This window comes from Pseudoduganella lurida (genome assembly GCF_007830455.1).
Lineage (GTDB): Bacteria > Pseudomonadota > Gammaproteobacteria > Burkholderiales > Burkholderiaceae_D > Rugamonas > Rugamonas lurida.
This window is the reverse complement of the sequence record NZ_VLLB01000009.1, coordinates 1-57671: the sequence shown is the minus strand read 5'-3', so window position 1 is coordinate 57671 and position 57671 is coordinate 1. Positions and strand designations below refer to the sequence as shown.

Sequence of the window (57671 nt, the reverse complement as noted above, 5' to 3'; positions counted from 1 at the left end):
GCATGAGCAACTCGAGCATGTCCGGCACGCAGGGCGCCAGCCTGACGTCCGGCACGGGCCTGTCCGGCAGCAGCGCGGGCAACCTGGGCAGCGCGGGCACCACGGGCAGCTCGTCCGGCCTGGGCTCCAGTGCCGGCAACCTGGGCACCGGCAGCGGCCTGTCCAGCCAGAGTGACACGCTGGGCAATAGCAGCGGCCTGGGCAGCACCACGCTGGACCTGACGCGCGGCGACGACCTGACCGACAAGAACGTCAACCAGGTCGGCGGCCTGTCGAACCAGAACACCAGCATCGATCCGAACAAGAAGTTCTGATCGGAGCCGATAGCAGAAGGCCCGCTCGCGCGGGCCTTTTTTGCATCTGCGTTGATTTCTACATTTACCTCTGCATCGATTCCCACACCTTGAACAGGCGCTTGACCGACACGGGCATCGGCGTCCTCAGCTCCTGCGCGAACAGCGACACGCGCAACTCTTCCAGCATCCAGCGGAACTCCACCAGTTTCGGATCGGTGTTCTTGCCGGCCGATTTCTCGCGCACCACGCGCAGGTAGGGCTGGGCGGCCTGGTGCCACTCCGCCATCGCCTTGGCATCGCGAGCCGGCTCGGCGCGCAGCTTCTCCAGACGCACGTTCATCGCTTTCAGGTAGCGCGGGAAATGCGCCAGCTGCGTGAACTCCGTATCGAGCAGGAAGCGCTTGTGCACCAGGCCTTTCAGCTGTTCCTGCATGTCGGCGGCCGCCTGCGCGTTGATGCCCTGCAGGCGTTTCGGCAGGCCGTGGAATTCCGTCAGCACCTGCGAGACCAGGCGGGCGATCTCGTTCACCAGCAGCACCAGGCGCGACTTGCCCTCGTCCTTGCGCTTGTTGAACGAGGCCGCATCCGTCGGCAGCGGATCCTGCAGGCAGGCGATGTCGATCGCCTTGGCGATGATCTGGTCGCGCAGCTCTTCCTGCGTGCCCATGCTCATGAACTGCATGCCCATCTGCTGCAGGTTCGGGATGCTCTTCTCGACGAACTTGATCTGGTCCTTCATCTGCAGCGCGAACAGCCGCCGCAGGCCGATGCGGTGCGTGCGTGCCGCCACGTTCGGATCGTCGAACACCTCCAGGTCGCAGTGGCTGATCTTGTCCACCAGCGCCGGGAAGCCGATCAAGGTCAGCTTGCCCTGCACGATCTCCAGCAGCTCGGGCAGTTCGCCGAACGACCAGGACGTGATGTTGGTGTGCGCCGCCGCCGGTGCCGACGGCGCAGGGGCCGGTGCCGGCGGTGCCGCACCCGGCTTTCCTCCAGCTTTCACCTCGGCCGCGATGCCGCCGTGCTTCGGCTTGTTCCCTTCCAGCTGCGCCAGCGAGGCCGCGGAGGCTGGCGGCGCGTTCTCCGCCATCTTCTGGAAGCTCTGCCTCGCCTGGATGCCGTACTCGGCCTGCAAGGTCGCCAGGTTGCGGCCCATGTCCAGCTGGCGGCCATGCTCGTCCACCACCTTGAAGTTCATGAAGTGGTGGGCCGGCAGCTGCTCCGGCTTGAAGTCGGAGGTCAGCACGGTGATCGTGATCTGCTCGCGGATATCCGCGATGATCGCGTCGACCAGGTCGCCCCGGCCGAACGCCAGCTTCGCATGGATGCGGTCGCAGAACTTCTGCGCGTACTCCGGTAGCGGCACCATGTGGCGGCGCTGCTTCTGCGGCAGGGATTTCAGCAGCAGGTGCACTTTTTCCTTCAGCATGCCCGGCACCAGCCATTCGCAGCGCTCGCGCGACAGCTGGTTCAGCGCATACAGCGGCACGTGCAGGGTCACGCCATCGCGCACCGTGCCCGGCTCGAAGTGGTACGTGAGCGCCATCTCGATGCCGGCGGCCAGCAGCTTCTTCGGGAACAGCTCCGTCGTCACGCCGGCCGCCTCGTGCCGCATCAGGTCTTCCTTGACGAGGTACAGCAGCTTCGGCTCGGCAAACGTGGCCTGTTTATGCCAGGCCTCGAAGCCGGCGCCGTTGACCACGTCGTGCGGAATCAGCTTGTCGTAGAAGGCCTCGATCAGCTGGTCGTCGACCAGCACGTCCTGCCGGCGCGCCTTGTGTTCGAGGTTCTCGATCTCCTTCACCAGCCGGTGGTTGTGCGCGAAGAACGGCGCGCGCGTGTCGTAGTCGCCGCCCACCAGCGCATCGCGGATGAAGATCTCGCGCGCCTCGGCCGGGTTGTGCTGCGCATAGTTGATGCGGCGCTGGCTGTAGATCGTCAGCCCGTACAGCGTGGCCTTTTCGGATGCGGTGACCTGCGCCTGGCGTTTTTCCCAGCGCGGCTCGCCCCACGATTTCTTCAGCAGGTGGGCGCCGATCTTCTCCAGCCATTCCGGCTCGATCTTCGCGATGGTGCGCGCATACAGCCGCGTGGTTTCCACCAGCTCGGCCGCCATCACCCACTTGCCGGCCTTCTTGCCCAGCGTGGAGCCGGGCCAGATATGGAACTTGATGCCGCGCGCACCGAGATAACCCGGATCGTCTTCCATCTTGAAGCCGACATTGCCCAGCAGGCCGGTGAGCAGGGCCAGGTGCATCTGGTCGTAGGTGGCCGGCGACTCGTTCATGCGCCAGCCCTGCTCCTTCACCAGCGTGAGGAGCTGCGAATGCACGTCGCGCCATTCGCGCAGGCGTACCTGCGACAGGAAGTTGGCGCGGCAGTTGTCCTGCAGCTGGCGGTTGGTCTTCTTGTGCTCGATCGCGTCCTCGAACCAGCGCCAGATTTTTACATATGACAGGAACTCGGACTTCTCGTCGGCGAACTTCTGGTGCGCCTGGTCGGCCGCCTGCTGGTGCTCGACGGGACGGTCGCGCGGATCCTGCACGGACAAGGCGCTGGCCACGATCAGCACTTCCGTCAGCGCGTTGTGGTCCTGCGCGGCCAGGATCATGCGGCCCACGCGGGGATCGAGCGGCAGCTTGGCAAGCTTGCGGCCCAGGTTCGTCAGGCGGTTGTCGTCGTCGACGGCGCCCAGTTCCTGCAGCAGCTGGTAGCCGTCCGCAATCGCGCGCGCCAGCGGCGGCTCGATGAACGGGAACGTCTCCACATCGGTCAGGTGCAGGGACTTCATGCGCAGGATGACGGAAGCGAGCGACGAACGCAGTATCTCCGGATCGGTGAACTTCGGCCGCTTGTTGAAATCCTCCTCGTCGTACAGCCGGATGCAGACGCCATCGGCCACGCGGCCGCAACGGCCGGCGCGCTGGTTGGCGGCGGACTGCGCCACCGGCTCCACCTGCAGCTGCTCGACCTTGTTGCGATAGCTGTAGCGTTTCACGCGCGCCAGGCCCGCGTCCACCACGTAGCGGATGCCCGGCACCGTCAGCGAGGTTTCCGCCACGTTGGTGGCCAGCACGATGCGGCGCGCGTTCGTGGTGCGGAACACGCGCTCCTGCTCCTCCACGGACAGGCGCGCGAACAGCGGCAGGATCTCCACGTGGGGCGGATGGTGCTTGCGCAGCGCCTCGGCCGCATCGCGAATCTCCCGTTCGCCGGGCAGGAACACCAGCACGTCGCCGGAACCGATGCGGGACACCTCGTCCACGCCGTCGATCACGGCATCCATCAGGTCGCGCTTTTCCTTCTGCGCGGTGGCCGTGCGCAGCTGCGGCTTGGCAGCGTTCACGCCATCGGGCAGCTTGATCGGCTCGCGCTCGACGGGGCGGTAGCGGATCTCGACGGCGTACAGGCGGCCGGATACCTCGATCACCGGCACGGGCGGCCGGCCCTCCTGCGCGAAGTGGCGCGCGAAGCGCTGCGCATCGATGGTGGCCGACGTGATGATGACCTTCAGGTCCGGCCGGCGCGGCAGCAGCTGCTTCAGGTAGCCCAGCAGGAAGTCGATGTTCAGGCTGCGCTCGTGGGCCTCGTCGATGATGATCGTGTCGTAGCCCTTGAGCAGCGGGTCGGTCTGCGTTTCGGCCAGCAGGATCCCGTCCGTCATCAGCTTCACGGACGCGCCACGGTGCAAGGTGTCGTTGAAGCGCACCTTGTAGCCCACCAGCTCGCCCAGCGCCGAGTTGAGTTCCTGCGCGATGCGCTTGGCCGTTGCCGAGGCGGCGATGCGGCGCGGCTGCGTGTGGCCGATCAGGCCCTTCTGGCCGCGCCCCAGCTCCAGGCAGATCTTGGGTAACTGCGTGGTCTTGCCGGACCCCGTCTCGCCGGAAACGATCACCACCTGGTGCTTCTGCAGCGCCTCCGCGATCTCGCCGCGGCGGCCCGATACCGGCAGGTCCTCGGGATAGGTGATCGGCGGTAGCGGATTGCGGAACAGCCGTTCCGCCTCGCGCGCCGCGGCCTGCTCCGGCGTGGGCTTCTCGCGGCGCGGCTGGTTGCCCCGCGGGCGGTCCTGGCGCGGACCGCGCTCGCGGGCTTCGGCAGGTTGGGCGGGAGGGGAGGAACGGGACTGCCTGGAGACTTCTGACATTGTTTTTTACATCCTTTTTACCGCGATCGCTCTTTGATTTGCTACCAGCTGCCGCGCAGCGAATTATAATGCGGCGCATGGAAAACCCTGTCGAATTCGTCCACTGGCTGCGCTCCGTCGCGCCGTATATCCACGCCTTCCGCGGCAAGACCTTCGTGATCGCCTTCCCCGGTGAACTGGTGGCGGCCGGCGCATTGCCGGTGCTGGCGCACGATCTGTCGCTGCTGCACGCGCTGGGCATCAAGATCGTCGTTGTCTACGGCTCGCGCCCGCAGGTCGCCGAACAACTGGCGCTGCGCAACGTCGAAGGCCGCTTCCACAACGGCATCCGCATCACGGACACCGCCGCGATGGAATGCGCGAAAGAAGCGGCCGGCGAACTGCGCCTCGATATCGAGGCCGCTTTCAGCCAGGGCCTGCCGAACACGCCGATGTCGAATGCGGCGATCCGCATCATTTCCGGCAACTTCGTCACGGCGCGCCCACTGGGCGTGATCGACGGCACCGACCTGGAACTGACCGGCATCACCCGCAAGGTCGATGCGGAAACGATCCACTCGATCCTGGGTGCCGGCAGCCTGATCCTGCTGTCGCCCCTGGGTTTCTCGCCCACCGGCGAAGCGTTCAACCTGACGATGGAAGACGTGGCCGTATCGGCCGCGATCGCGCTGCATGCCGACAAGCTGATCTTCATCACCGAAACGGAGATGATGCGCGACCTGGCCGGCGTGGAGATCCGCGAACTGTCGTCGCACCAGGCCGAAGCCGTGCTGCAGGCGAACTTCCTGGCGCCGGAGACGGCATTCTACCTGCGCCATGCGATCAAGGCCTGCGACAGCGGCGTGGAACGCTCGCACATCGTGCCGTTCGCGATGGACGGTTCGGCCATGCTGGAACTGTTCACGCACGATGGCGTGGGCACGATGATCAGCCACGAAAACCTGGAAAGCCTGCGACCGGCCACAATTGAGGACGTTGGCGGGATTATCAAGCTGATCGAACCCCTGGAAGCGGATGGCACGCTGGTGAAACGGGGCCGCGAGCTGATCGAACGGGAGATCAATTATTTTTCCGTCATCGAACACGATGGCGTGATCTTCGGCTGCGCCGCCCTGTACCCGTTCCCGGAAGAGAAAATGGCCGAGATGGCGTGCCTGATCGTCAACCCGGAAGTGCAGGCGCAGGGCGACGGCGAACGCATCCTGAAGCACATGGAGAACCGCGCGCGCGCTTCCGGCGTCACGAAGCTGTTCGTGCTCACGACCCGCACGGCGCACTGGTTCCTGAAGCGGGGCTTCGTGCTGGCCCCCGTGGATGCGCTGCCGAAGGACCGCCAGCGCATGTACAACTACCAGCGCAAGTCCCAGGTGCTGGTAAAGCCCCTGTAGGCGCGCCCGTTTGCCTTTACAATCGTGGTTTTTGCATACTGAGGAGTACCCGAGATGGCCCGTACCGTCCACTGCGTCAAACTGAACAAGGAAGCCGAAGGCCTGGACTTCCCGCCGTATCCCGGTGAACTGGGCAAGAAGATCTACGAATCCGTGTCGAAGGAAGCCTGGGCCGGCTGGCTGAAGCATCAGACGATGCTGGTCAACGAAAACCGCCTGAACCTGGCCGACGTGCGCGCCCGCAAATACCTGGCCGCGCAGATGGAAAAGCACTTCTTCGGCGAAGGCGCCGATGCCGCCGCCGGCTACGTGCCGCCACCGGCCTGAGGCTCGCCAGCCGGATTCAGCTAGTTCAGCTAGTTCAGCTAGTTCAGCTAGATGCAGCGAAATGCCGAAACGGCACCTGCGGGTGCCGTTTTGCATGACGGCCGCTCCCGAGAGGCAAGTGCTTGCCGCCAGAAGCCGACCGCGCCCGGTTGCCGCAGCAACTGCCGCAACGATCGAGGCAGGTTATGCGTTTTTCCGGTTTTTCTAAAACACGATATTTGTTACTGCCCGACTCTCATTCCCGATATTTAGCGCTGTGCCGAGCTTCTATCGCATTGTCTTCGACTTTAGTATGGAATAGAACGAAATAGGAAGCTCTCCAGCCATTAATCGGATTTTAGAAAAACCCCATTTTCGCTCTGCCACCACCACGTTCTTTCCCGAGCCGATCAGCCCGCCTCCACTCCCTCCCCGCACGCCATCACTCGATTGCGCCGGCCGAGTTCGCACCGCCGCAACGGGTTATCATGCATGATCCACCGAGCATTCTCCCTGACCGGTATTCGTTGCCAAGGAACCCCGTGCGCCCTGTCCCGCTCCTGCCCCTCTTCACTGCCTTCTTCCTGCTCACCGCGCCCCAGGCGTACGCCGATCCCCTGGACGACAGGATCGCGCAGGAGATGGAGCGCCGCCACGTGCCCGGCGTAAGCGTGCTGGTCCTCCGCGACGGCAAGGTCATCAAGGAAAAGGGCTATGGCTTCGCGAACCTGGAACACCGCGTGCCGGTCAACGCCGACACGGTGTTCCAGTCCGGTTCGGTCGGCAAGACCTTCACCGCCGCGCTGGTACTGCTGCTGGCCGGGGATGGCAAGCTGAACCTGGACGACCCGATCGAACGCCACCTGGCCAATACCCCGCCGGCATGGAAGGCCATCACGATCCGCCACCTGCTGACCCACACCTCGGGCCTGGGCGATCCGTACGAGAGAATCGATTTTCGCAAGGATTATGCGGACGAGGAGCTGATCGCCCTCGAAGCGGCCATTCCGGTGCTGTTCGCGCCGGGCGAGCGCTTCTCGTACAGCAATATGGGCTACCACCTGCTGGGCTTCATCTGCAACAAGGCGGGCGGCAAATTCTATGGCGACCAGCTGCGCGAACGGATCTTCGCACCGCTGGGCATGGGTACCCGCATCATCAGCGAGTCCGACATCGTGCCGCACCGCGCGGCCGGCTATGAATGGGAAAACGGCGCGGTGCGCAACCAGGCGTGGGTGGCACCGAAACTGAACACCACCGCCGACGGCAGCCTCTACCTCACCGCGCGCGACCTGGCCAGATGGGACCAGGCCCTGTACGGCAACCGGATCCTCGACGCGCAACAGCGCACGGCCAGCTGGACACCGACAAGACTGAACGATGGCAAGGAATCCGATTACGGCTACGGCTGGCAGCTGGGCCAGCGCAACGGCCATACGCTGATTTCGCACAGCGGTGCCTGGCAAGGCTTCAAGTCCCAGCTCAGCCGCTTCGTGGACGACCGCTTCACCGTCATCGTGCTGGCCAACAGCGCGAATGCCAACCCCGGCAAATTCGCCGACCTGGTCGCCGCGCATTTCATCCCCGCGCTGGCAGCGGTGCCCGCGCCACCGATCGCGGACGCCGAGCCGGCCGTCACCGCCGCCGTCCGCGCGGCGGTCGCCAGCCTGGCTGCCGGCGCACGTCCGGCAGGCCTGGCGCCCGCCGCCGAACGGCGCTTTTCGCCCGAGGCAGTGGCCGGCCTGAGCGCCGAACTGAAAAGCTTCGGGACACTGCAGACGGTCGAACTGCTGGCGCGCACGTCCGAAGGCGACTTGACGCGTTACCGCTACCGCTTCCGTTTCGCCGGCGACACGGTGCTCGTCACCTGCGTGCGCGACAAGACCGGGCTGATCGAGAAGCTGTGGATGACGCCGGAATGAGCGGGGCCCGCCGGCCGGTCCTGTAGACTGCCCATCTCCTCCACAGCTCCGGACCACCGCATGCAGGGCCTGAAACGCAGGATCGTCTACGTCACGCTGTTCGAACTGATCGCCATCGGCATCACCACAACGGGATTCGCCCTCTTCACCGACCACGGCGCTGGCCATGCCAGCGTGGCGGCGGTGGCGTCATCGGCCATCGCCGTGGTGTGGAACCTGGCGTACAACACGGCGTTTGAAAAATGGGAGTCCCGCCAGGCCGTGCGTGGCCGGGGGTTCTGGCGCCGGGCGGCGCATGCGACGGGATTCGAGGCGGGGCTGGTGGTGCTGCTGGTGCCCCTGTTCGCCTGGTGGCTGGACGTGCCGCTGTGGCACGCCTTCGTGCTGGACCTGGGCCTGATGGCGTTCTTCCTGGCCTACACGTTCACGTTCAACCTGGCGTTCGACCGCGTGTTCGGCCTGCCCGCGTCGGCCCGGCCGCTGGCGGCCGAACCGGCGGCATAAGCGCTTACCAGCTCAGCGTCTTCACGCCTTCCGCCGTTCCCAGCAGGCAGACGTTGGCGCCGCGCGCGGCAAACAGGCCCACGGCGATCACACCCGTCAGCTGGTTGATGCGTGCCTCGAGTGCCACCGGATCGGTGATCGACAGGCCGGCCACGTCGATGAGGTTGCCGCCGTTGTCGGTGACGAACGGCTCGTCCGAGCCCGGCTTCGTGCGCACCTTCGGCTGGCCGCCCAGTGCCGCCAGCTCGCGCAGCACGGCGTTGCGCGCCATCGGAATCACTTCCACCGGCAGTGCGAACTTGCCCAGGGTGTCCACCAGCTTCGAACCGTCGGCGATGCAGACGAACGACTTTGCCACGGAAGCGACGATCTTCTCGCGCGTCAGCGCCGCGCCGCCGCCCTTGATCATGGCGCCCTGCGCGTCGATCTCGTCGGCGCCGTCGATGTAGACGGCGATCGAGTCCACGTCGTTCAGGTCGAACACGGGCACGCCGTGCTTCTTCAGGCGCTCGGCGGTGGCTTCGGACGAGGCCACGGTGCCCTGGATGCGGTCCTTGATGGCGGCCAGTTCGTCGATGAAGAAGTTGGCCGTCGAGCCGGTGCCGACGCCGATGATGGCGCCGTCGACCACGTAGCCGATGGCGGCGCGCGCCACGGCCTGTTTCAGTTCGTCTTGAGTCATGGGGAATGGTGTCGGGAAGATAAGGGTTGCAAAGGTCGGGCGTTAAGGGTTGCAAGGGCGGGCGTTATTTTAGCAGCGCAGCGGGTGGGGATTGTGGGAAAATGGCCCATCATCACGAGTCAGCAGAATCCCATGACGTCCGCATCCTCCTCGCCCTTGCCGCCCGCCGCCACCCCGCCCGCACCTGTCCGTACTGTTCTGATCGTCGACGACAGCCGCGTCTCGCGCCTAGTGGCGCGCCAGTACATCCTGTCCTTCCATGCCGACTGGCGCGTGGAGGAAGCGGGCACCGGCGAGGAAGCGCTGGCCAAGGCACCCGACCTGCGGCCGGACCTGGTGCTGATGGACGTGAACATGCCCGGCATGGGCGGCCTGGCCTGCGCCGAACAGCTGCGCCGCATGCTGCCCCATGCCAGCATCTCGCTGCTGACGGCCAATGTGCAGGATGCCACCCGCGCCCGTGCGCAGGAAATCGGCGTGGGCTTCATGGAAAAGCCCATCACGCCGGAACGCATCGGCCGCCTGGTCGCCACCGTCGGGGCCTGAGATGGTCGAGCTCACCGAACTGGAACACGACGCGCTGGTGGAGATCTTCAATATCGGCGTCGGCCACGCGGCCGCGGCGATGAGCGGCATCGTGCGCGAGGAAGTGACGATGTCGGTGCCTTCGATCAGCTTCCTCAGCCGCGGCGACGCGGCCGAACTGCTGGAAGCGGCACATCGCCGCAACGACAGCGCGGGCAGCAACTACAACAGCAGCGGCAGCAGCCAGCGCATCTGCGGCGTCAGCCAGCATTACGAAGGCGCGTTCCAGACCGAGGCGCTGCTGATGTTCCCGGAATATAAAAGCCTGGAACTGGTGCGCCTGATGGTGGGCGAATCCGTGCCGCTGGCCGAGCTGTCCGGCATGGAACAGGAGGCGATGAGCGAGATCGGCAACATCATCCTGAACTCCTGCGTGGGCACGCTGGCCAATATCTTCGAGCAGGAGCTGCACGGTTCCCTGCCCGTCTACCACGTGGGCAGCAGCGACGAGATCCTCGATGCCAGCGGCACGCGCAGCGAAACGGTCGTGATGATGCTGCACATCGACTTCATCCTGGAGAAGCACCAGATCCACGGCTACGTCGCGTTCATCCTCGATGTCACCGCACTGCACGACCTGAAGCAGCAGATCGCCGGCTACCTGCAGCGCACCCTCGGACTGGCGTAACATGCAACAACCCGATCGACTGGCCCTGCTCGAAGGCGTGCTGGAAGCCGTCGGCGCCGGCATCATCATCGTCGATGACGCGCACAACGTGGTGCTGTGGAATAAATGGATGGACCGCCACGCCGGCCGCACCGCGCAGGAGGCCATCGGCGCGAACCTGTTCGACCTGATGCCGGAACTGCGCGGCGGCCGCGTGGAAGCGGCCGTGGCGGCGGCGCTGACGAACCACTTCTCGTCGCTGCTGTCCCCTACCCTGAACCGCGCGCCGTTTCCCCTGTACCCGAACGCTGCGGCACGCGCGCGCAACCAGCATGACGAACGGCTGCAGCAGGCGATCGCCGTCACGCCGCTGGCCCTGCCCGGCGCCGCGCCGGACGCGCCGCGCTACTGCATGATCCAGCTGAACGACGTGAGCATGGCGGCCAGCCGCGAAAAGCTGCTGCGCGAACAGACCGAACTGCTGCGCATGCAGTCGTTCTCGGACGGCCTGACGGGCGTTGCCAACCGCCGCGCATTCGACGTGGCGATCGACCGCGAGGTGCGGCGCGCCAAGCGCAATGGCGGCGTGGTGTCGCTGCTGATGATCGACATCGACTACTTCAAGCCCTACAACGACCATTACGGCCACCAGCAGGGCGACCAGTGCCTGATGCTGGTGGCAGCCACCCTGCAGGCGCTGCTGCAGCGCTCCGTGGACATGCTGGCGCGCTACGGCGGCGAGGAGTTTGCCGTGATCCTGCCGGACAACGATGCGCGCCAGGCCCGCACGATCGCCGAGGCGCTGCACGCCCGCGTGCTGGCGCAGCAGATCCCCCATGCGTTCGCGCGCGGCGAGCTGAAGATGATCACGGTGAGCATCGGCGTGGCCACGCTGCCGCCGGGAGAGCCGTCCGACCCGGCGCGCCTGATCGGCGCCGCCGACGGCGCGCTGTATGCCGCCAAGCGGCAGGGCCGCAACCGCGTCGAGGCCGCGCTCGAGGACCACGACTAAGGATCGGGGACAGGCACCTATTTTTGAGCAACACGAGTGTTGCTCAAAAATAGGTGCCTGTCCCCTTGCCGGGTGCCTGTCCCCTTGCCGGGTGCCTGTCCCCTTGCCGCCGTTGCCGCCCTTACCGGCCCTGCAGCTGCTGCAGGATCTCCTTGTCGATCGCCTTCAGCGTGACGGTCTTCTCCACCGCGCCGCGCTTCACGGCCTCCTTCGGCATGCCGTACACCACGCAGCTTTCCTCGTCCTGCGCCACCGTGCGCGCGCCGGCCTTGCGCATCTCCAGCAGGCCGGCGGCGCCATCGTCGCCCATGCCCGTCATGATGATGCCGAGCGCATTGGCGCCCGCGTTCTTGGCCACGGAGCGGAACAGCACGTCCACCGAAGGCCGGTGCCGGTTGACCAGCGGTCCGTCGATCACGTCCACGCAGTACTGCGCACCGTCGCGGCGCAGCAGCATGTGCTTGCCGCCCGGCGCGATCAGGGCGCGGCCCGGCAGCACGCGGTCGCCGTGCTTCGCTTCCAGCACCTGGATCTGGCACAGCGTGTCCAGCCGCGCCGCGAACGCCGCCGTGAATTTTTCCGGCATGTGCTGCACGATGACGATGCCCGGCGTGACCCGCGGCAGCGCCGTCAGCACTTCCTCCAGCGCCTGCGTGCCGCCCGTGGAGGTGCCGATGGCCACCACCCGCTCCGTCGTCTGCAGCGGCGTGCGCGCTTCGCCGGCCGGCGCCAGGATCGCATCGGCCGTCAGCTTGGCCGGCGCGGGCGCCAGCGGCGCAGCGGCAGCGGCGCGCAGGCCGAGGCGGCGCACGTTCACCGTGGCGGCGGCACGCACCGCGGCGATCAGCTCATCGGCGCTGTCGTTCAGGAAGTCCTTCAGGCCCAGCTTCGGCTTCTCGATCACGGCCACGGCGCCGGCCGCCATCGCCGCCAGCGTCGTCTCGGCGCCCCGCTCCGTCAGCGTCGAGCAGATGATGACGGGCGTGGGCCGTTCGGCCATGATGCGCTTGAGGAAGGTGATGCCGTCCATGCGCGGCATCTCCACGTCCAGCACGATCACGTCCGGCCACTGCTGCTTCATGCGCTCGATGGCCAGCAGCGGGTCGGACACCGCATGCAGCAGCCGGATGCCGGGCGCCGCGGCCAGCATCTCGCCGACGACCTTGCGCACGACGGCGGAATCGTCCACGACCAGCACGTTGATGGTATTCATAGGCATGTGAGATTTGCGGCCGCCGCTGCGAAACCGCTAGGGTAGCGCACCGGCCGGCCGACCAGGCGTCCGTTAGCTTGCCTTGCGGTAGACCGAAGGGATCACGGGCTGCACGGCATCGCTGATGTCGTGCAGGCTTTCGGAATGGCCGATGAAGAACTGCGCGCCGGGCTTGAGCCGCGACGTCACGCGCGCCACCACCTGGCGCTTGGTATCGGCGCTGAAGTAGATCATCACGTTGCGCAGGAAGATCACGTCGTACAGGCCCAGGTCGCCCGGCAGCTGCGTGTTCAGGTTCACCTGGCGGAACTGCACGCGCTGGCGCAGCGCGCGGTCCACCAGCAGCGTGCCGGCCTGCTCGGCGATGCCCTTCAGGCAGAAACGCTTCAGGTAGGCCGGCGGCACGTGGCTGGCGCGTTCCATCGGGTAGTGGCCGATGCGGGCGCGCTCCAGCACGCGCGTACTGATGTCCGAGGCCACCACTTCCCACGGCGCGTTGCCCAGCACGTCCGCCAGCACCATCGCGATGCTGTACGGTTCCTCGCCGGACGAGCAGGCCGCGCTCCATACGCGGAACGGCGCGCCGGCACGCAAGCCCGGCTGCGCCTGCAGCGCCGCCTGCCGCAGCAGGTCGAAGTGGCGCGCCTCGCGGAAGAAATAGGTCTCGTTGGTGGTCAGCAGGTCGACGGCGATCTGCGTCTCGTCCGCATGGTGGCCGTCGGAGAGCATCGCGAAATAGGCGTCGTAGCTGTCCAGCCCGAAGTGGTGCAGCCGCTTGGCCAGCCGGCCGCTCACCAGCGCCTTCTTCGCATCGGACATCGTGATGCCGGCAATGTCGAGGATGAAGCGCTGGAACTGGGCGAACTCGCGCTCGCTGATCGCGATGGCCGTCATGTCAGGCGGCCGACGGTTCGCCGGTTTCCAGCACCGCGGCCGGCAGCGTGGCCAGCGCATCGACCGCCAGCACATTCGCCACGTTCAGCAGGATCACGAACTTGCCATTGAGCTTGCCCATGCCCGCGATGAAGTCGCCGCGGATGCGCGTGCCGAAGCTGGGCGCCGGTTCGATCTCGGAGGCCGGGATGTCCAGCACGGCGCTCACCGCATCGACCACCACGCCTGTCACCTGGCGCTCGCCATTGCTGCCGCCCCCCAGTTCGACGATGACGATGCAGGTACGCTTGCCCGGCACGGCCAGCGGCCGGCCGAAACGCGCCGCCAGGTCCATCACGGGCACCACGGCGCCGCGCAGGTTGATCACGCCGCGGATACAGTCCGGCATCATCGGCACCTCCGTGATGCCGGAGAACTCGATGATCTCCTTGATGGCCATGATGCCGATGCCGAACGCTTCGCCGCCCAGCATGAAGGTCAGATATTGCGCGGTCTCGCCGGCATCCTGTTTTGCTTGATTCATCATCGATCCCGCGTCAGAAATTGGTGAAGCTGGCTTCGTCCGGCTCGCCGTGCGTGGCGAAGCTGTCCGCCAGGCGCAGCTGGGCACGACGCGCACTGCCATGGCCACGCACCGGCTGGCGCACCGCCACGGCGGCGCGCGACTGCGCAGCCCCTCCGGCCAGGCGGAAGAAGCCCATCGCCTGCTGCAGCTGCTCGGCCTGGCCGCTCATCTCCTCGGCGGTGGCCGCCAGCTCTTCGGAGCTGGACGCGTTCTGCTGCGTCGTCTGGCTCATCTGGCCGACCGCCGCATTGATCTGGCCCACGCCGGCCGACTGCTCTTCCGAGGCGGCCGTGATTTCCTGCACCAGGTCGGAGGTCTTGCGGATGTTCGGCACCATCTGATCGAGCAGCTTGCCGGCCCGTTCGGCCAGCTCCACGCTGTTGCTGGCCACTTCGCCGATTTCCTGCGCCGCCACCTGGCTGCGCTCGGCCAGCTTGCGCACCTCGGCCGCCACCACGGCAAAGCCCTTGCCATGTTCCCCGGCGCGGGCCGCCTCGATGGCCGCGTTCAGCGCCAGCAGGTTCGTCTGATACGCGATGTCGTCAATGATGCCGATCTGCCGGGCGATCTGCTTCATCGCCACGACCGTGGCTTTTACTGCCTCACCGCCTTCGGCCGCTTCCGATGCGGCCTTGGCGGCCATGCCATCCGTGACACGCGCGTTCTCGGTGTTCTGCGAAATGGATGCCGTCATCTGTTCCAGCGAGGCGCTGGTTTCCTCGACGCCGGCGGCCTGCTCGGAAGCCGACTGCGACAGCGACTGCGCCGTGGCGCTCACCTCTTCCGACGCGGAGGCCAGCGACTGCGCGCTGCCGTTCACGTCGCCCACCACCTGCGCCAGCTTGTCCATCGTGCCGTTCGAATAATCCTTCAGCTGCGCGAACGCGCCCTGGTAGTCCTTCTCGATGCGGGTGGTCAGGTCGCCGTCGGCCAGCGCCGACATCACGCGCACCACGTCGCCGATGCTGGCACCGGTGGTGGTCACCAGCTGGTTCAGGCCATCGCCCATGTCCTTCTGGAAGCCGTGCATGCCCGTGGTGTCGACACGCGCATCGAAGTTGCCGCGGTTGGCTGCCTCCACGACGGCGCGCTGGCCGGCGATCACCTGGCGCAGCTTGGCGACCATCTCGCCCACGGCAAACAGCATGCTGCCGCTGTCGCCCTTGCGGGTGACCACTTCGCCGGACAGGTCGCCGTGCGCGATGCGCTTGAGCAGTTCGGCCGCATAGGCCGGCTCGCCGCCCAGCAGGCGCGTGATGGAAATCGTGATCCACAGGGCCATCACGATGCCGAAGGCCACGGCCAGCGTGCCCAGCGCCGTCATCTGGTTGCGGGCGCTGACGTAATCGGCTTTCGCTTCCTCGCCCACCTTGTCCATCAGCTGGCTCTGGTAGGTGATCAGTGCGCGGATGGCATCCACGTAGGCGCTCTGCGATGCATCGAGCTTGTTGACCAGCAGCTGGCGCGCTTCGTCGCGCTGGCCCGCCGAGACGAGGTGGATGAACTCTTCCTGCGAGCCGCGGTATTTTTCCCGCGCGTCCATCAGCGTGCGCAGCAGCTCCTTGCCGCGTGCCGACGTGATGCGCTGGCCCAGCTTGTCGAGACCGTCCTTGATGCCGGCCTTCGACGTTTCGATGGCCGCCAGTTCGCGGCGCGCCACGTCGGCATCCTCGAAGATGGCGATATTGCGCATGCCCACGGCGATCCGGTTGATGTTGTCGATGAGCTCGTAGCTCCACACGACCTTCGGATACTTGTCGGTCACCATTTCGTCGGTGGCCTGGCTGACGCCGCCGAGGCTGCGGATGCCCAGCAGGACGACGCCTGCCAGCAGCAGGCTCATGACACCGAAGGCCAGGGCCAGGCGCGTGCTGATTTTCAGATGGGAGAACATGGTGTGCTTTCTGCGGCCTCCGGCCGCGGGTGGTCAATGGAAGTCAATGGCGTCCGTCCGTGCCGCCGTGCTCAGAAGCGCGTGAAGCTCGCCTCGTCCGGGCCGTCCATCGCGAAGGCCGGGTTCTGCATCGCCAGGCTTTCGGTGCGGCGCGCGGGCGTGTGGTGCGGGCGCGCCGGCGGCTTGCGCACGCTGATGGCGGCGCGCTCCAGGCGGAAGAAGCTCATCGCCTGCTGCAGCTGCTCGGCCTGGCTGCTCATTTCCTCGGCCGTCGCCGCCAGTTCCTCGGAGCTGGAGGCGTTCTGCTGCGTCGTCTGGCTCAGCTGGCCCACGGCCGCGTTGATCTGGCCCACGCCGGCGGCCTGCTCTTCCGAGGCCGCCGTGATTTCCTGCACCAGGTCGGAGGTCTTGCGGATGTTCGGCACCATCTGGTCCAGCAGCGCGCCCGCCCGTTCGGCCAGTTCCACGCTGCTGCTGGCCACTTCGCCGATTTCCTGGGCGGCCACCTGGCTGCGTTCTGCCAGCTTGCGCACTTCCGCCGCGACGACGGCAAAGCCCTTGCCATGCTCGCCGGCGCGCGCCGCCTCGATGGCCGCGTTCAGCGCCAGCAGGTTGGTCTGATACGCGATGTCGTCGATGATGCCGATCTGCTTGGCGATGCGCTTCATTGCCACCACCGTGGCTTTCACTGCCTCGCCGCCTTCGGCCGAATCCTGCGCGGCCTTGCCGGCCATGCCGTCCGTGACGCGCGCGTTCTCGGTGTTCTGCGAGATCGAGGCCGTGATCTGTTCCAGCGAGGCGCTGGTTTCCTCCACGCCGGCGGCCTGCTCGGAGGCGGCCTGCGACAGCGCCTGCGCCGTGGCGCTCACTTCCTCGGAAGCGGAGGCCAGCGACTGCGCGCCGCCGTTCACTTCCGCCACCACGTGGGTCAGCTTGGCGATCATGTTCTTCATCGCAGCCAGCAGCTGGCCCGGTTCGTCGCGCGACGTCTTCTCGATCGTCACCGTCAGGTCGCCGCCGGCCAGGCGGTCGGCCACGGCCACCGCCTGGCGCAGCGGGCGCGTGACGGACAGCGTGATCAGCGTGGCGATCACCACGGCCAGCAGCAATGCGCCGACCGTCATTTCGATCACCAGCAGGCGCGTGGCCTCGTAGGTGGCGCTCGCTTCGCCGGCCAGCCGCTGCATCTTCTCGGCCTGGAACTTGGACAGCGCGTCGATGGCGTCGCCCAGCAGGCGGTTGGCCGGCACGAAATCGCCGCTGACGAACTTGGCCGCCAGTGCCTGGTCGGTCTGGATCAGCGCGTAGAACTTCTCGTACTTCGGTTCCAGCGCGGCATGGTGGTCGGCGATGGCCTTCAGCAGCTTCTTGCCTTCCTCGCTGGCGATCGTCCGGGTCAGTTCGGCGATGCGTTCCTGCTCGGCGGCGCGCACGCCCTCGAGCTGCTTGCGGTAGCGCGCGACCTCGGCATCGCCCTCGGCCAGCAGCATGCCGCGCATCTGGCGCGGAATGTCCACGCTGTCGCGGATCAGGTCCTTGGTCAGCACGACCTTCGGATAGGCGTCTTCGACGATCAGGTCGGACGCGCGGTCCATCGCCGCCATGCGGCCGATGGCCAGCAGCGCGACAGCCGCCAGCAGCAGTACCACCACGCCGAAGCCGAGGCCCAGGCGGATACCAATTTTCAGATTCTTCAGCACGATGGCTCCCGGTTCAGATAAGTAAGATTCATTGCGTCAGGCGGCCAGCACGCCGTGCGCGGCCTGGCTGTCCTGCTCCACGCCCTGCAGCAGCGCGGCCATGTCGAGGATCAGGGCGACCTCGCCGTTGCCGAGGATCGAGGAGCCGGACAGGAAGCGCACGCCGGCAAACACCTTGCCGAGCGGCTTGATCACGGTCTGGAACTCGCCCAGCAGCGTGTCGACCACGAGGCCGGCGCGGCTGGCGCCGTGGCGCACCACCACGATGCTCTGGCGCCGCGCCGGCTCGCCCTTCACGTGGAAGCGCTCGCGCAGCCGCACGTAGGGCAGCGGCTGGCCGCGCAGGTCCACGTAGCCCGACGTCTGCCCGGCCTGGCCGGGCCGGCCGTCCTCGCGGAACTCGATGCACTCCTCCACCATGTCCATCGGGATCACGAAGGTGGATTTGCCCAGGCCCACCTGGAAGCCGTTGATGATCGCCAGCGTGAGCGGCAGCCGCACGGTGACGGTGGTGCCCACGCCTTCCGTGCTGGCGATGTCGACGCTGCCGCGCAGCGCGACGATATTGCGCTTGACGACATCCATGCCCACGCCACGGCCGGACAGGTTGGTCACCTGCTCGGCCGTGGAGAAGCCCGGCTCGAAGATCATGCCGAAGATCTCCTTGTCGGACAGCGCGCGGCCCGCTTCCACCAGGCCCCGTTCGACCGCCTTGGCCAGGATGCGTTCCTTCTTCAGGCCGCCGCCGTCGTCCTGCACCTCGATCACGATGCTGCCGGAATCGTGGTAGGCGTTCAGCGTGACCGTGCCCTGCGCCGGCTTGCCACGCGCCACGCGCACGTCGGCCGGCTCGATGCCATGGTCCATCGCATTGCGCACCAGGTGCGTGAGCGGGTCGCCGATCTTCTCGACCACCGTCTTGTCCAGTTCCGCCTCCTCGCCGGAGACCTGCAGGCGGATGTCCTTGCCGATCTCGCGCGACACGTCGTGCACCACGCGCTGGAAGCGGTTGAAGGTGGCGCCGATCTTCACCATGCGCAGCTGCAGCGCGCTGTCGCGCACCTCCTCCACCAGGCCGGACAGCGTGGACGTGCATTCCAGCAGATCGGGGATCTGGGTGCGGCGCGCGATTACGCTGGCGCTGGCGCCGGCGATGATCAGTTCGCCCACCAGGTTGATCAGGCGGTCGAGCTTGTCCGCATCCACGCGCACCGAGCGGTTCTCGGCCGGCGCGCTTTTCGGGTCGGCGGCCTGCTTCTGCTTGACCAGCGCGGCCGCCACCACGGGGGCCTGCACCACGCCCTGGTTGACGAGGATCGCGCCGATCGGCGCCTGCACCTCGACGGGCACGCTGGCCTGCACGGCGAGCGCCTGTTCCAGTTCATGGGCCGTGATGCTGCCGCAGCGCACCAGCATCTCGCCCAGGCGCGTGCGCTCTTCCGGCAGCTCGTCGATCAGCGCCAGGTATTCGTCCACCTTGCTGTCCGGCGCCAGGATGCGGATCGCGCAGTCGTCGCGCACGAAGTCGAAGGCACCGTCGATGTCCGCCTTCGAGGCGGTGCTGGCAAAGCCGATCTCGAAGCCGAGGTAGCACGATTCCGGATCGAAGTCCTCGGCGGCCGGCAGGCCATCGAACAGCGTGGCGATGCCGGTGATGGTGCCCATCTGGCCGAGGTAGCGGATGAACGACAGCGGGTCCATGCCGTTGCGCAGCACGTCCGGCCCGAAGCGCAGCGAGATGTGCCACTGCGCCGTTTCGGCCGATGCCGGCACCAGCGGCTGCGCCATTTTCGCCACCGGTGCGGCGCTTACGCCGGCACCGTCGAGATAGCGCTGCAGCGCGGCCGTCAGCGGTGCGCCGGCCTGCGCCAGTGCCACGTCGCCGTCGAGCGTGTTCGCTTCCACCGCGTCGACCAGCGCGCCGATATGGTCGCGGCAGGCCAGCAGCAGCGTCACCAGGTCGTCCGTCACGGGCACCACGCCGTCGCGCACTTTATCCAGCACGCTTTCGGCCACGTGGGTGAAGTCCACCACCACGTCCAGGCCGAACATGCCGGCCGAGCCCTTGATCGTGTGGGCGGCGCGGAAGATGGCGTTGACGGCCTCCTCGCCTTCCGTCGCCACGGCCAGCAGGCTGTTCTCCATCTCCTCGAGCAGTTCGCGGCTCTCGGCGATGAAGGTGTGCATTACCTGGTCGAGATTCATGCCGCCGCTCCCGCACTGCCGGCCGCCAGCTCCGTCAGGCCGATCAGCGCCAGCACCTCGCGCACGGCCGGGCTGGGATCGACGATCCGCACGGTGCGGCCATGCACGGCCGCGGCACGGCGCATCATCAGCACCAGCTGCAGGCCGGCGCTGTCGAATTCGGTGACGGCCGACAGGTCGAGCGCCGGCACGCCGTCGGCGCGCACGGCGCCCAGCAGCAGGGGCTTGAGTTCCGCGGCGCGATAGATCGTCAGCTCGCCTTCGATGCGCAGCGTGTCGGCCGCTTCCGCGTCCGCCTGGACAATACTCATGTGGTTCTCCGTGTAAGCCGGCGGTGATGCGTCGCGCCAGCAGCGACAGTCATGACAGGAATCCGGACCTCGGTCCGGACATGGAATCAGGGGAGGACGAGCTTCTGGACGGCGGCCAGCAGCGCTTCCGGCTTGAACGGCTTGACCATCCACGCACGCGCGCCGGCGGCCTGGCCTTCGGCCTTCTTCTCCTGCTGCGATTCGGTGGTGAGCATCATCACGGGCGTGAACTTGTACGCGGGCCGCGTCTTCAGTTCGCGTACGAAGGCGATGCCGTCCATATTGGGCATGTTGACGTCGCTGATGATCAGGTTGACCTTCTGGCCCGTCAGCTTGGCCAGCGCGTCCTTGCCGTCGCTGCCCTCGATGACGTCGTAGCCGGCCTGGCGCAGGGCGATGCCGACGACCTGGCGGATGGACAGCGAATCGTCCACGACCATGATGGTTTTTGCCATGTAAAACTCCTAGAAAAAGGTGATCTCTTCTTCCTGCTGCGCGGGCGCAGGCAGGCTGCTGCGGGCATGCAGCGTGCGTTCTTCGGCCATCGCGTAGGTGCTTTCCAGCTCCGCCAGCAGCGCGCCCGCATCGAGCGGCCGCAGCCTGCCTTCGTCGGTGCCCTGCTCGTCCAGGTAGGACGGCAGGCGCGCGATGTTGTGCTGCACGTGCGACAGGATCTGGCTCACGCGGTCCTGGAACTGCAGCTGCACCAGCGCTTCGGCCACTTCCGCCTTGATGCCGGCGCTTTCGCTCTCCAGCAGGCTGGAGGACTGCACCAGCGCATCCGTCACGCCGCGGAACGAGGCCAGCACGTTGCCGATCAGCTGTTCCGAAGCCTGCACGGCCTGGGCTTCCTCGCGCATCGATGCGCCGGCGGCGGCACTGGTGGCGCCGATGGCGTCGCTGATCTGGCCGACCTGCCGGGCGATCTGCTTGCCCGCTTCGGCGGAGCGGTTCGACAGCATGCGCACCTCGGTGGCGACGACGGCGAAGCCGCGCCCCGCCTCGCCGGCGCGCGCCGCCTCGATCGCCGCGTTCAGCGCCAGCAGGTTGGTCTGCCAGGCGATGCTGGCCACGTCCGCGGCCATCGCCTGCAACTGCTGCGTGATCTGCTGCAGGCCTTCGATCTTCTGCAGCATCTGCTGCTTGCCGGCCGACGCGCTGGCCAGCATGTCGAGCAGCGAGCGCAGTTCCTTCTCGCTGGCGGCAAACACGTCGACGATGCTGCCGCCTTCGTGGTTGCGCGCGGCGCCGGAGGCAGCCAGCGCCTCTTCGAGCTTGTAGACGATGCCGGAGAAGCGGCCGATCAGCGCCACCACGGCTTCTTCCATCTGGTTGCGCGAGGCATCGATGTGCGAGGCCCAGACGCCGGACACGTCGGCGCTGAAGCGGCGGCGGCTGGCGAGATAGCTTTCTTCACCCTCATCGGCAACGGGCTTCGCATGCGGATAGAGGACGGCGCCTGCGCCAGCTGCGAGCAGCACGGCGGCGATGACGAAGCCGTGCCACTGCCAGGCGGCCAGCGGCACGATGGCGATGGCGGCGGCAATGGCGATGGCAAGCGGAAAATACGACTGCAGGGGACGTTGGCGGATCACGCGGCTTCCGTAGGGTCAGCGATTAATGAAGGGCAGTCACGGAAACAATGCCGCATTGATAAGGGGCGATCGATCCGGCGCACATCATCGCGTGCGCTAGGTTGCACTATTGCAGATGCTATTGCCGTAGCGCAAGGTCTTTGTGACTGTTTCGTGCTTTCCGGTCGCCAAAATCACACATTCGCTTGGCGTCTTGCCAAGTTGCGTGCCTTCGTGACAATCAACGGGGCGCTGGGGTTGCCAAAGAAAAAAGGCGCCCGCAGGCGCCTTCGCATGATGCCGCTGCTGTAGACCTCAGCCGCGCAATCCGCTCGCCGCCTTCGCCAGCATCGTGATGTGATCCCAGTCGCCCGCCTTCATGGCGTCCTTCGGCGTCAGCCACGAACCGCCCACGCAGGCGACATTCTTCAGCGCCAGGAAGGCCGGGGCGGTTTCCTGCGAGATGCCGCCGGTCGGGCAGAAAGTGATGTCCGACAGCGGGCCGGCAATCGCGTTCAGCATGCCCACGCCGCCCGCCGGCACCGCAGGAAACAGCTTGAGCTGCTTGAATCCCTGTTCGCGCGCCTTCATCACTTCCGATGGCGTCATCACGCCCGGCAGCAGTGGCAGGCCGCTGGACTTGGCAGCGGCGATCAGCGCATCCGTCAGGCCCGGCGATACGCCGAACACGGCGCCGGCATCGCGCGCGGCGGCGAATTCGTCCGGCTGCGTGAGCGTACCGACGCCGACGATGGCGCCTTCCACGGCGCTCATCGCGCGGATCGCGGCCAGGCCGTGCTGCGTGCGCAGCGTGACTTCCAGCACGCGGATGCCGCCCGCCACCAGCGCTTTCGCGAGGGGCACGGCGTGGTCGGGATCGTCGATCGCGATCACGGGGATCACGGCCGAGGTACGCATAATGTCGAGCAGAGTCATGGTCATGGCGCTTTCTTCACAAGGAAATCTTCATCGGAACCGGGCATCGTGTCGCCCACCTCTTTGCCGTCGTGCAGGTCGGCGCTGCTGTCGGCCGGCGACGGCAGCGGGAACGTGGCCGCGCCCTCTTCCGCCTTCGACACGTTGTTGCGGAACATCGCGAACAGTTCGCGGCCCATGCCCACATGGCTGGGCGACAGGTCGGCCTCGGCCGGCGTGCGGCCGGCCCATTCGGCGGCATCGACCTTCGCTTCCAGCGTGCCGGTGGCGGCATCGACGCGGATGATGTCGCCGTCGCGCACCAGGCCCAGCGGACCGCCGGCCAGCACTTCGGGCGACACGTGGATCGCTGCCGGCACCTTGCCGGAGGCGCCGGACATGCGGCCGTCCGTCACGAGCGCGACCTTGCGGCCGGCATCCTGCAGATTGGCCAGCGCCGGCGTCAGCGCGTGCAGTTCCGGCATGCCGTTGGCGCGCGGACCCTGGAAGCGCAGCACGGCCACGAAATCGCGATCGAGCTTGCCGGCCTTGTAGTCGGCCATGAAGTCTTCCTGCGAGGTGAACACCAGCGCCGGCGCTTCCACCGTGCGGTGCTCGACCTTCACGGCCGACACCTTCATGATCGCGCGGCCCAGGTTGCCCTCGACCTTGACCATGCCGCCATCCTTGGAGAACGGGTCGGCGGCGGTGCGCAGCACCTTGTCGTCGCCCGCCACGGCCGGCGAATCCTTGAAGACCACGCCCTTGCCGCCTTCGCCCAGGAACGGTTCCTTGCAGTGGTTGCGCAGGCCCTTGCCCAGGATGGTCGTCACGTCCTCGTGCAGCAGGCCCGCATCGAGCAGCTCGCGGATCACGAAGCCCGTGCCGCCGGCCGCGTGGAAATGGTTCACGTCCGCATCGCCATTCGGGTAGATGCGCGCCAGCAGCGGCACCACGGCGGACAGGTCGTTGAAATCGTCCCAGTCGATCAGGATGCCGGCCGCGCGGGCGATCGCCGGCAGGTGCAGCGTGTGGTTGGTCGAGCCGCCGGTGGCCAGCAGCGCCACGACGGCGTTGACAATGGATTTTTCATCGACCACGTGACCGATCGGAATGTACTCGTTGCCCAGTTCCGAGATCACGGCGGCGCGCTGTGCGGCGGCAGCCGTCAGCTGGTCGCGCAGTTCCGTGCCCGGCGTGATGAAGGCGGCCCCCGGCAGGTGCAGGCCCATTACCTCCATCAGCATCTGGTTGCTGTTGGCGGTGCCGTAGAAGGTACAGGTGCCGGCGCCGTGGTAGGACTGCGATTCGCCTTCCAGCAGCTCCTCGCGGGTGGCCTTGCCCTGTGCATAGCGCTGGCGGATGGCCGCCTTTTCCTTGTTCGACAGGCCGGAGGTCATCGGACCGGCCGGGATGAACACGGCCGGGATATGGCCGAAGTGCAGTGCGCCGATCACCAGGCCCGGCACGATCTTGTCGCACACGCCCAGGTACACCGCAGAGTCGAACATATTGTGGGACATGCCGATGGCCGTGCTCATGGCGATGGTGTCGCGCGAGAACAGCGACAGCTCCATGCCCGGCTGGCCCTGCGTCACGCCATCGCACATGGCCGGCACGCCGCCCGCGAACTGCGCCACGGCGCCCACGTCGCGCACGGCATCCTTGATGATCGGCGGGAAGTGTTCGAAGGGCTGGTGCGCCGACAGCATGTCGTTGTAGGCCGAGATGATCGCGACGGAAGGCTTCTTCACTTCCTTCAGGATCAGCTTGTCGTTGGCCGGAAAGGCCGCGAAGCCGTGCGCCAGGTTCGTGCAGGCCAGCGTGCTGCGCTGCGGCCGGCCCTGGATGCGGGCCGCTTCGATATGGGCGAGGTAGGCGCCGCGCGACGGGCGGCTGCGTTCGATGATGCGTGCAGTGACTTGTTCGAGGACTGGGTGCAAAGCCATTATGCTTCCTTATCGATGAATTTCCGAAATTTTACTACAGAAGGCGAAAGGCGTGCTGCCCCGGCATTCTTCATGGGCAAACGATCGCCAAGGGAACAGGGGATGATGGTAGATTCACGGAATTATTTGTTTTTCGATGTGCGATCCTGTAGTGAACTTACCAGCTTTTCCTGTATAGTTCCTCCATATCGAAACTGACATCATGACTGATCAGCCACATGCGCCAGCCCCTGTTGACCACCACGCCCGCCTACCAGGCCCTGCAAGCCCATGCCACCGATGCGAAAGGCTGGCAGCTGCGCCAGCTGTTTGCCGACGATCCTGAGCGATTCCCGAAACTGACGGCCGATGCGGCCGGCCTGTTCCTCGATTTTTCCAAGAACCGCATCACGGCGCGCACGCTCGAGCTGCTGGTCGACCTGGCCCGCGAGCGCGGCGTGGAAGCGCAGCGCGATGCAATGCTGTCTGGCGAGAAAATTAATCTTACCGAACAACGCAGCGTGCTGCACACCGCCCTGCGTATGCCGCGCGGCAAGGCGCTGGTGGTCGAGGGCCAGGACGTCAATGCCGACGTGCACAACGTGCTCGACCGCATGCGCGTCTTCACGGACAAGGTCCGCAACGGCACCTGGCTGGGCGCTTCCGGCAAGCCGATCACGGACATCGTCAACATCGGCATCGGCGGCTCCGATCTCGGCCCGAAAATGGCCGTGCTGGCGCTGCGCTCGTTCGCCCATCCGCGCCTGACGATGCACTTCGTGTCGAACGTGGACGGCCATGACATGGATGCCGTGCTGGCCAAGGTGAACCACGAGACCACGCTGTTCATCGTGGCCTCGAAGACCTTCACCACCGCCGAGACGATGCTCAACGCCGGCACCGCGCGCACCTGGTTCCTGGGCCGCGCCAAGGAAGAGGACCTGGCGCGTCATTTCGTGGCCGTGTCCACCAACACGCAGGCCGTCGCCGCCTTCGGCATCGATACGGACAACATGTTCCCGTTCTGGGACTGGGTCGGCGGCCGCTATTCGGTCTGGTCGGCGATCGGCCTGTCCGTCGCGCTGGCCGTGGGTTTCGGCTATTTCGAGGCGCTGCTGGAAGGCGCGCACGCGATGGACGAGCACTTCCGCACCGCGCCGCTGGAAGAAAATCTGCCCGTGCTGCTGGCCCTGACGGGCTTCTGGAACCGCGAGTTCCTCGGCGCCACGTCGCTGTCCATCGCGCCATATCACCAGGACCTGAGCCGCTTCCCTGCCTACCTGCAGCAGCTCGACATGGAAAGCAACGGCAAGCGCGTGACGAAGAGCGGGCAACCCGTGGACACCGTCACCTGCCCGGTCGTGTGGGGCGAGTGCGGCACCAACGCGCAGCATGCCTACTTCCAGCTGCTGCACCAGGGCACCGACATCGTGCCGATCGACTTCATCGCCGCGCTGCGCGCCACGCACGACCTGCCGGGCCACCACGATGCGCTGCTGGCCAACTGCTTCGCGCAGTCGGAGGCCTTCATGAAGGGCAAGACGGCCGACGAGGTGCGCGCCGAGCTGACCGCGCAGGGCCTGCCGGCCGCGAAGATCGACGAGCTGGTGCCGCACCGTACCTTCCCCGGCAACCGTCCGTCGAACACGATCCTGATGGAGCAGCTGACGCCGCTGACCCTGGGCGCATTGATCGCGCTGTACGAACACAAGACCTTCGTGCAGGGCGTGATCTGGGATATCGCCAGCTTCGACCAGTGGGGCGTGGAGCTGGGCAAGGTGCTGGCCAAGAAGATCCAGGCCGAGCTGGAGGGCGACGTGGACCAGGCTGCGCACGACAGTTCCACCAATGGCCTGATCATCATGGCCAAGGCCGCGAAGCTGCCATGAGCGCATACGACATCACCGTCGCCTTCGATGGCGTGATGCAGGTGGGCGAAGGCCCCCTGTGGCATGCCGAGGAGAAGGCGCTGTACTGGGTCGATATCGACGGGCTGGCCGTGCACCGGCTGCAGCTGGCGTCGAACCGGCATGACAGCTGGCCGATGGCGACGGAACCTTCGTCGCTGGCGCGCCATGCCGGGGGCGGCCTGGTGGTCGCCACGCGCGCCGGGTTTGTACACCTCGACACCGTTACCGGCGTTGTCAGCGAGATCGCCCCCTCCCCGTTCGACCAGTCCAGGGCCCGCTTCAACGACGGCAAGCCCGATGCGGCGGGCCGCTTCTGGGTCGGCACGATCTACGAACCGCGCGACCAGCCGGCTGCCGAGATGTATGTCCTCGAAAAGGGGGCTGTCCGCCTGGCGTGGTCCGGCGGCATGACGAATTCGAACGGCCTGGCCTTCAGCCCGGACCACCGCACGATGTACCACGCCGACACGACGACGCACCGCGTGACGCGCTACGACTTCGACCTGGCGGCCGGCACCGTGAGCAACCAGCGCGAAGTGCGCCAGTTCTCGATGGTCAAGGACGCCGATTACGGCGGCCGCCCGGATGGTGCGGCCGTCGACAGCGCGGGCAATTACTGGGTGGCGATGTTCGAAGGTGGCCGCATCGTCAAGCTGTCGCCCGAGGGCGAACAGCTCGATGAAATCGTGCTGCCGGTGCGCTGCCCGACGATGGTGGCCTTTGGCGGCGACGACCTCAGGACGCTGTTCATCACCACCGCCGGCAAGCGCCCCGCGGACGAGCTGGCAGCCTTGCCGCTGTCCGGCCGCGTGCTGGCCGTGCGGGTGGATGTGGCCGGGCTGGTGCAGCCGGCGTACCAGCCGTAACCGCCGTAGCAATCATTTTTTGAAACGCAGGTTCCAGCAGCACGTCAGCCGGAATGTCCGGCAAAACCAACCATACGACACCCATCATGGCACTTTCCGATTTTGACCTGGTCCTGTTCGGCGGCAGCGGCGATCTCTCGATGCGCAAGCTGCTGCCCGCGATGTTCTCGCGCGACGTGTGCGGCGACCTGCCGCCGGACGCGCGCATCATCTGCGTGGGCCGGCACGACAACAGCCAGGAAGAATTCATCGAGACCGTCAACACGACGTCGAAGCCGCACATCAAGGCGCCCAAGGTGACCTACGAGAACTGGGCTCGCTTCACGAAACGCATCGTGTACGTGTCGCTCGATGCCACCGATTCCTCCAGCTACAAGGGACTGGTGGAGGCGCTGCGGGGCGACGAGGGCCTGACGCGCGTCTACTACCTGGCCACGCCGCCGGCGCTGTTCGCGCAGATCTGCGACAACCTGAAGGACAACGGCCTGGTGACGCCGACCTCCCGCGTGGTGCTGGAAAAGCCACTGGGCCGCGACCTGGAATCGGCCAAGCAGATCAACCGCGAAGTGGGCGAAGTGTTCGAGGAATCGCAGATCTACCGGATCGACCATTACCTGGGCAAGGAAACGGTGCAGAACCTGCTGGCCCTGCGCTTCGGGAACATCCTGTTCGAGCCCCTGTGGCGCCGCGAATGGATCTCCGACGTGCAGATCACCATCGCCGAGAAGCTCGGCGTCGGTAACCGCATCGGCTATTACGACACCTCCGGTGCGCTGCGCGACATGCTGCAGAACCACCTGCTGCAGCTGCTGTGCATCGTGGCGATGGAGCCGCCGTCGTCGATCGCGCCGGATGCCGTGCGCGACGCGAAGCTGCAGGTGCTGCGCTCGCTGAAGCGCTTCACCCCGACCACGCTGGCGCAGAACATCGTACGCGGCCAGTACCGCGCCGGCCATGTGGACGGCCAGGCCGTGCCGAGCTACCGCGACGAGCCGGATGCACCGCAGGGTTCGCGCACCGAGACCTTCGTGGCCATGAAGGCGGAGATCGATACGTGGCGCTGGGCCGGCGTGCCGTTCTACCTGCGCACCGGCAAGCGGATGGCCGATGGCCTGGCCGAGATCGTGGTGCGCTTCAAGCAGATCCCGCACTCGATCTTCAACCAGCCCACCTCCTCGTTCCAGCCGAACTCGCTGGTGATCCGCCTGCAGCCGGACGAAGGCCTGCGCATGAACCTGATGGCGAAGACGCCCGGCGAGGGCATGCGCCTGAAACCGGCCGAGCTGGAACTGGACTTCCGCGAATCCTTCAAGGCACCGCGCATGGATGCCTACGAACGCCTGCTGCTCGACGTGCTGCGCGGCCAGCTGACGCTGTTCATGCGCGGCGACGAACTGGAAGCGGCCTGGGAATGGGTCGAACCGATCCTGAACAACTGGGAGCAGGACGACACGGCGCCGCTGCCCTACACGTCCGGCACGTGGGGCCCGGCCGCTTCGTCCGCGCTGATCGGGCGCGACGGGCTGCAGTGGCGCGAAGAAGCGCTGCCTGAAGATTAACCATGGCAGGAGGCGCCTGGCCTGCATGGCCAGGCCGTTCCGCAGGCGCGAAGCATGCTTCACGACACCCTGCTCCACCCTGAGGACCAAGTCAAACCCATGCTGCTCGACTCCATCCGCACCCAGCTCGATTCGCTGTCGAAATCGGAGCGCAAGGTCGCGCTGGCCGTGCTCGACAACCCGTCGCGCACCGTCAGCTCGAACATCACGGCGCTGGCGAAAAGCGCGCAAGTGTCGGAACCGACCGTCGTGCGCTTCTGCCGCACGCTGGGCTACGACGGCTGGCACGAATTCAAGCTGAAGCTGGCGCAGGGGCTGGCCGTGGCGCTGCCCGGCCTGAACGAGGCACCGTCGCAGGGCGACCTGGCGGCGGACCTCGTCAACAAGATCTGCAGCCGCTCCATCAACACGCTGCTGGACCTGCGCAACAACCTGCAGCCGGAGCCCGTGCAGCGCGCGCTGGACATCCTGTCCACGGCGAAGAAGATCGAGTTCTACGGCCAGGGCACCTCGGGCATCGTGGCGGCCGATGCGCAGCATAAATTCTTCCGCTCCGGCGTGCCGACAGTGGCCTATTCCGACCCGGCGATCCACAACATCGCCGCGGCGCTGCTGCGCCAGGGCGATGCATTGGTGGCCATCTCGCAGCGCGGCAACAGCCCGGCGCTGGTGCACTCGGCGCAGCTGGCCAAGGACGGCGGCGCGGACGTGATCGTGCTGGCCCCGTCCGGCACGCCGCTGGCGGACCTGGCGACGGTGCTGATCCCGATCGACCTGATCTTCAATATCGACCCGTACACGCCGATCTCGGCGCGCCTCGCCTACCTGGTCGTCATCGACATCCTCGCCGTCGGCCTCGCGCTGAAGCGGGGCCCCGAATTCCGCCGCACGATGCAGAACGCGCAGAAGGCGCTGCAGGAGTTCGAGGTGCAGTTCGATTCCTTCATCGGCTAGCAGCGCGATGCGTTGGCTGCGCGTGCGCCTGGCGCGCATGGCCGTGTCGCCTTGGGCGCCGCTGGCGTCCTTCGTTGCCATCCTGGCGCTGACCCGCTCGCCGTGGGGCGTGCCGCTCGGCTTCCTCGCGGTGTGGTGGCTGACACGCCCCGGCGGCAAGCTGCACGACATGGCCGAACAACTGCGCGATCCGGCGCGCTGGACGTCGATCCCGCCCGATGCGGACGACCTGGCCGGTCATGCCAGCACGGCCCCGCGCCAGATCGGGTCCTGGGGCGAGCTGGGGATGGGCGGCCCGGAATACGGCACGCTGCTGCTGCCGGACGGCGCGATCCTGCACGAGATCGATGGCGTGTCGCGGGTCGGCACCAGCGCCCTCTACCTGGCCACGAAGGTCGGCAGAGGCGGCAACACGGTGCTGGTCTATGACAGCGCCACGCAGCGCCTGCATGACCTGCCGCTGCCGGCCAGTACCCCGTCGCTGACGGAGCAGCGCCTGCGCGCCGCCTGCGCTGCCGACCCGTCACCCATCCCGCTGCACCGGGTGCTGGGGTTGCTGCTCGCAGCCGAGGTGCCGGTCCCGGCGCCATTGCTGGAACGTCGCCTGCGCAATGGCCGCCTGCTGACCGCCCGCCTGCTGCTGCCGGCCGACCTGCGCGGCGCCGGCGAGCCGGAAACGCTGCTGCACACGCTGCCCTACCAGCTCAGCGTGGATGGCCACCCCACGGCTATCTATGTATCCGGCCTGGAGGACTGCCACGAAAGTCCGTCCGGCGACCAGTTCGCCGTGCGCGGCATCCTGCTGCGCCGGCACCGCGTCGAGGCAGGCCTGTGGCACCACTGCTATCTGGGCCGCTACTACACGGTGCAGGCCCACGCCAGCAATGGGGAAGGCACGTTCTTCCTTGACGTCGCACGGCTGGCCGATGGCGGCGCCGTGACGTACACGCTCGATCGCTGCAGCTGGGGGCCGGATGGCCGCATCGCGCTGCCGCCGCCTTCGGCCCCGATGGCACTGGACGTGCACTGGCAGCGGCCGCCCTTGCGCGTGGCGACCCGGGACAGGACGGCGCGGCTGCAGTTGCCGGAACGATTGCCCGACGCCGCGCTGGATTATTCGCGGGCCTGAGCGCGCAGCATCGATGCGAACGCCGGTTCCACGCCAGGTGACAGCGCCGCGGCACCGGGGATCGCATCGGCCACCTGCTGCGCCGTTGCCGCGGCGAGTGTCCAGCCGAGGTGGCCGTGGCCCGTGTTGTAGAACACGCGTGGGGACCTGCCGGGGCCGACACGGGGCAGCAGGTCCGGCAGCATCGGGCGCAGGCCGGCCCAGGGCGTGACGGAGGCGGTGGAGACGCCGGGGAATTCGCGCCGCACCCAGTCGATCAGCGGCCCGATGCGCTGCGGCCGGACCGTGCGGTCGAAGCCGCACAGTTCGGCGGTGCCGGCCACGCGCAGGCGGTCGTCGCCGAAGCGGCTGGCGACCAGTTTGGGACCATCGTCGACGAGGCTGATGCGCGGTGCAGCGGCGCGGCTGGCGGCATCGTCCAGCGCCACCGTGATCGAATAGCCCTTCACCGGATAGACATTGACGCGGTCGCCCGCCATCCCGGCCAGCGCGCGGCTGGCGGTACCGGCGCAGATCACCGCCGCATCGAACCGCTGCGTGGATGGTTCCCCGGCATGGCCAATGGTGAGCGTGACGCCATCGTCAGCGGGCCGCAGCGCCGCCACCTCGCGCTCACACAGCAACTGCACGCCGCGCCGCACGCAGGCTGCGGCGAGTCCGGTCGTAAAAAGATGGATGTCGCCGCTGCTGTCGCTGTCCGTATAAAAACCGCCATAGTAGTTCCCGTGCAGCGCCGGCTCCAGCGCGCGCATGTCCGATGGCGTGACGGCCCGTCGCACCAGCCCCGCCTGCGCCAGCAGCCCCGTCACGCCGGCGGCATGCTCGAACGCGCGGCGATCGCGATACAGGTGCAGGATGCCTTCGCGGCGCAGGTCGAAGGCGATCCCCTCCTCCGCCGCCCAGGCGAACAGATGCTCGCGCGCCGCGATCGCCAGCCGCGCCAGCGTGACCGTGTTCTCGCGGTAGCGGGGAATCGCGCGCAGGAACTGTGTCAGCCACGACATCTTGTGCCAGCCGGGCGCCGGATGCAGCAGCAGGGGCGCATCCTGGCGCAGCATCCAGCCCAGGCCCTTGCGCACCGTCGACCAGCTGTTCCACGCCTCGGCATGCGAAGCGGAGAGCTGTCCGCCGTTCGCGAACGAGGTTTCCATGGCCGGATGCGGGTGCCGTTCGATGACGGTGACGGCCATGCCGCGCCGCGCCAGCGCGTAGGCCGTGGTGATGCCGGTGATACCGCCGCCGATGACTGCGATCTGTTTCATGCGTGACAAGTCTGTGCAGATTGCCGCAAGGATACCCGAAACAATTCGGTACAATAGGCTTTTGCCTGTTCAACCCGTTCAACCAGTTCAACCGCTCTTCTGCGCTCCCGTCATGAATCAACTCGAACAACTGAAGCAGTACACCAAGGTCGTGGCCGACACCGGCGACTTCCAGTCGATCCAGGCCTACACGCCGCGCGATGCGACCACCAACCCGTCGCTGATCCTGAAGGCGGTGCAGAAGGAAGAGTACCGGCCGCTGCTGGAAAAGGCCGTGCGCGACAACCCGAACGCCTCCACCGGCGAAGTGATCGACAAGCTGCTGATCGCGTTCGGCGGCGAGATCCTGAAGATCGTCTCGGGCCGCGTCTCCACCGAGATCGATGCGCGCCTGTCGTTCGATGTCGAGGCCAATGTGGCCAAGGGCCGCGAGCTGATCGACCTGTACGAGAACGCCGGCTTCGACCGCGAACGCGTGCTGATCAAGATCGCCTCCACCTGGGAAGGCATCAAGGCCGCCGAGATCCTCGAGAAGGAAATGATCCACTGTAACCTGACGCTGCTGTTCTCGCTGCCGCAGGCGATCGCCTGCGCCGAGGCGGGCGTGCAGCTGATCTCGCCGTTCGTGGGCCGCATCTACGACTGGCACAAGAAGCAGACCGGCATCGACTACCAGGGTGCGGAAGACCCGGGCGTGCAGTCCGTCAAGCGCATCTACAACTACTTCCGCAAGTTCGGCTACGAGACCGAAGTGATGGGCGCCAGCTTCCGCAACACCAGCCAGATCCTGGAACTGGCCGGCTGCGACCTGCTCACCATCAGCCCGGACCTGCTGCAGAAGCTGGCCGACAGCAACGAGCCCGTGGAGCGCAAGCTGTCCGCCGACAATCCGGGCCCCGCTGCCAAGATGAGCGTGGACGAGAAAACCTTCCGCTTCATGCTGAACGAAGATGCGATGGCGACCGAGAAGCTGGCCGAAGGCATCCGCGCGTTCTGCGCCGATTCCGGCAAGCTCAAGCAGATTATTTCCGGCATGCGCTGAACCACGGCGCAGTGTGGTTGTCCATCGAGGGAGCTGCGGCTCCCTTTTTTATCGCCACCTGATTTATCGTCACGCCGAAACCATTTGTCGCATTAGCTGATATACAATCTTTTACTTCGCCCGCATCCGCCCGCCTTCCCTTTCCGCAGGAGGCATTGATGAGATTGGCCCTGTTCCCCGCTGTCTGCGCCGCCGCTGCCGCTGCCACGTTGAGCGGCTGCGGCAGGAAGGAAGCGGCGCCGCCCCCGCCACCGCCACCCACCGTCTCCGTCATCACGGTAGCCGCCGCCGCGGTCGCCGTGACCGATGAACTGCCGGGCCGGGTGGAAGCCTACCGGGTGGCGCAGGTGCGCGCGCGCACGCCTGGCATCGTCCTGAAGCGCGTGTTCGAGGAAGGGTCGGACGTGAAGGCCGGCCAGGTGCTGTTCCGCATCGATCCGGCCGAGTTCCAGGCCAATGTGGCGAGCGCCGAGGCGGCCATCCAGCGGGCCCAGGCCAACCTCACGCTGGCCCAGATCCGCGAGCGCCGCTACAAGCCCCTGCTGGCCGCGCAGGCCGTCAGCCAGCAGGAATACGACGATGCCGTGGCGGCGCAGCAGCAGTCGGCCGCCGACCTGGCCACGGCCCGCGCGGCGCGCCGGACGGCCGGGCTCACGCTCGGCTATGCCACGGTGACGGCGCCCATCGCCGGCCGCGTGGGCCGCGCGCTCGTCACGGAAGGGGCGCTGGTCGGCCAGGGCGAAGCTACGCCGATGGCGCTGGTGCAGCAGCTCGATCCGATCTACGTGACAGTCACGCAATCGTCCACCGAGCTGCAGCAGCTGCGCCAGGCGCTGGCCAGCGGCCGCCTGAAAAGCGCCGGCAAGGATGGTGCGCGGGTGACGGTGGTGCTGGAATCGGGCGAGGCCTATCCGCAGGCGGGCAAGCTGCTGTTTGCCGATGCTTCCGTGGACGAAAGCACGGGCACCGTGTCGCTGCGCGCCGAGCTGCCCAATCCGGGGCGCACCCTGCTGCCCGGCATGTACGTGCGCGCCCGGCTGGAACGGGGTATCGACGAGAAGGCCATCACCGTGCCGCAGCAGGCCATCGTGCGCGGTGCGGAGGGCGCGTCCGTGATGATCGTCGGGGCGGACAACAAGGTGGTGGCGCAGCCCGTGCAGGCGGAGGCGGCCAGCGGCAACCGCTGGATCGTCAGCAGCGGCCTGAAGGGCGGCGAGCGCATCATCGTGGAGGGCTTCCAGAAGGCCAAGCCGGGCGCGCCCGTCAAGCCGCAGCCGTGGCAGCCCCCGCCTTCATCAGCCAGACCGGCGGGGGCCTAGATGCCGCGCTTCTTCATCGACCGGCCCGTGTTCGCCTGGGTCATCGCGCTGTTCATCCTGCTGGGCGGCGTGCTGGCGATTACCGTGCTGCCCGTGGCGCAATATCCCACGATCGCGCCGCCGTCGATCGTCGTCACGGCCACCTATCCTGGCGCCACCGCGCAGGTGCTGGACGATGCCGTCACCAGCGTCATCGAACAGGAGATGAACGGCGCCGAGGGCCTGCAGTACGTGGAATCGGAGAGCAATGCCACGGGCGGCGTGACGATCACCGTCACCTTCATCCCCGGCACCAATCCGGACATTGCCGCCGTCGATGTGCAGAACCGCATCAAGCGCGTGGAATCGCGGCTGCCGCAGGCTGTCACGCAGCAGGGGGTGCAGGTGAACAAGGCGCGCTCGAACATCCTCATGTTCGTGGGCCTGTATTCGACGGACGGAAGGATGGATCCGACGGCGATCGGCGACTACATGGCGCGCAACGTCGTCAACGAGATCAAGCGCATTCCCGGCGTGGGCCAGGCGCAGTTGTTCGGCACCGAGCGGGCGCTGCGCGTGTGGGTCGACCCGAACAGGCTCACCGGCTACCGGCTCAACATGAGCGACGTGACGGCGGCGATCCGTGCGCAGAACGCCCAGGTCACGTCCGGCACGATCGGCGACCTGCCCAGCCCCAGCTCGCAAACCTACCAGGCGCCGGTGGTGGTGACGGGGCAGCTCACGTCGCTTGCCGAGTTCGCCCGCATCGTGCTGCGCGCGAACCCGGACGGTTCCGCCGTGCGGCTGGCCGACGTGGCGCGGCTGGAACTGGGCGGCGCCAACTACAACATCAGCGCGCGCCTGTCCGGCAAGCCCTTCGTGGCGATCGCCGTGCAGCAGTCCCTGACCGGCAATGCACTGGCCACGGCCAACCTCGTGCGCGACCGCATGGACGAGCTGCAGAAGTACTTCCCGCCCGGGCTGGCGTACACGGTGCCGTACGACACGTCCCGCTTCGTGCGCATCTCCATCGAGGAAGTGGTCAAGACGCTGCTGGAAGCCGTGCTGCTGGTGTTCCTCGTCATGTACCTGTTCCTGCAGAACCTGCGCTACACGATCATTCCCACCATCGTGGTGCCGGTGGCGCTGATGGGCACGTTCGCGGCGATGCAGGTGTTCGGCTATTCGATCAACGTGCTGACGATGTTCGGCATGGTGCTGGCCATCGGCATCCTGGTCGACGATGCCATCGTCGTCGTCGAGAACGTCGAGCGCATCATGAGCGAGGAGGGATTGTCGCCGCGCGATGCCACGCGCAAGGCCATGTCGCAGATCACCGGTGCCATCATCGGCATCACGCTCGTGCTGATCGCCGTGTTCGTGCCGATGGCCTTCTTCGGCGGCGCGGTGGGCGCGATCTACCGGCAGTTCTCGCTGTCGATGGTGGCCGCCATGGCCTTCTCGGCGCTGATGGCGCTGACGCTCACGCCGGCCCTGTGCGCGACGATCCTCAAGCCCGTGCAGGCCGGCCACCACGTGGAAAAGCGCGGCTTCTTCGGCTGGCGCTTCTTTAGCTGGTTCAACCGCAAGTTCGCCGCCACCGCCACCAGCTACCAGGGCGTGGTGGCAAGGATCCTGCTGCGCACCGGCCGCTTCATGCTGGTCTTCGCCGTGCTGCTGGCACTGGTGGCGTGGCTGTACATCCGGCTGCCCTCGTCCTTCCTGCCCAACGAGGACCAGGGCTACATCGTCACCAATGTGCAGCTGCCGCCCGGTGCCGCGCGCGCGCGGGCCGATGCCGTGCTGGCGCGCGTGGAAGCCTATTTTCGCGAGCAGCCGGAAGTGGCCCGCACGATCTCGGTGGCCGGCTTTTCGTTCTCCGGCAACGGCCAGAACGCCGGGCTGGTATTTGTTCCGCTGAAGGACTGGGGCGAGCGTGGCCGGGGCCAAGCGGCGGACGACCTGGCGGGCCGCGCACTCGGTGCGCTGTCCGGCATTCCGGATGCGATCGTGTTCCCCCTGTCGCCGCCGCCGATCCGCGAGCTGGGCAACGCCACCGGCATCACGGCAAGGCTGCAGGACCGCAGCTCGCTGGGCCACGCGGCGCTGGTGAGTGCACGCAACCAGCTGCTCGGCCTGGCCGGGCAGAGCAAGGTGCTGCGCGGCTTGCGGCCCGAGGGGCTGGAAGACGCGCCGCAGCTGCAGGTGGAGATCGACCGGGCCAAGGCGCAGGCGCTGGGCGTCACCTTCGCGGACATCAACGCCACCCTGTCGGCGGGACTGGGCTCCTCGTATGTGAACGACTTCAACAGCAGCAACCGGCAGCAGCGCGTGATCGTGCAGGCCGAACAGGCGCGGCGCATGCAGCCGGAAGACATCCTGCGCCTGAACGTGCGCAGCACGGACACGGGAAATGGCACGGGAGTGAGTGCAGGAGCGGGAGCAGGAACCGGCACGAACGATATGGTGCCCTTCTCCGCCTTCGCCACCACCAGCTGGATCAACGGTCCCGTGCAGCTGGTGCGCTACAACGGCTATCCGGCGATCCGCCTGACGGGCGATGCGGCACCGGGCTACAGCACCGGCGAAGCGATGGCGGAACTGGAGCGGCTGGCCGGCCAGCTGCCGCCCGGCTTCGGCATCGACTGGACCGGCCAGTCGCTGGAAGAGCGCACCTCGGGCGCGCAGGCGCCGATGCTGTTCGCCCTGTCGCTGCTGGCGGCGTTCCTGGTGCTGGCGGCGCTGTACGAAAGCAGCTCGATTCCGATTTCCGTGCTGCTGGTCGTGCCACTGGGCGTGCTGGGTGCACTGCTCGGCGCACACCTGCGCGACCTGCCGAACGACGTCTACTTCAAGGTGGGCCTGATCGCCATCATCGGGCTGTCGGCCAAGAACGCCATCCTGATCATCGAGTTCGCCAAGGACCTGCAGGCACAGGGCAAGACCGCCATCGAGGCCACCCTGGAAGCGGTGCACCTGCGCTTCCGGCCGATCATCATGACGTCGCTGGCGTTCATCCTCGGCGTGCTGCCGCTGGTGGTGGCCAGCGGCGCCGGCTCGGCCAGCCAGCGCGCCATCGGCACCGGCGTGATGGGCGGCATGATCACGGCCACCGTGCTGGCCGTGTTCCTGGTGCCCGTGTTCTTCGTCGTCGTGCGCCGGCTGTTCCATGGCAGCGAGCGGCAGCGGCGGCTGGCGGCGCACCAGCTGGACCAGCCGGAGGCCGGATCATGAAGCGCTGCCTGCCTCTGGTTGCGGCGGTGCTGCTGTCGGCATGCTCGTTGATGCCGCACTACGAGCGCCCTGCCGCACCCGTCGCGCCCACCTATCCCGTCAATGACGCCACCGCCGATGGCAGCGGCGCACCCGCCGTGGCATCCGACCTGCCCGCGGCCGACACGGCGTGGCGCGACTTCTTCCCGGAGCCGCCGCTGCAGAACCTGATCGAGACGGCGCTGGCCAACAACCGCGACCTGCGCCTGGCCGCGCTGCGCATCGACGAAGCGCGCGCCACCTACCGCATCGCCCGGGCGGATCTGCTGCCGCACCTGGATGCCACGCTGTCCGGCACGCGCGCCCGCACGCCGGCGTTCGCCACGGGTACCGGCGCGGCGGTGGTCGGCGAGCGCTTCGATGCGGGCCTGGCGCTGCCGGCGTTCGAGCTCGATTACCTGCGCCGCGTGCGCAGCCTGTCCGCGGCGGCACTGGCCAGCTACCTCGCCACCGACGAAGCGCGCCAGGCCGCGCAGATCGGCCTCGTGGCGGAAGTGGCGAACGCCTGGTTCACCGAGCGCGCCTATGCCGCGCAACTGGCGCTGGCCCAGCGCACCTACGAGGCACGCCGCCGCACCTTCGACCTGACGCGCCAGCGGCTCGACGCAGGTGCCTCGTCGCTGCTGGACGTGCGCTCGAACGAAACGCTGATGGAGACGGCGCGCGCATCGGCCCTGGCGCTGGCGCGGCAGCGCGCACAGGCCGCCAATGCGCTGACCTTGCTGGCGGGTGCGCCCGCGCCGCAGCAGGCCGGTGACGCGGCGGGAGATACCTTGCCGGACGACGCCCGACTCGACGCGATGAGTGCCCTGCCCGCCGGCCTGCCCTCGGCACTGCTGGCGCGCCGCCCGGACATCCGCGCCGCCGAGCAGCGGCTGCGGGCCGCCAACGCCAATATCGGCGCGGCGCGCGCGGCCTTCTTCCCCCGCATCGCGCTGACGGCGGCCTTCGGCAGCGCCAGCCCGGCCTTCTCCCAGCTGTTCGACAGCGGGGGCGACACGTGGTCGTTCACGCCGCAGCTGGTGCTGCCCCTGTTCGACGCGGGCCGCAACCGCGCCAATCTCGACCTGGCCGAGGTGCGCCGGAACAGCGCCGTGGCCGACTACGAACGCACCATCCAGGTCGCCTTCCGCGAAGTGGCCGATGCGCTGGCGGCGCGCACCTACCTGGGCGACCAGGTGACGGCCCAGCGCGCGATCCAGGAAGCGCAGGCCGAGCGGCTGCGGCTGCTCACTTTGCGCTTCGAAAGCGGCGTGGCCAGCTCGCTGGACGTGCTCGATGCCCAGCGCGAGCTGTTCAGCGCCGAACAGCAGCTGGTGGAAGCACGGCGGCTGCGCGCGACCAACGCCGTGGACCTGTACCGCGCGCTGGGCGGCGGCCTGAAGTAGCGCGCGGATTCAGCTTCGGATTAGCTCCGGATTCAGCTTCGGCTTCAGCTTCGGCTTCGGCTTCGGATTCGGCTTCGGCTTCGGCTTTGGCTTCAGCTTCGGCTTTGGCTTCAGCTTCGGCTTCGCCTTCAGCTTCGAACTCACCTTCTCATTCACCTTCTCATTCACCTTCCAATTCGGCTCCGGCAGCAGATCGGGCCGGGCGCAGGCTGCAAGATCATCGCCGACGCCAGCTGCGCGCGCTGTTTCGAATTGGACGTCGGGGCCAGCCGACAAGCTGGCCGCCTGGCGCAGCCGTCCCCCGCACCGGGCACCGTCCCCGTACAATCCGGCATGGACTCCCCGATCACCATCCACCTCGGCGCGCGCGCCCGCGCCCACATCGCCAGAGAGGGCCTGAGCGCCGCCGACATCGCCATCCTTCCCGCCGCGGCGGGCGGGCCGAAAGGCCTGATCCTGAACGGCATCGACCAGTGGCTGTTCGGCGCGTGGCTGCCCGGCGCGCCGCGCGAGCGCCGCCTGATCGGCGCTTCGATCGGCGCCTGGCGCATGGCCGTGTCGGCAATGGCCGATCCGGTAGCCGGCCACCAGCGCCTGGCCTGGCATTACGCGCACCAGACCTATCCGGACAAGCCCAGCGCCGCTTACGTGAGCAATACCGTGCGCGGCCTGCTCGACGAGGTGCTGGGCGGTCATGCGCACGAGGTACTGGCGCATCCCGGCCACCGCGTCACGGCCATCACGGCGCGCGGCACCGGACCGCTGGCGAAGGCGGGCGGCGTGCGCTGGCGCGAGCTGGCCGGCTTCCTGGCGGCGGCCGCCGGCAATGCCGTGTCGCGGGCGCGGCTGGCCGGCGCGCTGGAACGCGTGCTGTTCCACGACGCCCGGGATGACAGCGGCTGGCTGCGCGAGCGCTTCGATGCGCTGCCGGCCCGCTTCGTCGCGCTGGGCGCGGACAACCTGCGCGACGCGCTGCTGGCCTCCGGCTCGATCCCGCTCGTGCTGCAGGCCGTGCACGACATCGCCGGCGCACCGCCCGGCGCCTACTGGGACGGCGGCCTGGTCGACTACCACCTGCACCTGCCCTACTGGCGCGATCCAGGCCTGGTGCTGTATCCGCACTTCACCGACCGCATCGTGCCCGGCTGGCTGGACAAGTCGCTGCCCTGGCGGCGCGCCGGTGCGGGCACGCACGATCCGATGCTGGAAAACCTGGTCCTCGTCGCGCCGTCGGCGTCGTTCATCGCCCGCCTGCCGAACGCCAAGCTGCCGGACCGGAACGATTTTCCCCACTACGGCCAGGACCATGCGGCGCGCATCCGCGACTGGATGTTCGCCATCGGCGAGAGCGAAAGGATGGCGGAAGCACTGGCCCGCTGGGTCGAGCGGCCGGACCTGAACGTGGTTGCGCCATCCCTGCCGTGACGGGTGTGGCGGGAACGATAAGCTGATACAACCAAGCCAAGATTTCGTTGCCAATACGCAACCGTTCGCCCGTATTTTTGACCAATAATCACTATCATCCAAAAAGTTCTCCGTCGTTTTGCATGCCTCGCCGCATACTGATTGCGCAAATTCACTACCGCCGGGATGCCGTCAAGTGTGCGTCGCGGTGACTACATTACGGAGAACACGATGAAGTTTTTATCCAGCTTGCGCATCACCACCCGCCTGGCCGCCGGCTTTGCCGTCGTGCTGCTGCTCGGCGTGGCCGGCACGGCAGCGGCCCTGTGGCATGCCCGCGAGGCGGCCGAGGCGACCCGCCGCATGATGGACCGGCCGCTGGCGAAGGAACGCCTGGTCTCGGACTGGAACGTGATGACCTATTCGGCCATCGCGCGCACCCAGCTGATCGCGCGCAGCTCGGACACCCAGCTCTCCACCGTGTTTGCCGACGTGATCGCCGACAGCTCCAAGCGCGCCACCGCCTCCGTCAAGCAGTTCGAAGGGCTGGTCGACACGGATGCCGAACGGGCCATGCTGGACCAGACCAAGTCGCTGCGCGCGGTCTACCAGGCCGGCAAGGAAAAGGTCATGAACGCCAAGAAGGCGGGCGACGCGGAAGGCGGCGAACGCCTGTACCGCGAGGTGTTCGCGCCGGCCGCCGCCGCCTACCAGGCCAAGATGAACGACCTGCTGCAACTGCAGCGCAGCGAGATCGACGCCAGCGCCCATGCCATCGCCGATGCGAACAGCCGCGCCAACGGCCTGATGCTGCTGCTGTCCGCACTGCTGGTGGCCACCGGCGGCCTGCTGGCCTGGGCCATCTCGCGCAGCATCACCAAGCCGCTGCACGACGCGCTGGGCGTGGCCAATACCGTGGCCGCGGGCGACCTGACGCACCACTTCGACAAGGACACGACCAGCGACGAGATCGGCGACCTGATGCGCTCCCTGAAGGGCATGAACGACTCGCTGCGCACGATGGTCAGCCAGGTGCAGACCGGTACCGCGGCGATCGAGCAGGATGCCGAGCGCATCGCCGCCGGCAACCTGGACCTGTCGGCCCGCACCGAGCAGCAGGCCGGCTCGCTGGAGGAAACCGCGTCGACGATGGAAGAACTCACGTCCACCGTGCGCCAGAATGCCGACAACGCGCAGCAGGCCAACCAGCTGGCACAGGCGGCGTCCGAAGTGGCGGCCCGCGGCGGCGACATCGTCGGCCAGGTCGTCACCACGATGGGCTCGATCGATGCGTCGTCGCGCAAGATCGTCGACATCATCGCCACCATCGACGGCATCGCCTTCCAGACCAATATCCTGGCGCTGAATGCGGCCGTGGAAGCGGCGCGGGCCGGCGAACAGGGCCGCGGCTTCGCCGTCGTCGCCTCCGAGGTGCGCAACCTGGCGCAGCGCTCGGCCGGTGCGGCGCGCGAGATCAAGGAGCTAATCGGCAATTCGGTGGACCAGGTGGACCAGGGCACGCAGCTGGTGCGCAAGGCCGGCGAGACGATGGCCGACGTGGTGAGCAGCGTGCACCGCGTGACGGACATCATCGCCGAGATCACCAGCGCGGGCCGCGAGCAGACGGCCGGCATCGACCAGGTGAACGAGGCGATCGTGCAGATCGACCAGGTGACGCAGCAGAACGCGGCGCTGGTGGACGATGCGGCGCAGGCCGCCACCGCCCTGCGCGAACAGGTGGCCGGGCTGGCCCTGGCGGCGTCCGCCTTCAAGCTGGAGACGGGCAGCGCCGCGCCGGCAGCCCGTCACGGCAACGTGCTGGCCCTGCCTAGCCGCGCAGGAAAATCTGCTGCAGGTCGTTCAGGAAGCGGTGACCGAGTTCGGTCGGCCTGATCACCGTGTGGTCGCGGAAGATCAGTCCCTTTTCTTCCGCGACGTTCAGTTCCTTCTCGATCGTGTTGAGCGCCAGGCCGGTACGTTCGGCGAACAGGTTCGGCGCGAAGCCGTCCTGCAGCCGCAAGGCGTTGAGCATGAACTCGAAGCCCATCTCGTCGCGCCCGATCTCCGTCTCTTCCTGCACCGGCGTGCCGCGCGCCACCCCTTCCATGTACGACTTCGGCTGCTTGTAGCGGGCCTGCCGCAGCACCCGGTGCGGGAATGACAGCTTCGAATGGGCGCCGGCGCCGATGCCGAGGTAGTCGCCGAACTGCCAGTAGTTCAGGTTGTGGCGCCCCCGGTGGCCGGGCCGCGCATAGGCCGATACCTCGTAGTGGCCGTAGCCCGCGGCGGCCGTCATGTCCGCCACCAGGTCCTGCATGTCCGCGCTTTCGTCGTCGTCCGGCAGGGCCGGCGGATACTTGGCGAACACCGTGTTCGGTTCCATCGTCAGATGGTACAGCGACAGGTGCGGCGGCTGGTACGACAGCGCCGTCCGCAGGTCCTGGCGCGCTTCGTCCAGCGTCTGCGACGGCAGCGCGTACATCAGGTCCAGGTTGAAATTGTCGAAGTTCGCGTGCGCGATCTCGACGGCGCGGCGCGCTTCGCCATCGTCGTGGATGCGGCCCAGCGCCTTCAGATGCTGCGAATTGAAGCTCTGGATGCCGATCGACAGCCGGTTGATGCCGCTGGCCCGGTAGCTGCGGAATTTTTCCGCCTCGAAGGTGCCGGGATTGGCCTCCATCGTGATCTCGGCCGCGCCGTCCAGCGGCAGCAGCGCGCGCAGGTCGGCCATCAGCCGGTCCAGCCCCGCGGCGGACATCAGGCTGGGCGTGCCGCCGCCGATGAACACCGTGTGGATGCGGCGGCCCCAGATCAGCGGCAGTGCCATTTCCAGGTCGGCGCGCAGCGCGTCCAGGTACTGTTTTTCCGGCAGTTCGCCCTGCGCTTCGTGCGAATTGAAGTCGCAGTACGGGCACTTGCGCACGCACCATGGCCAATGCACGTACAGCGCCAGCGGCGGCAGTGCCGTCAGGTTCAGCGCGCCCGGCTGCAGGTATTGCGCGGCCACGCCGGCGGCGGTGTCGATGGTGCGGGCCGGGCCGAGGTTGCCGCTTCCCCTTGCCCCGACCGGTTTGATGGGAATCATGTCAGCCTTGCACCCGCAGCTTGTCGACCAGCGCGCGCAGCGCCTGGCCGCGGTGCGACAGGCGGTTCTTCTCGTCCGCCGCCAGCTCGGCGGTGGTGCGGCCCAGCGCGGGAATGTAGAAATGCGGATCGTAGCCGAAGCCGCCGGCGCCGCGCGCCTCGGCCTGGATCACGCCGTGCCAGGAACCATCGGCGATGACGGGCTGCGGATCGTCCGCATGGCGCACGAACACCAGCACGCAGTAGTAATACGCGGACTTGTCTTCGTGCTGCGCCAGGTCGGCGATCAGCTTTGCGCTGTTGCGCGCATCGGATTTCGGTTCGCCGCCGGCCATGCTCGCATAGCGGGCCGAGTAGACGCCCGGCGCGCCGCCGAGCGCGTTGACGCACACGCCGGAATCGTCCGCCAGCGCCGGCAGGCCGGTCAGCCGCGCCGCATGACGGGCCTTGGCCAGCGCGTTCTCGACGAAAGTGTGGAACGGCTCGTCGGCCTCCGGCACGCCGAACTCGCCCTGGGCATGCACGTCGAAGCCGACAGTGGCCAGCAGCGCGTTGAATTCCTGCAGTTTGCCCGCGTTGTTCGAGGCAAGGATCAGTTTCTGGGTCATTGAGTCTGCTGAAAAATGGGGACAGACCCCATTTATTTGGAAACATTTCTTGGAAAATGGGGTCTGTCCCCATTTTCCGGGAAACTATTTTACTGCGCGAGGCCGAGGGTCTGCTTCTGCAGCCTGACCAGGTCGGCGATGCCCGCCTCGGCCAGGTCCAGCAGGCGGTTCATCGTGGCGCGGTCGAATGCGGCGCCTTCGGCCGTGCCCTGCACTTCGACGAAGGCGCCCGCCTCCGTCATGATCACGTTCATGTCCGTGTCGCAGTTCGAGTCTTCCGCGTAGTCCAGGTCCAGCACCGGCGTGCCCTCGAACACGCCGACCGAGATCGCGGCCACGAAGTGCTGCACCGGCACGGCGGGGATCGCGCCCTTGGCCACCAGCTTGGCGAAGGCATCGTAGGCCGCGACCATGGCGCCCGTGATCGACGCGGTGCGCGTGCCGCCATCGGCCTGGATCACGTCGCAGTCCAGGTGCAGCGTGCGTTCGCCGAACGCCTGCAGGTCGAAGGCGGCGCGCAGCGAGCGGCCGATCAGGCGCTGGATTTCCTGCGTGCGGCCGCTCTGCTTGCCCCGGGCGGCCTCGCGGTCCATGCGCGTGTGCGTCGAGCGGGGCAGCATGCCGTATTCGGCCGTCAGCCAGCCCTGCCCCTTGCCCTTCAGGAAGCCCGGGACTTTCTCTTCGATGCTGGCGGTGCAGATCACCTTCGTGTCGCCGCATTCGATCAGCACGGAACCTTCGGCATGCTTGGTGTAGTCGCGGGTCAGGCGCACGGTGCGCAGCTGGTCGACGGCGCGGCCGCTGGGGCGCGCGAGGATGGCGGAGGGATTGGTCATTGCAGCTTTCTCGATGGGGTTCATTTCAGTAATTGGGACGAGCGTTCGATGGCGCCGCGGATCTCCGCGATGGCCTTCTCGATTTCCGCTTCGTCGAACGGATCGCCGGGCGCGATCGTGCTGCTGTGCAGGTCGCCGGCCAGCGTTTCGGTGCAGATCACGGTGGAGCCGGCGGCAGTGGGTGCAGCGTCGGCCGCGTCGCCGCCCTGCCAGCCGATGGCCAGGCCGGTGACGTTGTCGCTCGTGGCGCCACCCAGCCGCAAGGCATCGCGCAGCAGGACCGGCAGCGCCTCGGCAACCGTGCCGCCGCACAGCGTGGCGACGAGCGACGCTTCCGGCAGCGTGGCCCACAGGCCGTCCGAGCATAATAGCATCACGTCGCCGGGCTGCAGGCTGGCGCGGCCCGACAGTTCCACCTTCGGCGCGGCCGTCGCGCCCAGGCAGTTGTACAGCTTGTTGCGGTCCGGATGGGTGAGGCGCGCCTCGGGCGGCACCTTGCCCCGCTCGATCAGGTGCTCCACGTGCGAGTGGTCGCGCGTGCGCGCCACGATGCGCCCGCCGCGCAGCCAGTACAACCGCGAGTCGCCGCAATGGGCCCAGGTGGCCGTGTTGTGCTGGATGACGCAGGCGACGATCGTGGTGCGCGGCGCTTCCGGCATGGCGTGCGCCACGGCGTAGCGGTGGATCTCCGCGTGCGCTGCGTGACAGGCCTCTTCGAGGAAGCGCTCCGGCCCTTTCACGTACGGGTTGGCCTGCTGCTGGAACAGCGACGAGATGGTCTGCAGCGCGATGCTGGCCGCCACTTCGCCGCGCAGGTGGCCGCCCATGCCATCGGCCAGCACCAGCAGCAGCGCATCGCGCGTGTAGCTGTAGCCCATGCGGTCCTGGTTGACCTTGCGCGCGCCGATATGGCTTTCCTGGTAGACGGAAAATTGCATGCTGCGTCCTAGCCCTGCCGGGTGTTGCGGGTTTCACCAGCCGGCGCGGACGACGCACCGAAGCCGAACCGCTGCACCAGCCGGCGCAGCACGCCGGGCGACGCCGCCTGCGTCACGGCTGGCGGGACGATCGGCGGCAGTGCCTGCAGGGCCTTCTGCAGCTCGAACAGGCTTTGCGGCCGCGCCAGCGGGTCGACGGCCAGCGCATGGCGCACCAGCCCCACCAGCGCTGGCGCGTAGTGCGCCTCCAGGCGCGTGTAGTGCTCCGCCATCGTGTCGGCCTGGCGGCGCTGGTCGGCCGGCTGCGGCGGCGCCCCGGCCATGCAGGCGAACATGGCCGCGCCGATGCCGTACACGTCCGTCCAGGGTCCCAGCGGATCGGTCTTCACCGTCAGTTCCGGTGCGGCGAAGCCTGGCGTGTACATCGGCGCCAGGGTCAGGGCACCGGTATTGATGGTCTGGCGCGCCGCGCCGAAATCGAGCAGCAGCGGCGTGCCGTCGGTGCGCAAATAGATATTGGCGGGTTTTAAATCGAGATGCAGCAACTGGTTGGCATGCACCTCGCGCAATCCGCGCAGGATCTGGGTGAATATCTGCCGGATAAAACTTTCGCCGATCCGGCCGCCTTTGGCGCGGTGCCGCGAGATATGGTCCTGCAAAGTGTGGCCCGATTCATAGGCCATCACCATATACACGGTGTCATTGGCGCGGAAGAAATTGAGCACCCGCACCACATTCGGATGGGCGATGCGCGCCAGTGCCCGGCCCTCCTCGAAAAAGCACTTCAGGCCGATGCGGAACACGGGCAGATTCGCCTTGCTGACGACGGGCGCCAGTTCGCCTTCCTGGCGCAATGCCAGGGCGCTCGGCAGATACTCCTTGATGGCCACCGCATTGCCTTCGCCGTCATAGGCAAGATAGACGATACTGAACCCGCCGGACGCAATTTTCTTTACAATGCGGTATCCAGCCAATTCCAGCCCATCCGGCAGCGGGGCGTTATTTTGAGCAGCCATATTTTTGCGCAGACATCGGTTCGTCGCCTTAATTTCCCTGGCCCAACTACCGGATTGTGTGGACAAAACCAGTGATTGTAAAGATAAAATCGGGGAGATCCATTGAGCATTTCCAGCATGACGGGGTATGCGGTTGCCACCAGCGAAAGCGCGGCCGGCACGCTGACCATTGAAATCAAGAGCGTCAATTCCCGTTTTCTCGACCTCCAGTTTCGCATCAACGACGACCTGCGCGCGCTCGAACCGGATCTGCGCGCCGCCATCATGGCCGCCATCACGCGCGGCAAGGTCGAGGTGCGCCTCAGTTTCGGCCGGAAGGCTGCCGCCGCCGGCACCCAGGCGCTGAACCTGCCGCTGCTGGGCGAGCTGGCGCGGCTGCAGGCCGAAGTCGGCGCGCACTTCCCGTCCGCCGCCGCCATGACCGTGGCCGAGCTGCTGCGCTGGCCGGGCGTCGTCGAGGAAGCCCAGATCGGCCAGGAATCGCTGCAGGCGGACGTGGCCGCGCTGATGGCGAAGACAGTGGCCGCGTTCGTGTCGAGCCGCCAGCGCGAAGGCGCGGCGCTGGAAGCCATGCTGGTCTCGCGCATCGAGGCAATGGAAGCGATCGTCAAGCGCATCACGCCGCTGATCCCGCAGGTGGTGGCGGGCTTCCAGCACAAGGCGGTAGAGCGCATGCAGGAAGCGCTGGGCCTGGCCTCGCAGGGCTCGAACGCGGCGCTGTCGCGCCAGGACGCGATGGAACGCATCCGCCAGGAAGTGATCCTGTACGGCATCCGCATCGACGTGGCCGAGGAGCTGGGCCGCCTGTCCGCCCACCTGACGGAAACACGCCACATCATGAAGAAGGGCGGCCAGGTCGGCAAACGGCTGGACTTCATGATGCAGGAACTGAACCGCGAAGCGAACACGCTGGGCGCCAAGGCTTCCGTGAAGGAACTGGCCGATGCGTCGATGGAGCTGAAGCTCCTGATCGAGCAGATGCGCGAACAGGTGCAGAACCTGGAATGACCCATAGCGGCGTGCACCGCGAGTGTGCACGCCCCTCGCGCAAACCCGGTTGCTCTTGGTAAAATACGCCTTTGGGCCTTCGGTCCCCATTCGAGATTGCATATGAACCAACACTTCTCCGGCAGCCTGTTCATGGTGGCGGCGCCGTCGGGCGCGGGCAAGTCCACGCTCGTCAACGCGCTGCTGGCGCAGGAGCCGGCGATCCGCCTGTCGATCTCCACGACGACCCGCCCGCCCCGCCCGGGCGAAGAGCACGGCCGCGAATACTTCTTCACGACGGCCGAGGATTTCCAGGCGCGCGTGGCAACGGGCGAGTTCCTCGAATGGGCCGAGGTGCACGGCAATTACTACGGCACGTCGCGCCTGTTCGTGGCCGAGCAGATGCGGGCCGGCACCGACATCCTGCTGGAAATCGACTGGCAGGGTGCCCGCCAGGTGAAGAAGCAGTTCCCGCAGGCGGCCGGCATCTTCATCCTGCCGCCCTCGATCGCCGCGCTGGAAGAACGGCTGCACAAGCGCGGCCAGGACGAGCCGCACGTGATCACGCGCCGGCTGCTGGCCGCGGGCGGCGAAATCGCCCACGCGCCCGAGTTCGAGTATGTTATTATCAATGAAGAGTTTCCGGTCGCCTTGCAGGAGCTGAGTGCGATCGTCCGATCGGCCCGGTGCCGATTCTCGCAGCAGGCAGCACGCAATGCGTCGCTGTTTGCCCAGCTGGGCATCCATGCCGAGCACGCCGATTAAGGCTGACAATCAAACCAGCCGGCGTACCAGTCAAAACAATTCCACCGCTGTCCCGTATTGAACTTTTGGAGTGAACACCATGGCCCGTATTACCATCGAAGACTGCCTGCAGAATGTGCCGAACCGTTTCCAGCTGACGCTGGCTGCAACCTACCGCGCCCGCCAGCTGCTGCAAGGCCACACGCCAAAGGTGGAAGCCAAGGACAAGCCCACCGTGCTGGCACTGCGTGAAATCGCTGCCGGTAAAGTCGGCCTGGAAATGCTGAAAAAGGTCCCAATGTAATTTTGGAACCTGCGTTCCACGGTACCGCCACAGGTTCTCCCAGTCGACACTGCGAACATCCATGAACCTGAATCCTGCCGATCCCAGTTCCAGCCTCACTGAACGTCCCGCCTCGCGGGGCCGGCGTTCGGCCAAGTCACGGCCGGACGCGGAAGCCCCGCAACCGCCCGTCATCTCCACCTCTCCCCTCGCCGCACCGCTGATTCCCGCGGGCGTGGCCACCATCAGCCACCTGACCGAGAAGCTCGCCGAGTACATGACGGAGGCCGAGCTGAAGAAGGTCAAGGAAGCGTACCGCTTTTCCGACGAGATGCACCTGGGCCAGGTGCGCAAGTCCGGCGAGCCGTACATCTCGCACCCGATCGCGGTGGCCGAGATCTGCGCCGACTGGAAGCTCGATCCGACGGCGCTGATGGCGGCGCTGCTGCACGACGTGATGGAAGACCAGGACGTCAAGAAGGAAGAGCTGATCGAGCGCTTCGGCCCGTCCGTGGCCGATCTCGTCGATGGCCTGTCGAAGCTGGAGAAGATCGAGTTCCAGAGCCAGATCGAGGCGCAGGCGGAGAACTTCCGCAAGATGCTGCTGGCGATGGCGTCGGACGTGCGCGTCATCCTGATCAAGCTGGCCGACCGCCTGCACAATATGCGCACGCTGGACGTGATGCTGCCGTCCAAGAAGCAGCGCATCGCCAAGGAGACGATGGAAGTGTACGTGCCGATCGCGCACCGTCTCGGCCTGAACAATATCTACCGCGAGCTGCAGGACCTGGCGTTCTCGCACCTGCATCCGCTGCGCTACAACGTGCTGGCCAAGGCCGTCAAGGCGGCGCGCGGCAACCGCCGTGAAGTCGTGGGCAAGATCCTCGACTCGGTGAAGAACACGCTGACGATGGCCGGCATCAGCGCCGAGGTTTATGGCCGCGAAAAGACGCTGTACGGCATCTACAAGAAGATGCGCTCGAAGCACCTCACCTTCTCGCAGGTGCTGGATGTGTACGGCTTCCGCGTCGTTGTCGACAATTTCTCGAACTGCTACGTGGCGCTGGGCACGCTGCATTCGCTGTACAAGCCGATGCCCGGCAAGTTCAAGGACTATATTGCCATCCGCAAGCTGAACGGCTACCAGTCGCTGCACACCACGCTGATTGGCCCGTACGGCACGCCCGTCGAATTCCAGATCCGCACGCAGGAAATGCACCGCACCGCCGAATCGGGCGTGGCGGCGCACTGGCTGTACAAGAACAGCGACGCGAACATGACGGACATGCAGCAGCGCACCCATGCGTGGCTGCAGTCGCTGCTCGACATCCAGCAGCAGACCGGCGATTCGGCGGAATTCCTGGAACACGTGAAGGTCGACCTGTTCCCCGATTCCGTGTACGTGTTCACGCCGAAGTCGAAGATCATCGCCATGCCGCGCGGCGCCACGCCGATCGATTTCGCGTATGCCATCCACACGGGCATCGGCGACCACACGGTGTCCGTCACGATCAACGGCGAGCCGGCCCCGCTGCGCGCCGAACTGCGCAATGGCGACATCGTGGAAGTGGTGACGGATCCGGATTCGCGGCCGAGCCCGAGCTGGCTGAGTTTCGTCCGCACCGGCAAGGCGCGCTCGGCGATCCGCCACCACCTGCGCACCATCAACCTGCCCGAGTCGATCGGCCTGGGCAAGCAGCTGCTGCAGCAGGCGCTGGCCGCCATCAGCATCTCGCCGGACCTGCCGGAAGGCCTGGTGGAACGGCTGCTGAACGAATCGTCGGCCAAGTCGATGGACGAGCTGCATGCGGACATCGGCATCGGCAAGCGCATGGCCGCCCTCGTCGCGCGGCACATCTTCGGACTGATGGGCGGCGAATCGGCCTCGGTGCCGATCGACCACAACTCGGCGGCGGACCTGGATCCCGTGACGATCTACGGCAGCGAAGGCGTATCCGTGCAGCTGGCGCCCTGTTGCCTGCCGATCCCCGGCGACCAGATCATCGGCCAGCTGCGCCGCGACCAGGGCCTGCAGGTGCACACGCTGGACTGCAGCGTGGCGGGCCGCCAGCGGCAGAAGGAACCGGACCGCTGGATCGCCGTCAAGTGGGGCTCGGAACTGAACCGCCGCTTCGACAGCCGCATCCGCCTGCTGATCAACAACGAAAAAGGCATCCTCGCCCGCGTGGCCGCCGAAATCGGCGAATCGGACGGCAACATCACCTTCGTCGGCATGGACGAAGACAGCGACCACATCCTCCACCAGCTGCGCTTCACCATCCAGGTGAAGGACCGCGTGCACATGGCCGGCCTGCTGCGCAATGTGCGGAAGGTCACCGGCGTCAATCGGGTGGCCCGCGAGCGGGGCTAGTTGCTTGGAAAATGGGGACAGACCCCATTTTTCGAGCAATATTTCTATTCTGTGCCAGTTCGTTTCCTGGGCCTGCCTCTCCTGCCGGAAAGCGAACCGATAGGACGGTTGGATCGAATAGCCTCTCGAATCATCTCAAAGCTGGCCGGGGAAAGCTCTTCTGAGAATAGCTCTCTATAGCGTAACTGCCTCTCGCAATCCGGGTGTCCCAAGTTGCAATACAGTGGATGCGGCGTTAGAAGCGAGTCGACACCATAGCCTGCGTTCCCTCGATGACTGGACCACCGATATTCATGGGGGGAGCTGACCATCCCTGCCCTCACCGGATTCAACTCGATGTAGCGCTGGCATATGAGGAAATAGGTATCTTCTGCAACCAGTGACGAGCGATAGCGTCCTTCCCACACTGTCCCACTGCGTTCATACCACCAGTTGAAGTATTGACTGTATTGCTGGCTTACCCCCTTCATCAGCGAGGCCGGTCCGCCCAGGTCCGAAAAGGACGCCAATAAATGCACATGGTTACTCATCAGTACATAAGCGTGGATCGTGGCACCGTTGCTCCGCGCGTATTCATTTAGCCATCCCAGATAGGCGACGTAATCTTCATTTCGAAGAAAACACACCTGTCGGTTGTTACCGCGTTGGATGATATGCAGGGGAACTTGCTCGGAAACCAGCCGCGCGCGTCGTGGCATAAGTGCTCCTCAGGTAGTCGGGGAGCAAATAATGACTGCGTACTTCGCGTGACACCCGGTGACTTATCAACATCCGATGTCAAAATTTTGCTCAAAAAATGGGGTCTGTCCCCATTTTTCGAGCAACTTACTGCGCCGCGGGATAGCTGACAGACAGTATCTCCAGCTCCTCGGCCCCATTCGGCGTATGCAGCGTGACGACATCGCCCTCACGGGCCTTCGTCATGGTGCGGGCGATCGGGGAGATCCAGCTTACCTTGCCCTTCAGCGGATCGAATTCGTCGATGCCGACGATGGTGATGGTGTTTTCCTCGCCCTGCTCGTTGGCATAGGTGACGGTGGCGCCGAAGAACACCTGGTCGCTGCCGTGGTGGACGCTGGGGTCCACCACCTCGGCCAGGTCGAGGCGCTTGGTCAGGAAGCGGATGCGCCGGTCGATTTCGCGCAGGCGGCGCTTGCCGTAGATATAGTCGCCATTCTCCGAGCGGTCGCCGTTCGAGGCGGCCCAGTGCACCACCCTCACCACTTCCGGACGGTCGACGTCGATCAGCTGCAGCAGCTCGTCCTTGATGCGCGCGTAGCCCGCTGGCGTCAGGTAGTTCTTCGCGCCGGGCGGGATCGCCGGCGCCAGCAGGACGTCGTCATCATCGTCCTGCTCGGTTTCTTTCACGAATGCTTTGTTCATGGGCCCTGGTGCATCTAGTATCATCCTGCCAATGCGGAACGATTGTACACATTTATGAGCCTTGCCCCCTCCTGCCACGACGCGGTCTGGCAAGCCAGCCGTTCCGCGCTGTATGTGCTCGATGCGGACACGCTGCGCATCCGCGATGCCAACCCGGCCGCGCGCCGTCTCGTTCCCTTCGCTCCCGACGCCGCCTTCACCGAGCTCGCTCCCGCCCTGCCGCGCGAGCAGTTCGATGCCGCACTGGCCACCGGCGCCATCGTCAGTGCCGTACTGGTGGACGCGGACGGCATGCCCTGTCCCGTCGCGCTGCGCCTGGCCCACGTCGGGCACGAGGGCCGCGCCTGCGTGCTGGCCATCGCCGAGGACGAAACGCCCGCCGCCGCGCTGCAGGACGTGCAGGCACGCTTCGATGCCATCGTCTCGCACACGCCTGGCCTGGTCTACCAGTTCCGCCGCGAGCCCGATGGCGGCGTGTCGTTTCCGTACCTGAGCGAAGGCTGCCTGGCGCTGCTGGGGCTGCACGCGGCGGAACTGGCCACGCACCCGGAGCGCTTCGCCGCCCTCGTGCTGCCGGACGACCGCCAGTCCTACCTCGATTCGATGGCCTCGTCCGCCACCACGCTGTGGAGCTGGAACTGGGAAGGCCGCATCTGGATCGAGGCGTGGAAGGACGTCAAGTGGATCAACCTGCGCGCCACGCCGCACGTGCTGCCGGGCGGCGCGGTGCAGTGGGAAGGCATCATGACGAACATCACGGAGAGCAAGCAGGAGCAGCTGGAAGTGCGCGCCAGCCGCGCCCGCCTGGCCGAGCTCACCGCCCACATCGAGAAGGTCAAGGAACAGGAACGCACGCGCATGGCGCGCGAGATCCACGACGACCTGGGCGGCAACCTCACGGCCATCAAGATGGCGCTGGCGATGCTGGCCGCGCGCCTGCCGGAAGGCGATGCGGTGCTGGCCGAGAAAGCCGCCTATGTCGACGAACTGGCCGACCGCACGATCGATGCCGTACACCGCATCACGCTGGACCTGCGCCCGTCGATCCTCGACTTCGGCCTGGTGGCGGCCCTGGAATGGCAGGTCAAGGAATTCGCCGCGCAGGCGGGCCTGGCGTGCAGCTTCCAGTCCAACGAGAAGGACGTCGAACTCGATCCCGACCAGGCCACCGCGCTGTTCCGCATCGTCCAGGAGGCGCTCACCAACATCGCCAAGCATGCCAATGCCAGCCGCGTGACGGTGCGCCTGCACTGCACCCGCACCCAGGTGAGCGTGAAGGTCACGGACAACGGCCGCGGCATTCGCGCCAGCGACCGCAACAAGGCCGGTTCCTTCGGGCTGCGCGGCATGGCCGAGCGGGCCCGGGCGCTGGGCGGCACGCTGACGCTGAGCGATGCGCCGGAGGGCGGCACCGTGGTCGCGATCGGCATCCGGCGCCTGTCGCCGCTGGCAAAGGGTCTACAATCGCGCAACACCGTGGCAATCAGGAAATAGGAAGCAGCATGAGTGAAAAAGCCGCCATCAAGGTCTTCATCGCGGACGACCATGCGATCGTGCGCGAAGGCCTGAAGCAGATCCTGGCCGACACGCGCGACATCGTCGTCTCCGGCGAGGCGGAGAACGGCAGCGATGCGTTGCGGCTGTTCCGCAAGTCGGCCTGCCACGTGGTGCTGCTGGATATCTCGATGCCCGACCGCAGCGGCATCGAGGTGCTCAAGCAGATCAAGAAGGAAAAGCCGGAGCTGGCCGTGCTGATGCTGTCGATGCACCGCGAGGACCAGTATGCGATCCGCTCGCTCAAGGCCGGCGCAGCGGGCTACCTGACGAAACAGAGCGCACCGAAGGAACTCGTTAACGCGATCCGGCAGGTGGCTGGTGGTTTAAAATACATCAGCGCGGCACTGGCCCAGGAACTGGCCAACCACGTGGGCGAAGACCACGATGTGGCGCTGCACGAAACGCTGTCCGACCGCGAGTACCAGACCTTGACGATGATCGCTTCCGGCAAGACGGTGGGCGCCATTGCCCAGGAACTGTCGCTGTCGGTGAAGACGGTGAGCGAGTACCGCGCGCGCCTGCTGGTGAAGATGAAGCTGAAGAACAGCGCCGAGCTGACCCACTATGCGATCCGCAATGGCCTGATCGACTGAACGCCACTGTTGTCTGCGATGCTTGCATCGAAAATAGCGTATTCATTCAGGCAACGCCAGCTGCCGTGAAGTAAAGGATTTAAGCCCCGCTGATCCGCGCTTAGCTTGCCCGGACCATGCCCTAAGATGCACGCCATCGGTAATCGTTTGTGAAGGCTGAGCGCCAGATGTCCAGCAAAACCCCCAGTCCACCCGCCCAGAATCCGGCAGATATCGCCCGCGAGGCGTTCCGCCGCCTGGCGGTGCGGCGCATCGCCCCGACGCCGGACGCCTATCGCGACATCTACAACGAAATTGCCGGCATTCCCGCCGCCCCCCCGGTGGCCGTGGCGCTGCCGGACAGCGGTCCCGAAAACGTGCTGAGCCGTTTCGCCACGCGCATGGCGGAACAGACCGGCGAGCTGGCCGACTTCGGCCGCCGCTTCCACCGCGCCGTCAAGGCGCGCGACTGGGATGCCTATGCCACCACGCTGTCGCAGCTGGCCGAGCGGCCGATCCGCAAGGTGGGCGGCATCGAACTGGCGCCGATGCCGGAAGGCGAACAGACGCGCGTGCTGCGGGACCTGCTGAGCCGGACGCTGACCCTGGCCGTCGCCTCGCTGCTGAGCGGCCGTCCGGACCTGGCCACGGAAGCCGAATCGCTGGGCGCCGCCACCAAGGAAGCGTACTCGGAAGCGGACCTGCACGAGATCGCCGTGCGCCTGAAGCAGCTGTGCTACCAGATCGAACTGAAGAGCGGCGACGCGGGCGAACAGCAGGAGCTGCTGCTGCAGCTGTTCCGCCTGCTGCTGGAAAACGTCAGCGAACTGCTGGACGACGATTCCTGGCTGCGCGGCCAGGTCGATGCCGTGCAGGCGCTCATCGAAGGCCCGCTGGACGCGCGCGCGCTGGAAGCAGCCACGCGCAGCCTGAAGGACGTCATCTACAAGCAGAGCCAGCTCAAGCACAGCATGGCGGACGTGAAGCTGACGGTGAAGAACATGATGATGACCTTCATCGACCGTCTCGGCCAGGTGGCCGCCACCACCGGCGACTTCCACGAAAAGATCGGCGGCTTTTCCGCCAAGATCAGCGAGGCGCATGATATCGCCGAGCTGAACGACATCCTCGACGAAGTGCTGCGCGAGACCCGCGTGGTACAGGGCGAGGCGCTGAAGGCGCGCGACACGATGGTCACCGCGCGCCAGGAAGTGCAGGATGCCGAAGCGCGCATCAAGGCCCTGGAAAACCAGCTGCAGCACATGAGCGAACTGGTGCGCGAAGACCAGCTGACGGGCAGCCTGAACCGCCGCGGCCTGGACGATGTCTTCGAACGCGAAACGGCCCGCAGCGAACGGCGCGGCACGCCGCTGTGCATCGCCGTGCTGGACCTGGACGACTTCAAGAAGCTCAACGATACGTACGGCCACATCGCCGGCGATGGCGCGCTGAAGCACCTCGTCAAGATCGTCAAGGAAACGCTGCGTTCGATGGATGTGATCGCCCGCTTCGGCGGCGAGGAATTCCTGATCATGCTGCCGGAAACGTCGGTGGATGCAGCCGTCGCCACGATGACGCGCCTGCAGCGCGAACTGACGCGCCACTTCTTCATGCACGAGAACGAGAAGGTGCTGATCACGTTCTCCGCCGGCGTGGCGCTGCGCCGCCAGGGCGAGGACCAGACCGAGCTCGTGCGTCGCGCCGACCATGCGATGTATACCGCCAAGAAGACCGGCAAGAACCGCGTCGTCATTGCCGAGTAGGTCGTCCTCCCCTCCCCGCAAGCCCGGCACCGCCGGGCTTTTTTTTCTGGCTACTGCCCAGGCCGCTGGACAGGCTGCACTGTTCCCAACTGCCCAGCTCGTGTCACATGGGGCCAGGCACCGTGACACGGGCTGAACAGTTCCTAACTGCCGAGCTCGTGTCCATGTCGGGGTCAGACCCCATGGTGGACACGAGCTCAGCCGTAAATTATTTACGCTTTTTAAGCCTGGAATTGAGGGCAAAAAACCCCTTATTTCTCGCTCAAGAAATCGGAATCCCTGTCGCCAGAGCGCCGGCATGGGGCCATCCTTGAGGGTTTCAAGTAAAAAGTTCCGTCTAAAAACCGCCTCAAGCTTTCCGTGTGGACACCGTTACCCATTACAACAGCGGCTTGAGCGTCACGGAACAGCGTGACGGGCCAAAGTGACCGAGCAGACCGCCAGACAGCAGCACCGTTTTGGAGTAATACCATGGCCTCCGTCATCAACACCAACATCGCTTCCCTGAACTCGCAACGCAACCTGTCCGGCTCGGCGAGCGCACTGTCCACCTCCCTGCAACGTCTGTCGTCCGGCCTGCGCATCAACAGCGCGAAGGACGACGCCGCCGGCCTGGCGATTTCCGACCGCATGAACTCGCAGATCCGCGGCATGACGCAGGCGACCCGCAACGCGAACGATGGTGTTTCCCTGGCGCAGACGGCCGAAGGCGCCCTGGCGTCCTCCGGCGACATCCTGCAACGTATCCGGGAACTGGCCGTGCAGTCTTCGAACAGCACCAACTCGGCGTCCGACC

Annotated in this window: 49 protein-coding genes (1 of these 49 running past the window's edge); 27 read left to right on the top strand and 22 right to left on the bottom strand. The window is 66.6% G+C overall.

From position 1 onward, the window contains the following. Nucleotides 1–314: the final stretch of a PRC-barrel domain-containing protein gene (locus IP91_RS21175; RefSeq protein WP_145651692.1), read on the top strand. It extends 505 nt beyond the left edge of the window; 314 of the gene's 819 nt are visible here — the last part of the coding sequence; its start codon lies off the left edge, out of view; it ends in the stop codon at nt 312–314. Between the two features lie 64 nt (nt 315–378). Here the strand turns inward: IP91_RS21175 and hrpA are convergent, their stop codons facing one another. Beyond that, on the bottom strand, nt 379–4443 hold the full coding sequence (gene hrpA, locus IP91_RS21170) for an ATP-dependent RNA helicase HrpA (protein ID WP_145651690.1): 4065 nt from the start codon (nt 4441–4443) through the stop codon (nt 379–381). A 77-nt stretch (nt 4444–4520) separates the two neighbouring features. Between hrpA and argA the strand changes: the two genes are divergently transcribed. The 4 genes from argA to IP91_RS21150 all read left to right on the top strand — a co-directional run bounded on the left by argA (nt 4521) and on the right by IP91_RS21150 (nt 8563). Further along, complete coding sequence (gene argA / locus IP91_RS21165) at nt 4521–5831, top strand: amino-acid N-acetyltransferase (RefSeq protein ID WP_145651688.1); 1311 nt, start codon at nt 4521–4523, stop codon at nt 5829–5831. Between the two features lie 54 nt (nt 5832–5885). Next, entirely contained in the window at nt 5886–6158 is a 273-nt protein-coding gene (locus tag IP91_RS21160; RefSeq protein ID WP_145651686.1) for an oxidative damage protection protein, read from the top strand. Between the two features lie 521 nt (nt 6159–6679). Continuing rightward, nucleotides 6680–8059 carry a serine hydrolase domain-containing protein gene (locus tag IP91_RS21155; protein WP_145651684.1) on the top strand — a complete coding sequence of 460 codons (1380 nt, stop codon included), beginning with the start codon at nt 6680–6682 and terminating at the stop codon, nt 8057–8059. Nucleotides 8060–8119: 60 nt separating this feature from the next. Beyond that, entirely contained in the window at nt 8120–8563 is a 444-nt protein-coding gene (locus IP91_RS21150; protein ID WP_145651682.1) for a PACE efflux transporter, read from the top strand. Between the two features lie 4 nt (nt 8564–8567). Here IP91_RS21150 and rpiA read toward each other — a convergent pair whose 3' ends face one another. Beyond that, nucleotides 8568–9245 (bottom strand): ribose-5-phosphate isomerase RpiA, encoded by a 678-nt coding sequence (gene rpiA / locus IP91_RS21145; RefSeq protein WP_145651681.1) that lies wholly within the window; start codon nt 9243–9245, stop codon nt 8568–8570. A 132-nt stretch (nt 9246–9377) separates the two neighbouring features. Here rpiA and IP91_RS21140 point away from each other — a divergent pair, with 132 nt between their 5' ends. From IP91_RS21140 to IP91_RS21130, 3 genes are read left to right on the top strand one after another with little or no spacing between them, the layout of a single operon-like run. Then, entirely contained in the window at nt 9378–9791 is a 414-nt protein-coding gene (locus tag IP91_RS21140) for a response regulator (protein ID WP_145651679.1), read from the top strand. 1 nt (nt 9792) lies between these two features. Continuing rightward, nucleotides 9793–10458, top strand: coding sequence for a chemotaxis protein CheC (locus IP91_RS21135; RefSeq protein ID WP_145651677.1), 666 nt, complete (start codon nt 9793–9795; stop codon nt 10456–10458). 1 nt (nt 10459) lies between these two features. Continuing rightward, nucleotides 10460–11449 carry a diguanylate cyclase gene (locus tag IP91_RS21130; protein ID WP_145651675.1) on the top strand — a complete coding sequence of 330 codons (990 nt, stop codon included), beginning with the start codon at nt 10460–10462 and terminating at the stop codon, nt 11447–11449. Between the two features lie 121 nt (nt 11450–11570). On the opposite strand, the gene IP91_RS21125 is transcribed toward IP91_RS21130, so the two are convergent. The 11 genes from IP91_RS21125 to edd all read right to left on the bottom strand — a co-directional run bounded on the left by IP91_RS21125 (nt 11571) and on the right by edd (nt 24669). Next, nucleotides 11571–12662, bottom strand: a complete 1092-nt coding sequence (locus IP91_RS21125; RefSeq protein ID WP_145651912.1) for a protein-glutamate methylesterase/protein-glutamine glutaminase — start codon at nt 12660–12662, stop codon at nt 11571–11573. Nucleotides 12663–12734: 72 nt separating this feature from the next. Then, entirely contained in the window at nt 12735–13556 is an 822-nt protein-coding gene (locus tag IP91_RS21120; RefSeq protein WP_145651673.1) for a CheR family methyltransferase, read from the bottom strand. 1 nt (nt 13557) lies between these two features. Then, nucleotides 13558–14082 carry a chemotaxis protein CheW gene (locus IP91_RS21115; RefSeq protein ID WP_145651671.1) on the bottom strand — a complete coding sequence of 175 codons (525 nt, stop codon included), beginning with the start codon at nt 14080–14082 and terminating at the stop codon, nt 13558–13560. A gap of 10 nt (nt 14083–14092) precedes the next feature. After that, a complete protein-coding gene (locus tag IP91_RS21110; RefSeq protein WP_145651669.1) occupies nt 14093–16015 on the bottom strand; it encodes a HAMP domain-containing methyl-accepting chemotaxis protein in 1923 nt (640 codons plus the stop codon). A 71-nt stretch (nt 16016–16086) separates the two neighbouring features. Continuing rightward, nucleotides 16087–17715 (bottom strand): methyl-accepting chemotaxis protein, encoded by a 1629-nt coding sequence (locus tag IP91_RS21105; protein WP_229474780.1) that lies wholly within the window; start codon nt 17713–17715, stop codon nt 16087–16089. Nucleotides 17716–17751: 36 nt separating this feature from the next. Beyond that, nucleotides 17752–19920: a chemotaxis protein CheA gene (locus IP91_RS21100; RefSeq protein ID WP_145651667.1), complete on the bottom strand. Its 2169-nt coding sequence runs from the start codon at nt 19918–19920 to the stop codon at nt 17752–17754. Beyond that, a complete protein-coding gene (locus tag IP91_RS21095; RefSeq protein WP_145651665.1) occupies nt 19917–20231 on the bottom strand; it encodes an STAS domain-containing protein in 315 nt (104 codons plus the stop codon). The genes IP91_RS21100 and IP91_RS21095 overlap by 4 nt, the downstream gene beginning before the upstream one ends. Before the next feature lie 86 nt (nt 20232–20317). Next, nucleotides 20318–20686: a response regulator gene (locus tag IP91_RS21090; protein ID WP_145651664.1), complete on the bottom strand. Its 369-nt coding sequence runs from the start codon at nt 20684–20686 to the stop codon at nt 20318–20320. 9 nt (nt 20687–20695) lie between these two features. Further along, nucleotides 20696–21826 (bottom strand): methyl-accepting chemotaxis protein, encoded by a 1131-nt coding sequence (locus IP91_RS21085; protein WP_145651662.1) that lies wholly within the window; start codon nt 21824–21826, stop codon nt 20696–20698. A 294-nt stretch (nt 21827–22120) separates the two neighbouring features. Further along, nucleotides 22121–22747 carry a bifunctional 4-hydroxy-2-oxoglutarate aldolase/2-dehydro-3-deoxy-phosphogluconate aldolase gene (gene eda, locus IP91_RS21080; RefSeq protein WP_145651660.1) on the bottom strand — a complete coding sequence of 209 codons (627 nt, stop codon included), beginning with the start codon at nt 22745–22747 and terminating at the stop codon, nt 22121–22123. Beyond that, a complete protein-coding gene (edd, locus tag IP91_RS21075) occupies nt 22744–24669 on the bottom strand; it encodes a phosphogluconate dehydratase (RefSeq protein WP_145651658.1) in 1926 nt (641 codons plus the stop codon). The genes eda and edd overlap by 4 nt, the downstream gene beginning before the upstream one ends. 218 nt (nt 24670–24887) lie before the next feature. Between edd and pgi the strand changes: the two genes are divergently transcribed. From pgi to IP91_RS21050, 5 genes are all read left to right on the top strand, one after another. Further along, the gene (gene pgi / locus IP91_RS21070; protein WP_145651656.1) at nt 24888–26537 is read left to right on the top strand and encodes a glucose-6-phosphate isomerase; all 1650 of its coding nucleotides are present in this window, start codon (nt 24888–24890) and stop codon (nt 26535–26537) included. Beyond that, nucleotides 26534–27424, top strand: a complete 891-nt coding sequence (locus tag IP91_RS21065; protein WP_145651654.1) for an SMP-30/gluconolactonase/LRE family protein — start codon at nt 26534–26536, stop codon at nt 27422–27424. The genes pgi and IP91_RS21065 overlap by 4 nt, the downstream gene beginning before the upstream one ends. 86 nt (nt 27425–27510) lie before the next feature. Then, nucleotides 27511–28983, top strand: a complete 1473-nt coding sequence (gene zwf / locus IP91_RS21060; protein ID WP_145651652.1) for a glucose-6-phosphate dehydrogenase — start codon at nt 27511–27513, stop codon at nt 28981–28983. A gap of 99 nt (nt 28984–29082) precedes the next feature. Further along, nucleotides 29083–29937 carry an SIS domain-containing protein gene (locus IP91_RS21055; RefSeq protein WP_145651650.1) on the top strand — a complete coding sequence of 285 codons (855 nt, stop codon included), beginning with the start codon at nt 29083–29085 and terminating at the stop codon, nt 29935–29937. A gap of 7 nt (nt 29938–29944) precedes the next feature. Further along, nucleotides 29945–31066, top strand: a complete 1122-nt coding sequence (locus IP91_RS21050; protein WP_145651648.1) for a hypothetical protein — start codon at nt 29945–29947, stop codon at nt 31064–31066. On the opposite strand, the gene IP91_RS21045 is transcribed toward IP91_RS21050, so the two are convergent. Beyond that, on the bottom strand, nt 31051–32328 hold the full coding sequence (locus IP91_RS21045) for a D-amino acid dehydrogenase (protein WP_145651646.1): 1278 nt from the start codon (nt 32326–32328) through the stop codon (nt 31051–31053). The two genes, IP91_RS21050 and IP91_RS21045, sit on opposite strands and share 16 nt — an antisense overlap. A gap of 112 nt (nt 32329–32440) precedes the next feature. Here IP91_RS21045 and tal point away from each other — a divergent pair, with 112 nt between their 5' ends. The 4 genes from tal to IP91_RS21025 all read left to right on the top strand — a co-directional run bounded on the left by tal (nt 32441) and on the right by IP91_RS21025 (nt 39329). Next, nucleotides 32441–33370: a transaldolase gene (gene tal, locus IP91_RS21040; protein WP_145651644.1), complete on the top strand. Its 930-nt coding sequence runs from the start codon at nt 32441–32443 to the stop codon at nt 33368–33370. Between the two features lie 158 nt (nt 33371–33528). Then, nucleotides 33529–34689, top strand: coding sequence for an efflux RND transporter periplasmic adaptor subunit (locus IP91_RS21035; protein WP_145651642.1), 1161 nt, complete (start codon nt 33529–33531; stop codon nt 34687–34689). Further along, nucleotides 34690–37902 carry an efflux RND transporter permease subunit gene (locus tag IP91_RS21030; protein ID WP_145651640.1) on the top strand — a complete coding sequence of 1071 codons (3213 nt, stop codon included), beginning with the start codon at nt 34690–34692 and terminating at the stop codon, nt 37900–37902. Continuing rightward, entirely contained in the window at nt 37899–39329 is a 1431-nt protein-coding gene (locus IP91_RS21025) for an efflux transporter outer membrane subunit (protein WP_145651638.1), read from the top strand. The genes IP91_RS21030 and IP91_RS21025 overlap by 4 nt, the downstream gene beginning before the upstream one ends. Before the next feature lie 9 nt (nt 39330–39338). Here IP91_RS21025 and IP91_RS21020 read toward each other — a convergent pair whose 3' ends face one another. After that, nucleotides 39339–39605 carry a hypothetical protein gene (locus IP91_RS21020; RefSeq protein WP_145651636.1) on the bottom strand — a complete coding sequence of 89 codons (267 nt, stop codon included), beginning with the start codon at nt 39603–39605 and terminating at the stop codon, nt 39339–39341. A 57-nt stretch (nt 39606–39662) separates the two neighbouring features. Between IP91_RS21020 and IP91_RS21015 the strand changes: the two genes are divergently transcribed. Then, on the top strand, nt 39663–40754 hold the full coding sequence (locus IP91_RS21015; protein WP_145651634.1) for a patatin-like phospholipase family protein: 1092 nt from the start codon (nt 39663–39665) through the stop codon (nt 40752–40754). Between the two features lie 210 nt (nt 40755–40964). Next, nucleotides 40965–42626, top strand: coding sequence for a methyl-accepting chemotaxis protein (locus tag IP91_RS21010; protein ID WP_145651632.1), 1662 nt, complete (start codon nt 40965–40967; stop codon nt 42624–42626). Here IP91_RS21010 and hemW read toward each other — a convergent pair. The 5 genes from hemW to IP91_RS20985 form a co-directional block, all read right to left on the bottom strand. After that, nucleotides 42562–43818: a radical SAM family heme chaperone HemW gene (gene hemW, locus IP91_RS21005; protein WP_145651630.1), complete on the bottom strand. Its 1257-nt coding sequence runs from the start codon at nt 43816–43818 to the stop codon at nt 42562–42564. The genes IP91_RS21010 and hemW overlap by 65 nt on opposite strands. Before the next feature lies 1 nt (nt 43819). After that, nucleotides 43820–44425 (bottom strand): RdgB/HAM1 family non-canonical purine NTP pyrophosphatase, encoded by a 606-nt coding sequence (gene rdgB, locus IP91_RS21000; protein ID WP_145651628.1) that lies wholly within the window; start codon nt 44423–44425, stop codon nt 43820–43822. An 89-nt stretch (nt 44426–44514) separates the two neighbouring features. Next, entirely contained in the window at nt 44515–45261 is a 747-nt protein-coding gene (rph, locus tag IP91_RS20995; RefSeq protein WP_145651626.1) for a ribonuclease PH, read from the bottom strand. A gap of 20 nt (nt 45262–45281) precedes the next feature. Next, a complete protein-coding gene (locus IP91_RS20990; RefSeq protein WP_145651624.1) occupies nt 45282–46199 on the bottom strand; it encodes a PP2C family protein-serine/threonine phosphatase in 918 nt (305 codons plus the stop codon). Between the two features lie 8 nt (nt 46200–46207). Beyond that, nucleotides 46208–47215 carry a serine/threonine-protein kinase gene (locus IP91_RS20985; RefSeq protein WP_145651622.1) on the bottom strand — a complete coding sequence of 336 codons (1008 nt, stop codon included), beginning with the start codon at nt 47213–47215 and terminating at the stop codon, nt 46208–46210. 117 nt (nt 47216–47332) lie between these two features. Here IP91_RS20985 and IP91_RS20980 point away from each other — a divergent pair, with 117 nt between their 5' ends. From IP91_RS20980 to IP91_RS20965, 4 genes are all read left to right on the top strand, one after another. Further along, nucleotides 47333–48223, top strand: a complete 891-nt coding sequence (locus tag IP91_RS20980) for a YicC/YloC family endoribonuclease (RefSeq protein ID WP_145651908.1) — start codon at nt 47333–47335, stop codon at nt 48221–48223. A 102-nt stretch (nt 48224–48325) separates the two neighbouring features. Next, a complete protein-coding gene (gmk, locus tag IP91_RS20975; RefSeq protein ID WP_145651620.1) occupies nt 48326–48967 on the top strand; it encodes a guanylate kinase in 642 nt (213 codons plus the stop codon). Nucleotides 48968–49046: 79 nt separating this feature from the next. Then, on the top strand, nt 49047–49250 hold the full coding sequence (rpoZ, locus tag IP91_RS20970; RefSeq protein ID WP_107143459.1) for a DNA-directed RNA polymerase subunit omega: 204 nt from the start codon (nt 49047–49049) through the stop codon (nt 49248–49250). 61 nt (nt 49251–49311) lie between these two features. After that, the gene (locus IP91_RS20965; RefSeq protein ID WP_145651618.1) at nt 49312–51600 is read left to right on the top strand and encodes a RelA/SpoT family protein; all 2289 of its coding nucleotides are present in this window, start codon (nt 49312–49314) and stop codon (nt 51598–51600) included. 44 nt (nt 51601–51644) lie between these two features. Here the strand turns inward: IP91_RS20965 and IP91_RS20960 are convergent, their stop codons facing one another. Further along, nucleotides 51645–52298, bottom strand: a complete 654-nt coding sequence (locus tag IP91_RS20960) for a transposase (protein WP_229474778.1) — start codon at nt 52296–52298, stop codon at nt 51645–51647. Between the two features lie 127 nt (nt 52299–52425). After that, the gene (gene greB, locus IP91_RS20955; RefSeq protein WP_145651616.1) at nt 52426–52983 is read right to left on the bottom strand and encodes a transcription elongation factor GreB; all 558 of its coding nucleotides are present in this window, start codon (nt 52981–52983) and stop codon (nt 52426–52428) included. A gap of 54 nt (nt 52984–53037) precedes the next feature. Between greB and IP91_RS20950 the strand changes: the two genes are divergently transcribed. From IP91_RS20950 to IP91_RS20935, 4 genes are all read left to right on the top strand, one after another. Next, entirely contained in the window at nt 53038–54477 is a 1440-nt protein-coding gene (locus IP91_RS20950) for a sensor histidine kinase (protein ID WP_145651614.1), read from the top strand. A gap of 8 nt (nt 54478–54485) precedes the next feature. Continuing rightward, a complete protein-coding gene (locus IP91_RS20945; protein ID WP_145651612.1) occupies nt 54486–55133 on the top strand; it encodes a response regulator in 648 nt (215 codons plus the stop codon). 167 nt (nt 55134–55300) lie between these two features. Beyond that, nucleotides 55301–56875: a GGDEF domain-containing protein gene (locus IP91_RS20940; protein ID WP_145651610.1), complete on the top strand. Its 1575-nt coding sequence runs from the start codon at nt 55301–55303 to the stop codon at nt 56873–56875. Nucleotides 56876–57346: 471 nt separating this feature from the next. Next, nucleotides 57347–57671: flagellin N-terminal helical domain-containing protein (locus IP91_RS20935; RefSeq protein ID WP_443094141.1), on the top strand; the 325-nt coding region annotated here is incomplete at its 3' end.

Bases quoted from the DNA above. Each gene is read 5' to 3' on its own strand.
- hrpA (WP_145651690.1), bottom strand. From the start codon at position 4,443: ATGTCAGAAGTCTCCAGGCAGTCCCGTTCCTCCCCTCCCGCCCAACCT.
- pgi (WP_145651656.1), top strand. From the start codon at position 24,888: ATGCGCCAGCCCCTGTTGACCACCACGCCCGCCTACCAGGCCCTGCAA.
- IP91_RS21135 (WP_145651677.1), top strand. From the start codon at position 9,793: ATGGTCGAGCTCACCGAACTGGAACACGACGCGCTGGTGGAGATCTTC.
- IP91_RS21030 (WP_145651640.1), top strand. From the start codon at position 34,690: ATGCCGCGCTTCTTCATCGACCGGCCCGTGTTCGCCTGGGTCATCGCG.
- IP91_RS21110 (WP_145651669.1), bottom strand. From the start codon at position 16,015: ATGTTCTCCCATCTGAAAATCAGCACGCGCCTGGCCCTGGCCTTCGGT.
- IP91_RS21025 (WP_145651638.1), top strand. From the start codon at position 37,899: ATGAAGCGCTGCCTGCCTCTGGTTGCGGCGGTGCTGCTGTCGGCATGC.
- IP91_RS20950 (WP_145651614.1), top strand. From the start codon at position 53,038: ATGAGCCTTGCCCCCTCCTGCCACGACGCGGTCTGGCAAGCCAGCCGT.
- IP91_RS20985 (WP_145651622.1), bottom strand. From the start codon at position 47,215: ATGGCTGCTCAAAATAACGCCCCGCTGCCGGATGGGCTGGAATTGGCT.
- IP91_RS20960 (WP_229474778.1), bottom strand. From the start codon at position 52,298: ATGCCACGACGCGCGCGGCTGGTTTCCGAGCAAGTTCCCCTGCATATC.
- IP91_RS21125 (WP_145651912.1), bottom strand. From the start codon at position 12,662: ATGAATACCATCAACGTGCTGGTCGTGGACGATTCCGCCGTCGTGCGC.
- IP91_RS21150 (WP_145651682.1), top strand. From the start codon at position 8,120: ATGCAGGGCCTGAAACGCAGGATCGTCTACGTCACGCTGTTCGAACTG.
- IP91_RS21120 (WP_145651673.1), bottom strand. From the start codon at position 13,556: ATGACGGCCATCGCGATCAGCGAGCGCGAGTTCGCCCAGTTCCAGCGC.
- argA (WP_145651688.1), top strand. From the start codon at position 4,521: ATGGAAAACCCTGTCGAATTCGTCCACTGGCTGCGCTCCGTCGCGCCG.
- zwf (WP_145651652.1), top strand. From the start codon at position 27,511: ATGGCACTTTCCGATTTTGACCTGGTCCTGTTCGGCGGCAGCGGCGAT.
- IP91_RS20945 (WP_145651612.1), top strand. From the start codon at position 54,486: ATGAGTGAAAAAGCCGCCATCAAGGTCTTCATCGCGGACGACCATGCG.
- IP91_RS21100 (WP_145651667.1), bottom strand. From the start codon at position 19,920: ATGAATCTCGACCAGGTAATGCACACCTTCATCGCCGAGAGCCGCGAA.
- eda (WP_145651660.1), bottom strand. From the start codon at position 22,747: ATGACCATGACTCTGCTCGACATTATGCGTACCTCGGCCGTGATCCCC.
- IP91_RS21115 (WP_145651671.1), bottom strand. From the start codon at position 14,082: ATGATGAATCAAGCAAAACAGGATGCCGGCGAGACCGCGCAATATCTG.
- IP91_RS21050 (WP_145651648.1), top strand. From the start codon at position 29,945: ATGCGTTGGCTGCGCGTGCGCCTGGCGCGCATGGCCGTGTCGCCTTGG.
- rph (WP_145651626.1), bottom strand. From the start codon at position 45,261: ATGACCAATCCCTCCGCCATCCTCGCGCGCCCCAGCGGCCGCGCCGTC.
- IP91_RS20980 (WP_145651908.1), top strand. From the start codon at position 47,333: ATGACGGGGTATGCGGTTGCCACCAGCGAAAGCGCGGCCGGCACGCTG.
- IP91_RS20965 (WP_145651618.1), top strand. From the start codon at position 49,312: ATGAACCTGAATCCTGCCGATCCCAGTTCCAGCCTCACTGAACGTCCC.
- rpoZ (WP_107143459.1), top strand. From the start codon at position 49,047: ATGGCCCGTATTACCATCGAAGACTGCCTGCAGAATGTGCCGAACCGT.
- IP91_RS21055 (WP_145651650.1), top strand. From the start codon at position 29,083: ATGCTGCTCGACTCCATCCGCACCCAGCTCGATTCGCTGTCGAAATCG.
- IP91_RS21015 (WP_145651634.1), top strand. From the start codon at position 39,663: ATGGACTCCCCGATCACCATCCACCTCGGCGCGCGCGCCCGCGCCCAC.
- hemW (WP_145651630.1), bottom strand. From the start codon at position 43,818: ATGATTCCCATCAAACCGGTCGGGGCAAGGGGAAGCGGCAACCTCGGC.
- IP91_RS21090 (WP_145651664.1), bottom strand. From the start codon at position 20,686: ATGGCAAAAACCATCATGGTCGTGGACGATTCGCTGTCCATCCGCCAG.
- edd (WP_145651658.1), bottom strand. From the start codon at position 24,669: ATGGCTTTGCACCCAGTCCTCGAACAAGTCACTGCACGCATCATCGAA.
- IP91_RS20990 (WP_145651624.1), bottom strand. From the start codon at position 46,199: ATGCAATTTTCCGTCTACCAGGAAAGCCATATCGGCGCGCGCAAGGTC.
- greB (WP_145651616.1), bottom strand. From the start codon at position 52,983: ATGAACAAAGCATTCGTGAAAGAAACCGAGCAGGACGATGATGACGAC.
- IP91_RS21010 (WP_145651632.1), top strand. From the start codon at position 40,965: ATGAAGTTTTTATCCAGCTTGCGCATCACCACCCGCCTGGCCGCCGGC.
- IP91_RS21095 (WP_145651665.1), bottom strand. From the start codon at position 20,231: ATGAGTATTGTCCAGGCGGACGCGGAAGCGGCCGACACGCTGCGCATC.
- rpiA (WP_145651681.1), bottom strand. From the start codon at position 9,245: ATGACTCAAGACGAACTGAAACAGGCCGTGGCGCGCGCCGCCATCGGC.
- IP91_RS21035 (WP_145651642.1), top strand. From the start codon at position 33,529: ATGAGATTGGCCCTGTTCCCCGCTGTCTGCGCCGCCGCTGCCGCTGCC.
- IP91_RS21140 (WP_145651679.1), top strand. From the start codon at position 9,378: ATGACGTCCGCATCCTCCTCGCCCTTGCCGCCCGCCGCCACCCCGCCC.
- IP91_RS21160 (WP_145651686.1), top strand. From the start codon at position 5,886: ATGGCCCGTACCGTCCACTGCGTCAAACTGAACAAGGAAGCCGAAGGC.
- IP91_RS21065 (WP_145651654.1), top strand. From the start codon at position 26,534: ATGAGCGCATACGACATCACCGTCGCCTTCGATGGCGTGATGCAGGTG.
- rdgB (WP_145651628.1), bottom strand. From the start codon at position 44,425: ATGACCCAGAAACTGATCCTTGCCTCGAACAACGCGGGCAAACTGCAG.
- gmk (WP_145651620.1), top strand. From the start codon at position 48,326: ATGAACCAACACTTCTCCGGCAGCCTGTTCATGGTGGCGGCGCCGTCG.
- IP91_RS21045 (WP_145651646.1), bottom strand. From the start codon at position 32,328: ATGAAACAGATCGCAGTCATCGGCGGCGGTATCACCGGCATCACCACG.
- tal (WP_145651644.1), top strand. From the start codon at position 32,441: ATGAATCAACTCGAACAACTGAAGCAGTACACCAAGGTCGTGGCCGAC.
- IP91_RS20940 (WP_145651610.1), top strand. From the start codon at position 55,301: ATGTCCAGCAAAACCCCCAGTCCACCCGCCCAGAATCCGGCAGATATC.
- IP91_RS21130 (WP_145651675.1), top strand. From the start codon at position 10,460: ATGCAACAACCCGATCGACTGGCCCTGCTCGAAGGCGTGCTGGAAGCC.